We start from the raw sequence: 57,671 nt of genomic DNA on the forward strand, positions 1-57,671 counted from the left end.
GGGCGTCGTCGAACGCGGTGGCCGGCGCCGCGCCTCCGACGGGGACGGCCGAGTCACTCCCGGAGGAAGAGGTCGTGCTCTGCGGCATAGTCTTCGAAACCTTCCAGTCGTTGCCGGGCGAGGGCGCCGGCTGCGTCGGCCATCGCCTCCACCAGTGCCACGGACAGCGAGACCACCGCGGCGTGGGAGTCGAACACGAACTCGGAGGCGACGCCCGCGCTCAGCACGTCGTCGGCGAGCGGGGTGAGCGCCGAGACGAGCCGGTCCGTGATCAGAAGCGTGTGCAGGCCCAGCTCCCGGGCCTGGTCGAGGGCGGTCGCGCTCTCCCGCGGGTAGCGGGGGAGGGCGACCAGGACGAGTGTGCGGGCACCGCTCCGGTGGGCGTGCCGCAGCTGGTCCCCGAAGACGCTGCCCGAGTCGGTCAGCAGGCGGACGTCCGGGTGGATCTTGGTGGCCAGGTAGGCGAAGGACGCCGCCTGCGCCGCCGACACGCGGTATCCCGCGACGACCAGCGGCGTCGATTCCATCAGCCGCTGCGCGAGCGCCCGCAGCCGGGTGTCGTCCGACAGCTCGGCCCGCAGGGCGGCGATGTTGCGCAGGTCCGCGTCGATGGCGGCCTGGAACTTGTTGCCCCCGCGCGCCACCTCCGGCACCGCCGTCGCCGTACGGAGCCAGCGGCGGAATTCCCCGTACCCGTCGAAGCCCAGCAGCGCCACGAACCGGGTCACGGACGGCTGGCTGACCTGGGCCCGCTCGGCGAGCTCGGCGCTGGTGAGCGCGGCCGCGTCGACCGGGCGCTCGGCGAGGTAACTGGCGATGCGCCGCTGCGCCGGTGTGAGCCGGTGGGCAGTGAGCAACTCGTGCAGCGACCGGGGCACCGGGAGTCTCCTTCTTGCCAGTCCGACGAATCAAGAGTTACATGCTATTCGCAGGAATGAATGAAGAGTTGTCAAGAGGAGGGGTGATGATCGATACCAGCCGGATCGAGATCAGCGGCGCCGGGCTCCGCTGCACCGACGTGGTCCGCGCCGCCCGGCGCAGCGCGTGGACGGAGCTGACCCCCGACGCCCTGACCCGGGCCGGGCAGAGCTACGAGCTGGCGGTGGAGCTGGGCGCCAAGGGCGCCGTCTACGGCCGGACCACCGGGGTCGGCGCCAACCGCCACATCGTCGTCGATCCAGGGGCCGCCGACCTCCACGGACTGCGCCTGCTGCGCAGCCACGCCGGCGGTTCCGGGGAGCCCCTCTCCGACGACGCTGTGCGCGCCGTGATGGTGATCCGCCTCAACCAGCTGGCCGCCGCCGGCAGTGGCGTGCACCCCCGGCTGCTGCGGGCGCTGGAGCAGGCGCTGCGGGTCGGCGCGCTGCCGCTCGTGCACACCCGCGGCGCGATCGGCACCGGCGACCTGACGGCCCTGGCCGAGATCGCGCTGACCCTCGCCGGGGAACTGCCCTGGGCGTCCGGCGGCATCGAACCGGTGCCGATCAGCCCGGGCGACGCCCTCGCGTTCATCTCCAGCAACGCCGCCACCCTGGGCGAGGCCGTCCTGGCCTGGCACGACCTCAACCGCCTGCTGGCCGCGAGCCACGTCGTCACGGCGCTGACCTTCCGCGCCCTCGGCGGCTCGGCCGAGGCCTACGACGAACGCGTCCACGCGGCCCGGCCCCACCCCGGCTCGGTGCGCTGCGCCGCGGATATGCGACGGCTGCTGACCGGCTCGGGCGATCCGCTCCCCGGGCGCCGGCTGCAGGACCCCTTCGGGCTGCGGGCCTTCCCGCAGGTGCAGGGGGCGGCGCTCGACGCGGCCGCCCGGGTGGGTGAGGTGCTGGAGGTCGACGTGAACGCCGCGGCGGAGAACCCGCTGATCGACGCGGAGACCCACCAGGCCTACCACCACGGCCAGTTCTCCACGGCGCAGGTCGCCCTCGCCTTCGACTACCTCCGGGCCGCGCTGCACCACATCGCCGAACTGTCCGCGGCCCGGCTGAGCGACCTGGTGGAGCCGGACATCAGCGGCCTGCCGCCGTTCCTCGCGGACGGTCCCGCCGGCAGCTCGGGCATCATGATCCTGGAGTACGTCTCCCACGACGCGCTCGGCACCCTGCGGCACGCCGCGTCCCCGGTGACGCTGGGCACCGCGGTGATCTCCCGGGGCCTGGAGGACCACGCCAGCTTCTCGACCCACGCGGTACGCAGCACGGTCACCGCGACCGCCGCCTACCGCACCGTCCTGGCCTGCGAACTGCTCGGCGCGGTGCGGGCGTTGCGGATGGCCGGCACGGAACTGCCGGACACGCCGCTGCGCGAGGCGTACCGGCTGGCCACCGCCGAGCTGCCGCACATCGCCGAGGACCACCCCCTCAGCACCGAGATCCGCCGGGCCGAACGTCTCCTGGACCGCTTCTCCACGCTGTGAGGGGCCGCACCCCCGCCGCCCGTCGACCGCTGCCCTGTCCGTTTCATCAGCCGGTGTGGGTGAGTGCGGGTGAGTGCGGTCCTTGCTCCCGCTTGGGGTTTGGATCTTGTGCCAAAGTCGCGGCGACCTGAGGTTCGGACCCTTCTCTGACAGACGCGCGCCCCCGATAGTGGCTCCCGGTGAAAGTTTGATTCCGCATGTCGGAATCGCATGGAAGGGAGTGTGCTCCGTGTCGAATGCCAGTCCGTCCCTGGCTCGTCGCCTCGGCCGTTTTCTGCGGGCGTCACTGTTCGTGCAGGTGGCCTGCGCCCTGGTCGCCGGAGTCGTCGTCGGGGGCGTGTGGCCGCAAGTGGGCAGCAGCGTCCAGCCGCTCGGTGACGGATTCGTCCGGCTGATCAAGGCGATGATCGCCCCGCTGGTCTTCTGCGTGGTGGTCACCGGCATCGCCAAGGCGGGGGATCTCAAGGCCTTCGGCCGGATCGGGCTGAAGGCGCTCGTCTGGTTCGAGGTCGCCACCACGGTCGCCCTCGCGGTCGGACTGCTGGCCGGGAACCTCGTACGCCCCGGCAGCGGAATGAACGTCGATCCGGGATCGCTGGACGCCTCGGCCGTCGACGCGGAGACCGGTGGCGGTGAACTGCCTTCCACCAGCGAGTTCCTGCTGCACTCCCTGCCGGACAGCGCCGTCGGCGCCTTCGCCGAGAACTCCCTCCTCCAGGTGCTCGTCCTCGCCTGCCTCGCGGGCGCCGCCGTGCTGCACCTGGGCCACACCAAGGTGCCCGCCATCCTCCCGGCGGTGGAGCAGGCCCAGGAGGTCGTCTTCGCGATCGTCGGCTTCGTCATGAAGCTCGCCCCGCTGGCCGTCTTCGGCGCGACCGCCCACCTCGTCGGCGAGTACGGGCTGGGTGCCCTGTCCACCTACGGCAAGCTGATCGGCGTCTGCTACGCCGTCGCGCTGGTCTTCCTGCTCCTGCTGGGCCTCGCCCTCAAGGCGTTCACCGGCGTGAGCCTGTGGAAGTTCGTCCGCTACACCCGTGAGGAACTGCTGCTGGCCCTGGGCACCGCGTCCAGCGAGACGGTCATGCCCCGCATGATGCAGAAGCTCCGGCACGCGGGCTGCCGCGACGACGCCGTGGGCCTCGTCCTGCCGACCGGGTACTCCTTCAACCTCGACGGCGCGTCCATCTACCTCTCGATCGCGACCCTGTTCATCGCGCAGGCCGTCGGCGTCGACCTGACCCTCGGTCAGCAGGTCACCGTGGTCCTCGTCCTGATGCTGACCAGCAAGGGCATGGCGGGGGTGCCCGGTTCGGCGTTCCTCGCCCTGTCCGCGACGGCCTCGGCGCTCGGGGTCATTCCGGCGGGTGCCGTGGCGCTGCTCCTCGGGGTCGACCGCATCATGGACACCATGCGCGTGGCCACCAACCTGCTCGGCAACTGCGTCGCCGTCTTCGCCGTGTCCAAGTGGGAGGGCGCCCTGGACCGCACCCGCGCACGCGAAGTCCTCGACGGCGAGCACGAGTTCGTCGAGGAGCGGGACGCCGGCGCCGTCCGGTCCGCGCCCGGGGAGGGCACGGCGGGAGCCGCCCCCGCCCCGGCCGCCGTCGCGCCGGAGAAGGACACCCCGGCGCCCGCGCCCCCCGCGGCAGGCGGTGGCTCAGCCGGCTGAGCGGCCGGCGCGGCGGGTGAAGCGGCGCAGCCCCCGGCGGGTGGGCTTGAGGGGCCTGTCCTCGGGGGCGGCCGCCGCCGGTGCCGCCGGCAGCGCCCTGGCCGTGGCGGGGACCGGGCCCTCCACGGGCCGGCCGCCCCGTTCGAGCCGGGTCCGGACCGCCTGGGCCATGGCGTGGTGGGACGGATCGTGCAGCAGGCCCTCCTCCGCCAACCGCTCCCACATGCGCAGCAGTTCCTGCCCCCGGGTCGCGACCTGGCCCTCGTCCCACAGCCGCTGCCATGCCGCGGTGGCCCGGGCGACCTCGGGTGCGGCCCGGTTCAGGTCGGTGCGGCAGCGGATCCGCGCGACGGTCAGCGCGAGCACGGTGGAGATCATGTAGTCCCCCCGTAGGTAGGCGATGTACGCCTCGATCGCCCGTGCCTCCAGGGAGAGTTCGTCCTCGGCGCCCCGGCGCAGCGAGAGATGCTCGCGCAACGCGCTGGCGAGGACGAACGCGGCGTGCAGTTCCTCGCGCTGCGTGTGCTGGATGATGCGCTCGACGCGGGCGAGCGGGGGGAACGCCTCCTCCTCCGCGGCGGTGCGCTCGCGGCCGGGCGGCAGGTCCTCCTCCTCGGCGATGGTCCGGCTGGAGCCGTCCGGGTACACCCGCAGCCGCGCCACCTGCTGGGCCGGCCGGTCGATGACGGTCGCCGCCACCGGAGCCCCGAGGGTCCGCGCGAACATCGCGATGGCGTCCAGGATCGCCTCGTTGGCCGGCCGCGTACCGCCCATCTCCAGCAGATGGCCGTTGACCACCGTCGACCCGTCCTCGGCGACGTAGGCGTCGAGACGGATCAGCGGCGGTGCGCTGAGGACGGGCAGGTTCCCCCGGTCACGGGGTGTCGGCGAGTGGGGCATGCGCTCAGACTCCGGGTCGGACCACACCGAGGATGGGCATGGAGGCGGCGGGCGCGGTCGTGATGGACCGTCCGGGCCTCGGCGCGTGGACCATCTGCCCGCCTCCGATGTACATGCCCACGTGCGTGGCGTCGTTGTAGTAGATGATCAGGTCACCGGGGCGCGCGGACGAGAGGCCGACCCGGGTCAGCCCCTGCCACTGCGCCTGCGAGGTGCGCGGGATGGGGTGCCCGGCGGCCGCCCACGCGGCGGAGGTCAGCCCCGAGCAGTCGTACGACGAGGGGCCCACGGCTCCCCAGACGTAGGGCTTGCCGATCTGGGCCATCGCGAATCCGACCGCCTTCCCGGCCGCGCCGCTCACGCCCGTCCCGCCGCCCGCACCGCCCCCGGCGGTGGAACCGCCGCCGCCCGAGCCGCCGCCACTGCTGGAACCGCCGCCGCCCGAACCGGACCCCGGCCACTTGGACTTGGCCTCCTCGGTACGCTGCCGTTCGAGCGCGGCCAGCCGGCGGGTCTCCTCCTCCTCGAGCCCGGCCTCGATGCGCTCGGCCTCGGCGATCTTCTTCTCGATCCGCTCCTTCGCCCCGGCCTTGTCCGCGCGCGTCTTCTTCAGCTTGCGCAGCTCCTCCGCGGCGGCCTCGGTCTGCTCGTCCAGCTCGGCGCGGACGGTCCGCTGGGTCTCGGAGACGTTGACCAGCCCCCGCATGGCCTGGCGGGCCTGCGACGCCTCGTCGAGTGCCTGGTCGGGGTGGTCGCCGAGGAGCAACTGGATCCCGGTGGAGGCCAGATGACCCCCGCGGTACTGCGTCCGGGCGGCGGCACCGGCCAGTTCACGCAGGTCGTCGACGCGGTCCTCGGTGCGGCTGAGGTCCTTGCGCAGCGAGGTCAGCCGCTTCTCCTGCCGGGTGGCCTTCTCGTTCGCCGCGTTGTACGCCTCGGTGGCCACCTCCGCCTCGCGGTAGAGGCCGTCCAGTTCGGAGCGGATCCCCTCGATGGATCTGCCGCCCCCCGGTTCGGGATCGTCGGGGGCCGCGTAACTCGGCCCGGGTATCAGGGCCATCGCGCAGACGACTGCTGCTGCGGTGGCCCGGCCCCGAAGCCGTCCGCCGCCGGTCGACACGTTCATCGGCTCCACTTTCAGAGATCGTGTGCGGGCAGCTGGGACGGGCGGCCTCCGGCCATCGCGGTCGCCATCACGGGTCACACGGAGATCCGTTCGACCTGTGAACACATTACCCTCACCTGATCGGCCCACCCCGGCGTCCCCGCGCGTGTCAACGTGCTCGTGGGCAACTCGCCTTCCGCAGTTGGCCGGTTCTTGTCCCCTGCCGTCCGAATCCTCAGCCCTGCCTCGTCGCCGTGAGCCGTCGCAGCGCGGCCCGCGCGGGCGGTGAACAGCAGTTCGTCCGCGCTCCGCGTCGCCCACGGCAACCGCACGGCCAGATCGTCCCCGAGCCGCCACAGCTGGTTGTATCAGCCCCGTGCACCGAGCCTCACGGGCAGGTCGGCCAGGTCGGGATGCTGTTCCTCGAGGAGTACGCGGACCAGATCCGCGGTGATCTCCGCCTCGGTGGGGGACATGGGGAGCAACAGTAGCCGGACGACGCGGGCGACGCGACGGGACCGGTGTCGGTGCTCCCCCTTCGGGAGGCCGTAGGCTGCCCGGCGGCTCCCGGCCGGCGGAGCCGCGGAGACGAGGGGGCGCGCAGGTGAGCAGGGCCGATCACTCGGACAGGGCACGTTCGCTGGCCCGTTGCGCGGTGCTCGCCGCGGCGGCGGCCGTCCTGGTGGTGCTTCTGTCGCTCCTCCGCACGGGTCCCCTGATCATCCTTCAAGGGCTCGCGGGACTGGCGGTGTGCGCGGTGGGAGCCTGGTGGTTCCTGGCCCACCGGGGGGTCGTGCGCGTGCTGGGCGGGGCACTCGCCGTGGGAGCGCCGGCGGCCGTGCTCGCGCTGTTCCTCTACGGCGGCCTGTGGTTCACGGCGCCGGCGGGGGTCGCGCTGTGGGCCGGCGCGCTGGCCTGTGCCCGCGGCGCCCTGCGCGCCGACCGGCGGCCCGAGCGGCCGGCCGCCGTCCGGCCGGGCCGGCCGCCCCGCCGGCCCGTCCTCATCATGAACCCGGCCTCGGGCGGCGGGAAGGTCGTCCGGTTCGGTCTCGTCGAGCGGGCCGAAGCACTCGGTGCCCGCGTGCTCCTGCTGACCCCGGGCACCCGCACCGACGTCGAGGAACTCGCCCGCAAGGCCGTGGCCGAGGGCGCCGACCTGCTCGGCGTCGCGGGCGGGGACGGCACCCAGGCCCTCGTCGCCGCGGTGGCGGCCGAGCACGACCTGCCCTTCCTGGTCATCTCCGCCGGCACCCGCAACCACCTCGCCATGGACCTCGGCCTGGACCGCAGCGACCCCTCCCGGTGCCTGGACGCCCTGACCGACGGGGTGGAGCTGCGGGTGGACCTGGGTGACGTGGCGGGCCGGGCGTTCGTGAACACCGTGTCGTTCGGGGTGTACGCGGCGATCGTGCAGCGCCCCGAGTACCGCGACGCCAAGGCGGGCACGGCGCTCGACGCGCTGCCGGACCTGCTGGCCGGGGGAGCCGGTGAGCGCCTCGACGCCCTCGCCGACGGCCTGCCGGTCACCGGGCAGCAGGCCCTCCTCGTCAGCAACAACCCCTACTCGGCGGCCGATCCGCTGGAGGTGGGCCGCCGGCCCCGGCTGGACGGGGGCGAACTCGGCGTCCTCGGCATCCGCGTGGACGGCGCGGCGCAGGCAGCCGACCTCGCCGTGCGGGGAGCGCTGTCCCCGGCCCTGACCGTACTGACGTCACGCCGGGTCGAGGTCCGTGCCGGTGCGGGCGACGACTCCGACTCCGCTGCCGGCACCGCTGCCGCGAGCATCCCGGTGGCCGTCGACGGCGAGGCGCTGACGCTGCCCACGCCGGTCGTGTGCACCCTGCGCCCGCGTGCCCTGCGCGTCCTGGTCCCGCGGAACCGTCCGGGCGCGGTGGATCAGGTGCCGGAACTGAACTGGCGCAGGATCGCCACGCTGGCCCTCGACCGCCCCGGGCCCGGCGCCCGCGCCTGACCCTCAGGAGGCGGCGAACTCAGCCGCCGGTACGCGCCCGCAGGATTCCCTCGACGCCATCGAGGAAGGTCTCCGAGACCAGTTCGGGATCGAAGAGGCACCCCGCGGCCATGGCGCCGTCGCGCAGCATGACGAGATGCCGGCCGTCCGCCTCGGCGGGTGCCGCGGCGGCACACGCCGACAGCCGCGCGGGTCACACGCGCGGCCGTCGGGTCGTGCTCGTCGGGGCCGGGGCGTCAGACCCGGTCGGCCACGATCATCAGGTACTGGAAGCTGCCGTTGCGGTAGGCGTCGAGGAACGTGTCCTCGATGCCCGTGACCAGGTGCTCGGCCTCCCGGCGCAGCTCCCAGTAGGGGATCGTGGCCGCCGTGAGGTCCTGGACGTGGACGGGAACGAGCCGGTTGCGGGCCATCGCCCGGAAGTACGCGGAGCGGGGGTGGATGTCGCAGATGTAGTGGGCGTTGATGAGTGACACCTCGCGGGAGGCCTGCCCGTACGTGTCGTTGTAGCAGCCGGTGATCACCACGTACCGGCCGCCGCGGCGCAGCAGGCGGGCGTGCTCGGCGAAGAGCAGGTCCAGCTCGACGTACATCGTGGACTCGTTGTTCCAGGAGGCCGCGTAGGCGCCCGTGGTGAGGCCGGTGTCGAGCATGTTGCGGTGGTGGTAGCGGACCTTGCCGTCGATGCCGCGCTTGCGGGCCTGCTCGTTGGCGAACTCGGCCTGCTTGGCGGAGATGGTGACCCCGTCGGTGTGGCAGCCGTGCCGCAGATGAGCCACCACGCTGCCGCCGCCCCGCCCGCAGCCGGCGTCGAAGGCCCGGTCGGTGGAGGACAGGTCGCCGAGGTGCGAGGCGAGGAACTCGGCCTGCGCGTGCTCCAGCCGGTGCAGTTCGTGCGTGAGCCGCTCCCGGCGCCGCTCCGGGTCCGGCTCACCGAGCACCGACGTGTCGGCGTCCCCGATGCCGTAGTGGTGGTGGTACAGGTCGTCGACTCGGCCGAGTTCGAGGTTGACCGGGTTCTCCTCGGCGTTCCAGTAGTCCGCGACGCGGTTCTGGTACGTGGACTGCGTGGGTACCGGTACGGCCTTGGTACGAGTCTGGGCGGTGGTCAACTATGGCTCCCTGGTGCTGTGATGCGTGTTCCGTCGTGCCGTGGGCGCTGGTGCCGGTGCCGGGCGCCGGTCACCAGTAGTCGGGCAGGCTGTAGCGGTCGCTGTTGGTCGCGTGCCATTCGTGGTTGCCCGACACCCAGTCGGCCAGGCCGCGGGCGTACCGCTCGACGAGGGGCGAGGTGGTGGACAGCAGGGCGGACTCCGTTTCGAACGCTTCCATGATCTCGTTGTGGATGTCGACGCTGCGGAGATAGGCGGCCTTGAGGCCGCACCGGTCGTTGGCGGCGACGACCTGGGGCAGGTTCAGGTGCTCCGGGTCGCTCGCCAGTTCCTTGGTGAACGAGTACAGGTCGTTGACGATGGTCGTGGCGTTGCAGGCGAGGGCCGTGATCCGCTGCACCTCGGGGCGGGCGTAGACCGCCTCGGGCAGTTCGTAGCCGTCCACCGCGTCCACGATGGACAGACACGGCCGGAAGTTGTTGAACTGCCGCATCACCAGGTACTCCCAGATCGGCGGCCGGTGCCGCGTCTCCGACCACGAGGCCTCCGCCAGGTACCCGAGATGCAGCCGGGCGAGGTCGTGCACGAGCCGCGTCGTCTGACTGGGCGTGGCGAGCGCCGCGTAGTCCTTGAGGGCCCAGTGGTACGACCGCAGCGGGCCGTCCGCCTGGACGCCGTGCCGCCACTCCTCCTCGGCCTCGGGGGTGGAGTGCAGGGGGTCGAGGGCGGACTGGGCGACGATCAGCCGGCCGCCGAGGCCGCGCCGCGCGCCGCCCCTGCCCTCGTCCTCCTCGCAGTAGCAGCTGTCGACGATGTTCTCGGCCAGCAGCAGCTTTCCCGCGACGGTGAGGCGTTCCATGTCGACCGCCTCGGGGTGCTGGAGCGCCACGGCCCGGCCGAACTGGAACTGGCCGAAGTCCCCGCTCCACTCCGGCGGGAACAGGTCGAGGGCGCGGGCCCAGGCCTCCAGTCTCTCGTCGATCTCGGCGGCCTTGCCGGGGTCGGCGGGCGGAACGGGCCGGTGGATCAGGCCGGGGATGGTCTTCTCACGCCGGGCCCGCATGGACCGGGCGGGGTTCGGCGGGCCGGGCAGCGGATAGGCGGCCGTGCCGCTCGCGGAGGTGCTCATCGGTCGTGTGCTCCAGCAGATCGGTCGGCGACCCGGCCGAGTTGGACGTTCTCCAGGAGGCCGGCCGCGTCGGGTACGAGGATGGCCAGTGAGTAGTAGGCGGTCACGAGATAGCTGGTGACGGCGTTCCGGCCGACGCCCATGAAGCGGACGTTGAGCCCGGGTTCGTACTCCTCGGGGATGCCGGTCTGGTACAGGCCGACGACACCCTGCTCGGCCTCGCCGGTGCGCAGCGCGAGGATGCCGGTCGTGTGCGAGCGGGAGACGGGGATCTTGCCGCACGGGAAGATCGGGACGCCCCGCCAGGCGGGGACGTGGTGGCCGTTCACGGTCGCCGAGCCCGGCACAAGACCGCGCTTGTTGCACTGCCGGAAGAACGCGGCGATCGCCTTCGGGTGGGCGAGGAACAGCCCCGTCCCGCGGCGCATGGCGAGGAGTTCGTCCATGTCGTCGGGGGTGGGCGGCCCGCCGGACGTGCTGATGCGCTGACCGGGGTCGACGTTGTGCAGCAGCCCGAACTCCCGGTTGTTCACCAGCTCCCACTCCTGGCGTTCGCGGATCTCCTGGATGGTCAGCCGCAGTTGCTGCCGCGTCTGGTCCATGGGATCGCTGTAGAGGTCCGCGACGCGGGTGTGCACGCGGAGCACCGTCTGCGTGAGGGACAGCTCGTACTCGCGCGGTGCGAGGTCGTAGTCGACGAAGCCGCCGGACAGCGTCGGCTCACCGCGGTGGCCGGACCCGACCGGCATGTCCGCCTCGCCCGAGCGGTTCGCCGGGAGCCGCCGCCGCTCCTCGTACGCCGCGAGATGAGCGGCCAGGGACGGCACCCGGCCGGCCAGTTCGCGCAGCACTTCCCCCGGCAGCGCGAGCACCACCGCCGCCGTCTGGGCGCGCACCGTCGCCGGCCACAGCGGATCGGGCCGGCCGATCGCCTCGTCGCCCACCGGTTCGCCGCCGCCGAGGACACCGACCACGGCCTCCCCGCCGTACTTCCCGACGGCGAGCCGCGTGAGGCGGCCGTGGACGACCAGGCAGATCTCCGTCACCGGCCGGCCCGCCTCGCACAGCACCTCACCGGCACGGACCTCGCGGACGGCGAAACGGGAGGCCAGTTCCGCCAGGACCTCGTGGTCGTCGTAACCCCGGAGCGCGGGCAGCTCGGTGAGGGTCCGCGGGATCACCCGGACGTCGTCCGCGCCGTTGTGCTCGAAGCGGACCCTGCCCCGGCCCAGGTGCAGTTGCAGGCGGCGGTTGACCCGGTACGACCCGCCCCCGACGTCCACCCACGGCAGCTTCCTGATCAGCCACCGGGAGGAGATGCCCCGCATCTGGGGCTCGGACTTGGTGGTGGTCGCCAGCTGTCGCGCGGCCCGTGTGCCGAGGCTGGTCGGCGGGTTCCCGTCGGACACCGCGGGACCGGGGCCCGGGGTGACCAGACCTGTGGCGCTGTCCTGAGCGGACACTTTCCCTCCCGGAAGGGGCGAGCGGTAGTGAGCGGAACGACCCTTGGTGCACAAGTGGACCGTGCGCCTCAGCAAGACAACCAGGGCCGGCCCACCTGCCGGTACGGCGCGAAGGGGGCGGTCTTCACCCCACGAGGCACAAACACCGCGGATGAAGCGCAGGGCGCGCGGGCCACCCACCCGCACGCCCCGCCACCACTCCGAACTCCCCGGCGTCACACGCATGCCGCGGCGCCTCACGGGCATCACGCGCCGGACGCCGCGCCACCACCGCGCGGGCCGCGCGCTCCCGGGTCGGTCGAGTCCCCTGGGTAGGCTGGGGCGATCACGGCCCGCGTATCGCAGCAGATGTGACAGATGTGGAGCTCCCGCCATGACCACTGCGCAGGACCTGACGATCGTCTCCCTGGAGGCGCCCACCGAGTATCCCGTCGAGCGCGGCGACCTCTCGCTGGCCCTGGCCGGAGCCGAACTGATCGACCTGCTGGAGGGCGGCGCCGTCGCCCTGGACGGGCTCGTCCCGCGTCCGGTGGCGCCCCCGGAGACCGGCGACACCCGGCTGGAGGCGGCGGCCGCCGAGGTCGGCCGCGCACCGGACGAGTCGGTCAAGGAGTGGCTGTGGCGCCGGGGGCGCGGACTGGCGGCGGAGTACCTCGCCGCCGAGGGCGCCGACGACGGCGGCCGCAAACGCCCGCGGTGGCTGGGACGGCGCGACACCGAGCGCCCGGCCCCGTCCGATCCGCAGACGCGCCGGCGGGCCACCGAACGCTGGGAATCCGGCGACCCCGTGCTGGCCGGCCTCGCGGCCGCGGTGGGGATCCACCACGAGTCGGCCGACCGGATCGAGGACCCCGCGGACGACCGGATCGCCGCCGTGCTCGCCGCGGTGAACGACGCCGTCGTGGAGCTGGCGGCCATCAGGCAGCGCCGCGACATCGAGGACGCCGCCTTCGACAACATCTGGCGCGGCCTGTGACGGCCACCGCCCCGGGCGCCTGAGCCCACCCGGCGCGGGCGCCCCCACCGCGGCCCCGTCGGCATGTCGCTGCCCGGGCCTCCGCGCCCGGTCGGCGAGGATTCCGGCAGAGCAGGCCTCGGCGAAACCGGGCGAACGCGCAGGGAGGCAGCGGTGACGGTCCAGCGGGTCGGACTCGTGGTGCACGGAGGCCGCGAGGGAGCGGCGGCGGCGGCGCGGGACGTCCGGCGGTGGTGCGAGGAGAACGCCGTCCGCTGTGCCGACATCGACGTCTGGAGCGGCGAGGGCAGGCGCAGCGCCCGGGAGGAGGTCGAGGCGGCCGGCGACCCCGACCTCGTCGTCACCCTCGGCGGTGACGGCACCTTCCTTCGCGGCGCCCGGCTGGCGGCCGAGAACGACGCGCTCATCCTCGGCGTCGACCTCGGCCGCGTCGGCTTCCTGACCGAGGTGCCCGCGCCCGCCGTGCGCGCCGCGCTCGACGCCGTACGGGACGGCCGCGTCGACCCGGAGAACCGCATGCTGCTCACCCTCAGGGCTTCCCGGCTGCTGGAGATCCCGAAGGAGATGGAGGCCCTGCTGCGCTACGGGCGGGGCCCGCTGCTGCCGCCGCCGCGCGTGCGCACCGACTGCGAGAGCGGCGGCGAGTGGGGCATCGCGCTGAACGTCACGGCCCTCAACGACGTCGTGCTGGAGAAGCTGTCCAGGGACCGGCAGGTCTCCGTCGGCGTCTACGTCTCCGGCCGCCTGCTGGCCTCGTACTCCGCGGACGCCCTGCTGGTGGCCACGCCGACCGGCTCGACCGCCTACAGCTTCGCGGCGGGCGGCCCGGTGGTCTCCCCCCGGGCCGAGGCACTCGTCTTCACCGCGGTGGCCCCGCACATGACCTTCGACCGCTCCGTGGTGACCGCGCCCGACGAGCCCGTCGGCCTGCGCATCCTCGAACGGTCCGGACAGGCCGCCGTGAGCATCGACGGACAGCTCCGCGGCGTCCTCGACCCCGGCGACTGGCTCGGCGTCTACGCCGCGCCCCGCCGGCTGCGGGCGGTGCGGCTCGGGCCCATGGACTTCTACGGGCGGCTGCGCGAGCGCATGCGGCTGACCGACGCCCCCGCGGCCGTCGCCGACGGCACCCCCGCACCCCTGTGGCCGGTGAGTACGCCCCCGCCGGGGGACCTCGCCCACCTGGCCATGCCCCTCCCCGGGCCCGACGGGACAACGGCCGGGGATGTGTCGCCGCCCTGCCCGTGACATAACCTCTCCTCAGGAGGCGCCTGTCGGGCGCCCGGCCGGGGGTGGGAGGCGACGGTGCTCAGGAGCGGCGGCTCACGATGGCTCGCATGCGCCGCGGCCGTGGCGTGTCTGCTGCTGCTCGGCCCGAGCGCACCCGAAGGCCCCCCGTTCTCCAGGGCACTTCCCGTCGACGCCGTGACGGACGTCGTGCCGAACCGCGTCATGACGTGGAACCTCTGCAACCCCTGCGACGCGAGCAACGTCGACCGCGCGGCCGAGATCGCCACGTACGCGCCCCAGGTCGTGGGCATGCAGGAGGCGTGCGCGCGGGACGTCGAGAAGATCCGGGACTACCTGGAGGTCTTCTACGGCCTGCGCTACCACGTCGCCTACGGCTCGGTCCTGCAGAACTGGAGCCGCTGCGGCGGAGCGCCGTGGAACCCCGGTGGATTCGGGCAGGCGCTCCTGTCGGCGGCCCCGATGACGGACCGCGTCGAGGTGGAGTACCCCGAGGGCGGATCGGAGGACCGCGGCTACATGGCGGTCACCACGACCGTGGGCGGCCAATCCGTGCGGGTCTTCAACACGCACCTCGCCCAGCGGCGCCAGGAGGAGTTCCGCGAGGGCCAGACACGGGTGCTGGCGAAGGCCGTAGCCCGGAGCGAACGCGCCATCGTCCTCGGCGACTTCAACGCCGTACCGGACGCGCCGGAACTCTCCCGGATGTGGGCCCTGGCCACCGACACGGACCCCGCGTGCGGTCCCGCACCGGCCGCGGAGTGCGCGCCGACGACGGAGTGGCAGAGCAAGTTCGACTACGTCTTCCTGCGCGGCATCGCCCCGCTGCGGCACCGCGTGGTGCGGAGCGAGTACTCGGACCACTACCTGCTGCACACCGACGTGGACCCGACGCGCGCCGCGACGCGGGCCGCCCGTCCCGCCCGGTAACGGGAGCAAAGCGGTGGTGGGCGGGGCCCGTCGGGGGAGAGGATGGGGGCCATGACCGGAGAGACCTCCTCCATCGACAGCACCAGGCCCAGTATCGCCCGCGTCTACGACTACCTGCTCGGCGGCAAGGACAACTACGCCGTGGACCGGGAGATCGGGGACGTGTTCAAACGCGACCTGCCCGGATCGGTGGCGATCGCCTTCGCCAACCGCGCGGCGCTGGTCCGGGCGGTGCGGGAGATCGTGACGACCACCGGGATACGGCAGTTCATCGACCTGGGCAGCGGCCTGCCCACCGCCGACAACGTCCATCAGGTGGCACAGCGGCACGATCCGGACGCCAGGGTGGTGTACGTGGACACCGACCCCCAGGTCCTGGTCCACGGCCGGGCGCTGCTGGAGGAGAACGACAGGACGCGCGTCGTGCCGGTGGACGTCCGCGACCCCGAGGGGGTCCGCGCCCACCCGCACACCCGGGAGCTGATCGACTTCGACCGTCCCGTCGCCGTCATGTTCAGCGCCATCCTCCACCACGTCAACGACGAGGAGGACCCCGCGGGGATCGTCCGCTACTGGCGGGAACAGGTGCCCTGCGGCAGTCACTTCTTCGTCAGCCACTTCCGGTCCGGGAACAACCCGGAGACGACCGGGGCCGAGAAGGTCCTCCAGGGCACGTTCGGCCGCGGCCGGTGGCGCACCGACGAGGAGATCGCGGCCCTCCTGGACGGCCTCGAGATCCTCGAACCCGGAATAGTCCCCGCGTCCCTGTGGCACGCCGGCGCCAACCCCTGCGAGCCCACCGTGTGGGAGCGGCTGATCGCCGCCGGAATGGCCCGCAAGTCATGAGGCCGGTGGTCCGGCCGAGCCGCATCGGGCCGCGCGGAGCCGTTGCGTGAGAAACGGTGAACGGACCGCCCACGCCTCCTCGTTCGGTGCCGCGGCCGACGAGTACGCGGAGCACCGCCCGGACTACGCCCGAGCCGCTGTCGCCTGGGCGCTGGAACCCGCGCCGGGCCCGCGAGTGCTCGACCTCGGCGCCGGGACCGGCAAGCTGACCGCCAAGTTGGCCACCCTCGGCGCCGACCTCGTCGCGGTCGAACCCGACCCGGCGATGCTGGGCGAACTGCGCCGCTCGCTGCCGGACGTCCGCGCCCTGGCGGGGAGCGCCGAGGCGATCCCGCTGCCCGACGCCTCCGTCGACGCCGTACTGGCCGGCAACGCCATGCACTGGTTCGACATGGCCGTCGCGGGACCCGAGATCGCCAGGGTCCTCGCGCCCGGGGGAGTCCTGGCCGGCCTCTGGAACCTCCTGGACGACCGGACCGGGTGGGTCGCCGAACTCGCCCGGACCGCCGGGAGCGCCGCCGTCGGCCCGCGCGACACACCCGCCGCCTGGCGGATCGAGACGGCCGCCGTGCACCTGCCGTCGGATCCGGCCCGGGCCCGCTTCGGTTCACCGGAGCGGGCCGAGTTCCCGCACGGGCAGCGCCGGACCGCCGACTCCCTCGTCGCCACCCTCGGAACCCGCGCGGGGATGCTCGTGATGCCGGAACCGGAGCGCGCGGCCGCCCTGGGCCGCATCCGCGCGTTCCTCGCCGGCCGGGCGGAGACCGCACGCGGGGAGTTCACGCTGCCGATGCTGACGGGCGTGCTCCGCGTCCGGCGGCTGTGACACCGCCACCGGCGAGTCTGCCTCGGGAGAGGGGTACGGAGAATGACCCAGGTGGGGACGACGGCGGTGCTGACGCTGGTGCCGGACGCCGGACCGCTGCTCGACGCGGCGGCCCGCGTGGACCCGCGGGCCGTGCGGACGGGCGTGCCCGCGCACGCCGCGCTGCTCTACCCGTGGCTGGCCGCCGACGAGGTGGGCGAGCCCGAACTGCGCTTGCTGCGCACCGCGTTGCCCCCCGGCCCCCTCCGGATCCGGCTGGCGGCGGTCGAGCGCCGCGGTGGGTTCGTCGGCGTCCCCGTCCCCGAGCTGGACGCCGCGGCGACCGCCGTACGCAGGGCATTTCCGGCGCACGTCCCCTACGGCGGCCGGTTCGGCGCCGATCCGCCGGTCCACGTCACCGTGGCGCTGGACGCGGAGGCCGAGGCGGCGGGCGTCATCGCCGCCCGGACGGCCGCTCGACTCCCGATCGTCACGGAGGTCGACGCCTTCCACGTCGTCTCCCTGACACCCGCCGGCTGGCGGGCGCTCGCGGCGCTGCCGCTCGCCGACGACGGCCCGGGCATCGCGTGGACCGTAGGCTAAACTTGTTTAGCGAGCCTCACTGTTTCCACGGGCACGTTCCTGCCCGCCGAGCACGCACGGCCGGCTCCGCGCGTCCGCACCGGGAATCGGACACCACTCGACGGCGCGGAGGGACCTGTGACCGGACACGACACGCCCGCGGCGTTCCTCGACGGATTCGTGGCCCTTCTGGCCGAGGCCGCCGTCACCGGCCGCCGCCTCACCCGCGAGGAGCGCGCCGTACGCCGCGAACTGGGCGCACGCGCCGCCGCCTCCGGGCTCGGCTGGCGGGTCCTGGTCCGGGAGCACCTCGCGGCCGGCCGCGGAGCCCGGCCCGCCGAGGCCTCGCCCGACGACGTGCTCTCCGTCGTGGAACAGGCACTGGACGCCTTCGCCGAGGGTTACGAGAGCGCCCAGCGGCTGGTCATCCGCCAGGAGGAGGCCGCCCGGCGCGAGTTCATCGACGACCTGCTCCACGGGCGCGGTGACGCCGGACAACTCGCGGCACGTGCCGAGCGGTTCGGGCTGCGGCTCTCCCGCGACCACGCCGTGGCCGTCGCCGAGGGACCGGTCGCCTACGACGAGACCGATTCCGTCCCCCGGCGGGTGCAGGACGCCCTGTTCAGCCATTTCGAGAGCCGTCGCCTGCTGCTCACCACCAAGGACGGCCGGATGGTCTGCATCGCCCCCGGCGACCAGGGGGACGTGCTCACCCGCTTCGCCAAGCAGGCGCACGCCGCCACCGAGGGCGGCCAGGTCGCCCTCGGCCGCCCCCGCTCCGGCGCGATTGGGATTGGCCACAGCTACCAGGAGGCCCTCAACGCCCTGGACGTCGCCCACCGGATGGGCTTCGACGACCCGCTGCTGCGCGCCGCCGACCTGCTGGTCTTCCCCGTCCTCGCCCGCGACCGCACGGCCCTGGTGGACCTCGTGCGCGAGACGCTCAGCCCGCTGGAGCAGGCCCGCGGCGGAGCACAGCCCCTGCTCGACACGCTGAACGAGTACTTCGACGCGGGCTGCGTCGCCGCCGAGACCGCGCGCAGGCTCTCCCTGAGCGTCCGCGCCCTGACCTACCGCCTGGAACGCGTCCACACGCTGACCGGCGTCGACCCCACGGAACCCGTCCAGCGTTACATGCTGCAGACGTCGGTCATCGGCGCCCGCCTGCTCGACTGGCCCAGCCGGCCGCTGTGACGCGGCGGGGCCCCACCCGCCCGCGACCCCGCCCTCGCCATGCGCTCCAGCCGCGCGGTGTGTCACCGAGCGCCATATCAGAGACCTCGTCACCGAGTGGGCGATACCCGGGACTTCAGCCTGATTTCTTCTGGAACGGAGCGATCCGGCCAACCTGCGTGCCCGTTCATCGTCGCGGACAACCCGTCACCGGGTCCCCGCCTCTCACAGCGCGGACACAGCGAGTGCCCACCCGACACCCGGAGGACGAGGGATCGATGACCAGAACGCGCACCACCCGGCTGCGGCGTCCGCTGCTCGCCGGCACCACGGCCGTCGCCGCCATGGCCGTGACGGCAGGCCTCGTGGCCGCCACGTCGGAACCGGCGAAGGCGGCCACGGGACCCAAGCTGAGCCTCATCGCCGCGACCGGCTCGATCACCCTCACCTCCTGGAAGGAGGACCCGGGTGTCTACCTCGATCTCGGCACCTACCTCACCGCCGAGGGAACGCCGTTCGAGCTGAAGGCGACCCGGAAGTCCTACAAGGACCCGGTGACCGTCACCCAGACCGTGTACGAGGGCGGCAAGGCCAAGGCGAAGACACTGCCCAAGGGCACCGTGAAGGACTTCTCCGGGCTTCCCGGCTTCGCGGAGATCACCGTCACCGACAAGGCCGGCAAGAAGGTCCTCGGCCGGACCGAGGACTTCTGCCCCAACAACGCCAGCGGCCGCGTGAAGCCCGACGCGCCCGCCACCTCCAAGTATCCGGAGAGCTGCCCCACCAACCCGTTCACCCTCGGCTCGGTGTGGGGCGTGGAGAAGGGCTGGGCGGCCAACACCTACGCCGGCTCCTACACCGACACGGTCCAGCTGCCGGCCGGCACCTACACCGCCAAGGTCGGCGTCGCCAAGAAGTACCGCGACCTGTTCGGCATCGCCGACAAGCCCGCCACGGTGAAGGTGACCGTGCAGGAGCGCAGTTACGAGGACGAGGAGGGCGCCGCCCAGCCCGCCCCCGCGGCCGCGTCGGCCGGGCGGCACGCCGGGCACGGTGCCGCCCACCAGGCCCCTGCCGCGCACGCGGGCCACGGCCCGGGACACGCCCCGGCCCCCGCCGAGGCCGGCGCGCCGGTCACCAGCGGAGCGAGCCCGTCGTACAACGTGGGCCACGGCCCGCTCAAGGCCGCTCCGCCCGCCCTGCCCTGGGCCCTGAAGAAGCAGCAGGCCGCCCGCTCGATGCGGGTCGGTGACACGGGCGGCCAGACCGACGGCTCGCGCAAGGCACCCGCCCTCCAGCCGCTCGCCAAGCGGCCCGCGGGCAAGCCCGCCGTACCCGACGTCCCCAAGCCCGACCTGCGCTCGCTGCCGGCCTACGGCATCGTCATCAGCGACGGCGAGAAGAACGTCCCCGGCAAGGACTACCTGGCCTTCAGCGCCAACGTCTGGAACGCCGGCCCGGCACAGCTCGTGGTGGACGGCTTCCGCTCGCCCGGCAAGGCCAAGATGGACGCCTACCAGTACTTCTACGACGCCAAGGGCAAGCAGGTCGGCTACACCCCGACCGGCACCATGGAGTGGGACCCGCGTCCGGGCCACGTGCACTGGCACTTCACCGACTTCGCCAGCTACCGGCTGCTGAAGGCGGACAAGAAGGAGGCCGTGCGCAGCGGCAAGGAGGCCTTCTGCCTCGCCAACACCGACGCGATCGACTACACGGTGAAGAACGCCAACTGGCACCCCTTCAACACCGACCTCGCCACCGCCTGCGGCGAGGAGAACTCGATCTCGGTCCGCGAGGTCCTGGACGTCGGCTCCGGCGACACCTACACCCAGGACCTGCCCGGCCAGTCCTTCGACATCACCGACGTGCCCAACGGCACGTACTACATCCAGGTGCTGGCCAACCCGGAGAAGCGCCTGAAGGAGACCAGCACCGACAACAACAGCGCCCTGCGCAAGATCGTGCTGGGCGGCAAGCCCGACGCGCGCACGGTGACCGTGCCACCGCACGACCTGGTGAACGCCAACTGACCGCCCACCGCGGACACCCCTGACGGAGACCAGGACGCCGACGGCCGCGCACAGTGGCCGTCGGCGTCCGCCTTCTTGATCGCGGCCCCCTTGACCTTGACACCGTGACAAGGCCTTCACTGCTCGCCAGGGAGGTGGTCACGATGACGGCCACGCAACAGGAAGACTCCGACGTCGTCCGGACGCTCCGGACGCTGGAGGACGACCGCTCGTCGGTGCGGCTGCGGGCCGCCCTGGCGGCGGGCACGGCACCCGACCCGCGCTTCGTCGGCAAGCTCGTCGAGCGGTGCGGCGTCGAGCCCGACTTCTTCGTACGCGACATGCTGACCTGGGCGCTCACCCGGCACCCGGTCTCGGTGACACTGCCCGTGCTGGTCCGCGAGGTCCGCTCCGAGCACGCGAGGGCGAGGAGCCAGGCGCTGCACACGCTGTCCAAGGTCGGAGACCGGCGGGCCTGGCCGGCCGTCACGGAGGCGCTGCTGTCCGACCCCGACGACGAGGTGGCGCGCAGCGCCTGGCGGGCCGCCGCCGTACTCGTACCGGTGGGGGAGGAGCCCGCGCTGGCGCGGAGCCTGGTGACCCAGCTCGGCCGCGGCGGGCGGGAGACGCAGCTCAGCCTCAGCCGGGCGCTGGTCGCCCTCGGCGAGGAGGTGGTGCCCGCAGTGCGCGCGGCCGCGACGGGCGCCGACCCCCTCGTGCGGGCGCACGCGCTCGCCACCGAGCGGCTGCTGCGGGATCCCGACACCGGCTTCGGCCACGCGATCGAGGAGGCGAAGCGCGTGGTGGCCCTCGGCCCCGACGCCGGCGACGCCCATGGGGGATGATGGGACGTGTTGATCGGTGAGGTGGCGCGACGGTCCGGGGTCAGTGCCCGCATGCTCCGGCACTACGAGTCGCTGGGCCTGGTCAGCCCCTCCGGCCGGACCGGCTCCGGATACCGGGAGTACTCGGGCCGGGACATCAGGCGGATCTTCCACATCGAGAGCCTGCGGTCACTCGGGCTGTCGCTGCGGGAGATCGGCCGGGCGCTCGACGACCCCGGCTTCACGCCCGCGCAGCTCGTCGGCGACCTCGTCCGGCGCACCCACGAACGCGTCGCGGCCGAGACCGAGCTGCTCGCCCGGCTGTCCCGGATCGACGCAGCCGGCCCCGCGGACTGGGAGGACGTGCTCCAGATCGTGGCGCTCCTGCAGGCACTGGGGTCGAAGAGCCCCGACGCCCGCCAGCGCGCCGCACTCTCCTCCGGCGAGGAGGTGCCGGTGCCGGTGGAGGCCCTGGTCGAGGCGGTCCTGACCGAGACGGACACCAACGTCGCCGGAGCCCTGCGCTGGGCGCTGGCACGGTCGGGGGAGCGGAGCCCGGCGCTCCTGGCCCGGGCCCTCGGGGCGCCGGAGGCCGCGGTGCGCGAGCGCGCCGTGCGGTGCCTGGCCGCGATGCCGGGCGACGACGCCACCGAGCACCTGCGGCGCGCTCTCGACGCACCCGACGCCGTGGTACGCGGGTGCGCGGCGCCCGCGCTCGGGACGCGCGGCGTGACCGACGCGGTCCCCGAGCTGGTCGACATGATCGTCGACGGGCGCAACGACACCGACGCCGCGGACGCGCTCGCCGTGCTGGCCGCCGATCCCGCGTCGGCCGACGCCGTCGCCGGCCGGCTCGTCGCCCGTCTCACCGAGGGCGCCACCGGACCCGGGGCGCGCGGCCGCCTGACCCAGGCGCTCGCGGGCGTGCCCGGCGCGAGGGCGAGACGCGCGCTGGAGGAGCTGTCCCGGGACGAGGACCGTGCCGTCGCCCTCACCGCCGTGTACCTGCTCCGGCTGCGCGAGTGACCACGCGCTGCCGCCCCGCGACGGCGTGCGGCTCCGGGACCGCCTACGTACATTGGAGAGGTGGGTGTGACTCCTGAGCCACCGTGGACGGGGCATGTCGACTACGCGGCACTCTTCGCCGCGACCCCCAGTCCCTACCTGGTGGTCGACCGCAACCTGATGATCGTGAGCGTCAACGCGGCCTACTCCCGGGCGACCGGCCGGGCCGCCGAGGACCTGCTCGGCCGGTACCTCTTCGACGCGGTCCCCGAGAACCCGGCCGTCTCGGAGTCCGACGGGGCCCGCAAGGTCTCCGCCTCCCTGCGGCGCGTGCTGGCCACGGGCCGGCCGGAGAGCATGGCGATCCAGCGGTACGACATCCCCAGCACCGCCCACCCCGGGGGCTTCGAGGAACGCTGGTGGTCGCCGGTGAACACCCCGGTCCTCGACGCCGAGGGCGAGGTCGCCTGGATCATCCACCGGGTCGAGGACGTGACCGCCTTCATCCGCGACCGCCGGCACTGGCGCCGCACCACCGCCGACGACCCGGGCCCGGCGGACGCCGGGATGGAGGCCGGCATCGAGGCCGAGCTGTACGCGCGGGCCAAGGAACTGGAGCGGCTCAACGAGGAGTTGCGGCAGGCGCACGCCCGGGAGCGGCAGGTGGCGATCACACTCCAGGAGGCCATGCTGCGCTCGCCCGACCTCGCCCGGCACTCCGACGTGGCGGTGCGCTACCTGCCGGCCATCGGCTCACTGAACGTGTGCGGCGACTGGTACGACGCCGTCGACCTGTCCGACGGGCGCTTCTTCGTCGCCGTCGGGGACGTGGTCGGCCACGGCCTGGAGGCGGCCACCGTCATGGGGATGCTGCGCAGCGCGCTGTCGGCGGCCAGCCGCACCGTCCCAGGACCCGCCCAGGCGCTGGAGGTGCTGGGCCTGTACGCGCGCTCGGTGGAGGGCGCCCTCGCCGCGACCGCCGTCACCGCCCTGGTGGACACCCGCTCCCAGCTGATCATCTACTCCAGCGCCGGGCACCCGCCGCCGGTCCTGATGCGCGCCGACGGCAGCTGCCACCTGCTGGACCAGGCCATCGACCCGCCGCTCGGCGCCCGGCCCACCCATGTGCCGCGTCCGCAGGCCGGCATCGCCTACCAGCCCGGCGACATCCTCGTCCTCTACACCGACGGTCTCGTCGAACGCCGGGACGAGGACATCGACGTCAGCCTGCGCCGCCTGACCGACACCCTGCGCGACTGCCTCGGCCTGGACCCCGAGCGCCTCGCCGACGTACTCCTGGAGAGCCTCGGCGTCAGCCACGGCGCCCGGGACGACATCGCGCTGGTGGCCGTGGGGCTGTGAGGTGGGTGCGTCGCACGGTGCGGCGAGAGCGGGTGCCGGGCGTCGTGGGGGCGTCGTACGTTGGACTCCAGCAGGCACCATCGGGCTGGCGGGGGACTTCGCGGACACGGCCTAGCCCCGGCGCACGAACCTAACCCGCAGCTCCGGCGCCATGCGTTCGGTCGCGTGGCGCACGGTGATCCGGGGCAGCCCGGGGGCGTGCCGGTCGAGGAAGTCGGCCAGCGCCCGCTCGTCGTGGCGCCCGATCTCCCTGAGCATCCACCCCAGCGCCTTGTGGATGAGCGGCTCGGGATCCCGGCGGAGCGCGACGACCAGCGAGAACGTCGGCCCGTACCGGCCGGCGCGGATCAGTGTCAGCGTGGCCACGACGGCGATCCGCCGCTCCCAGAGGGAAGTCGAGGCCGCCAGCCGTTCCAGGACGCCCGGCGGTTCGTCCAGGAGCCAGGTCCCCAGGACGACCGGCGCGGACCCGTCGACCAAGTCCCAGTTGTCCACACGGTCGGTGTGCGCGAGGTAGAAGTCCGCCAGCTTCCCGCGTGCCGCGCGGTCGGGGGCGAGGCGCATCTGTTCGGCGAGCACGAGGAGCGCGACGAAGCGTTCCTCGTGGACGCGGCTGCTCAGCAGGTCCGCCACCTCCACCGACCGCAATCCGCGGTGGGACCGCGCGAGCCCGCGCAGCACCGGCACCCGTACGCCGAGCAGTTCGTCGTCCGCCGCGGGGCTGAGCACCCGTTCCAGCTGCGTGCGCACCTTCGGTTCGGCAAGCTCCCGCAGTTCCGACCGCAATCGTTCCAGTGAGGAGGACGTCATGGGCCCGGACGCTAGCGCGCTTCGGGCGGGCCGGCCCCGGGGGCACCCCGGCCGGGGCGGCGCGGGTCAAGATCCGCCGGGTCACAGGTCTGTCCCGGCGGAGGGCGACGGCGACCGGGCACGCGGCGGAGTCCGTTCGCCGGGCTCGGGGCGCTCGCTGCGGGGCGTGGCACCGCCCTGGCGATGCGGCTGCGGTGCGACGCCGGTCAGGTGCGTGTAACAGGAATGTCCTCGGCGCGGGTCGGGCGGAACGCACTGCCGGTCGGGGCACCTCCTCCACAGCACAGACGCCGGTACGGCAACCACTCGTACCGGCGGGTCGGCCCTCCCAACCGATACCGAGGAAGTCAACGATGCGCGTTCACAAGCTCACCTTCGCCGCCCTCGCCGTAGTGGCCGGCCTCTCGCTCACGGCCTGCCAGAACGACGACGCAGCCGGGCAGAGCGACCAGTCGGCCGCGGCCGGCGAGGCGTCCGCGAACGGCGGCTCGGGCTCGAGTGAAGACTCGCAGCAGGGCGGCGGGGAGGAATCCGCCGGGGCGAGCGCCGACGGGCAGGAGGCGGCCGGCGGCTCGGCCACCGGGTCGGGCTCCGGCGAGCACGGCAAGGCCGGCAAGTGCCGGACCGACGAGCTGAAGTTCAAGGCGATCGACTCCACCATCGACGGCGACACCAACGGCACCGTCGCCGTCGAGCTGACCAACGGCGGCGGCCGGGAGTGCTCGATCTCCGGGTACGCGGGCGTCGACCTGAAGACCGCCTCCGGCACCCTGTCCGCCAAGCGCAGCGGCGACCCGGTCGTCCCGGGCACCCTGAAGGACGGCGAGTCGGTGGCCTTCGGCATCCAGTACCCGATCAACGACTCGGGCGGCTCGGGCGTGCGGATCACCGGTCTCGTGGTGACCCCGCCGGACGAGACCAAGTCCGTCACCCTCGACTGGCCGGGCGCGGCCACGCTCCCCGTCACGGACGGCACCGGATCCCCCGTCGAGGTCGGGCCGATCGGCAGCGCCGGACAGGGCGGCTGACCGAATCTCCCGGGCGGGCGGCCCCGCCCTCGACTACTGTCGGAGCGCCGCGAGCAGTCGCCGCGGTGATGTCGCCCGGCGGCACCCATGAGCCGGGCCGCGCCCGCGAGTCGGACGGCACCCATGAGCCGGGCAGCGCCCGCGAGCCGGGCGGCGCCGACGAGCCGGCCGCGCACCGGAGCCGGGCGGCATTGCGGGAGAGGAGCGCCGACACGTGCGGGAGCCGGAGGCACGGCGGGCGGTGGCCGCGGCCAGGACCACCGCCTCGTCACTCGGCCTGGCCGTCGACGCGGCGGCCGTACTCCACGACTCGAACAAGCTCACCCTGCGCCTGCTGCCCAGCGACGTCCTGGCCCGGGTGGCACCCGCGACGGAGCACGTCTCGGAGTTCGAGGTCGACCTGGCCCGGCGGTTCGCGGCGGCCGGATGCCCCGTCGCCTCCCTGGACCCCCGCGTGGAGCCGGTCGTCCACGAGCGGGACGGCTTCGTGATCACGCTGTGGACCTACTACGAGCCCGTGCCGCCCCAGCAACTCCCGCCCGTGGACTACGCCGACGCGCTCAAGCGGTTGCACCTCGGCCTGCGCCGGGTCGACGCCCCGGCGCCGCACTTCACTGACCGGGTCGAGCAGGCCGAGCGACTGGTGGCGGACCGCGAACGCACCCCGGCACTCAACGACGCCGACCGCGAGCTGCTAGGCGGCACCCTGCGAACCCTGAAGCGCACGGTCCGCGAACGCGGCGCCGCGGACCAGCTGCTCCACGGTGAGCCGCATCCGGGCAACGTCCTCACCACCCGGCACGGACCGCTCTTCATCGACCTGGAGACGTGCTGCCGCGGCCCAGTCGAGTTCGACCTGGCCCACGCCCCCGAGGAGGTGGGCGGGCACTATCCGGGCGTGGACCGGGAGTTGCTGCGGGACTGCCGGCTCCTCGTACTGGCGATGATCACCACGTGGCGCTGGGACCGGCACGACCGGTTCCCGGACGGTCTCCGGCTCGGAAGGCAGTGGCTCGACCGGATCCGCGCGGAGACCGACCGCTGAGGCGCGGCGTGTCATGGTTCGCCGGACCGGTCGTTGCCCTGCAGGCGTTCGAGGTCCGACGCGCGTACCTGGATCACGAACAGCGCGATGACGGCGGCCAGTCCGGCCATGATCGCGGCCACGACGAACGCCGCGCTGACGCCCGCGGTCAGCACCTGGTCGCCCCAGATGCCCGGCAACTCCCCGGTGCGCTGCGCCCGCGCCTTCTCCTCGGGCGTCGCCTGGGAGAGGAAGCCCGGGAGCAGTGAATCGGCCTTGTTGCGGCTCGCGGTGCCGAACGTGGTCACGAGGATGGACAGCCCGAGTGAACCACCCACCTGCTGAGTCGCGTTGAGCACCCCGGACGCCGCCCCCGACTCCCGCTCCGCCACTCCGGAGACGGCCATCAGCGTGAGCGAGACGAACTCCATGCCCATGCCGAAACCGAAGATCAGCATCGGCCCCAGCACGCTGCCGGCGTAGGTGCTGTCGATGTCGGTGAGCGTCAGCCAGGACAGGCCGGCCGCCGCGAGCAGTCCGCCGGCCACCATGAACGGCTTGGGGCCCGTCCTCGGCAGCAGCTGCGACGCGAGACCCGCGCCGACCGCGATCACGGCGCTCACCGGCAGGAAGGCGAGGCCGGCCTCCAACGGACCGAACCCCAGCACGTTCTGCACGTACAGGGTCAGGAAGAAGAACATGCCGAAGATGGCCGCGGACAGGCTGAGCATCATCGCGTACGTGCCGGCCCGGTTGCGGTCGCGGAACATCCGCAGCGGCGTGATCGGCTGCCGGGACCGCCGCTCCACCATGAGGAACGACACCAGCAGCACGACGGCGACGGCGAAGGCGACCAGGGTGACCGTGTCCCCCCAGCCGTCCTCGGACGCCCGGATGAACCCGTACACCAGCGAGACCATCCCGAGCGTCGAGGTCAGGGCGCCGGTGATGTCGAAACGGCCCGGCCGGCGCTGCGACTCGCGGATGTACCGCGGCGTCGCCAGCGCGATCAGCAGGCCGATCGGCACGTTCACGAAGAAGATCCAGCGCCAGTCGAGCCACTCCACGAGCATCCCGCCCGCGAGCAGTCCGACGGCACCGCCGCCCGCCGACACCGCGGCGAACACCCCGAACGCGCGGTTGCGTTCGGGGCCCTCGGTGAACGTCGTCGCGATCAGTGCCAGTGCCGTCGGGGAGGCGATGGCGCCGCCCATGCCCTGGAGCGACCGCGCGGCGAGCAGTTCCCACGGGTTCTGCGCCAGGCCGCAGAGCAGCGAGGCGCCCACGAACAGCAGCACTCCGATGATGAACATCCGCCTTCGGCCCAGGATGTCCCCGGACCGGCCGCCGAGCAGCAGCAGCCCGCCGAAGGTGAGGGTGTAGGCGTTGACCACCCACGACAGCCCCTCGGTGGAGAATCCGAGCGAGGTCTGGATGTGGGGGAGGGCGATGTTCACGATGGTGATGTCGAGGACCACCATCAGCTGACAGGAGGCGATGACCAGCAGTGCCACGCCTTTGCCGCGCTTTCGTCGCGGCTCGGTGATCGAATCGGCCGGGACAGGCTGAGGGTTCGACATGTGCGTCCCCTATGGCGAGGGCCTGAGGGCGGGCTGCGCGAGCCCCACTCGACGACCGTAAGCCCACATCCTGGACTGCACCAATCGGGTGACTCCGAACCGCCCGTGCGGACAGCCGAATCGGCCTCAGGGCGGTCCCGCACCGGTCAGGGCGACATCACCGCGCGGCGGACCGTCTCGCGCAGCAGCGTCCGCCGGCTCTCGTGCAGCTCCGCCGGTTCGTCGGCCGTCGCCGCGTAGACGTTGCTCACCGGCGACCAGGCCATCGACATGGCGATGACCACGGCCATGATGTCGAACGGCTCGCCCGGCCGCACCACGCCCGCCTCCTGGGCCTCGGCGATGGCGCGCAGCTTGTGGTCGTCGTGGCGCTCGTGGTCGGCGACCAGGGGGCCGGCCGGGCGGCGCTCCAGACGGGCCCAGGTGGCGAGGCGGATGAGGTCGGGACGGCGCAGGTACTCGTCGTACAGGCGCACCGCCCAGTCGGCAAGGTCCCGCGCGTCGATGGGCACCACCTCGACGATGCGGTCGAGTGAGCCCAGGAAGATCGCGTCGAACAGCTTCTCCTTGTTGCCGAAGTACGCGTACAGCTGCGCCTTGTTCGTCGAGGCGGCGGCGACGATCCGTTCGACCCGGGCGCCGGCGATGCCGTGCTCGGCGAACTCCTTGGTGGCCGTCTCGACGATGCGCTGGTAGGTGGCCTCGCCACGGGCGGTCAGGGGCTGGTCGGGCATGCCGGCAGCCTAGCAAACAGACCAGTCTGTTTGACCGCCCGAACGGGTCGCCGTACGGTGAATAGACCGAACAGTCTGTTGTTTGAGGAGGCGGTCATGCGGAGCACCACCGGCTGGCGGGCGGACGCGGCGGGCACGCTGCGGCGCGCGGCCCTGAGCCGTCGAGAGCTGCGAGCGGACGACGTCGCCGTGCGCGTGGACTACTGCGGCGTCTGCCACAGCGACCTGCACGCCCTGCGGTCCCACGCGTCCGGACCCGGGAGGGCGCTGGTCCCCGGGCACGAGTTCACCGGCGTGGTCACGGCCGTCGGCCCGGAGGTCACCGCGTTCGCCCCGGGAGATCCCGTGGCGGTGGGCAACATCGTCGACTCCTGCGGCGAGTGCGCCATGTGCCGCGCCGGGCAGGAGAATTTCTGCCGGTCCTTCCCGACGCTCACCTACGGCGGCGCCGACCGCGTCGACGGCACGACGACGCTCGGGGGCTGGTCCCGCGAGTACGTCGTCCGCGACCGCTTCGCGTACCGCCTCCCCGACGGTCTGGACCCGGCCGCGGCGGCGCCGCTGCTCTGTGCCGGGGTCACGGTGTGGGAGCCGCTCGCGGCACTCGGCGTCGGCACCGGCAGCCGCGTGGCCGTGGTCGGGCTCGGCGGCCTCGGGCACCTCGCCGTGAAGCTGGCGGTGGCCCTCGGCGCCCGCGTCGCGGTCGTCAGCCGTTCCGCGGACAAGGCGCGGGACGCCCGGTCCCTGGGCGCGGACACGCTGATCGTGTCGACCGACCCGGAGGACATGGCGGCACACCGGGACGGCTTCGACACGGTCGTGGACACCGTCTCGGCCCCCCACGACCTGGCCCCGTACCTGTCCCTGGTGGCCATGGACGGCACTCTCGTCGAGCTGGGCCACCTGGGTCCGGTGACCGTGGACATGATGGACCTGCTCATCGGGCGCAAGAAGATCGCGTCGGCCGGCAGCGGCGGACGCCCCGCGACCGCCGCGATGCTGGACTTCTGCGCCGAGCACGGCATCACCGCCGACATCGAACTGCTGCCCTCGGCGGAGGTGAACACGGCGTTGGAGCGCCTGGGCCGCAACGACGTGCGGTACCGCTTCGTCCTGGACCTGGCGGACCTCGACGCGTAGTGGCCGCCTCCGTCGACCGACTCAGCGTGGGGTGGAGTCCCACAGCGGACGGGTGCCGGCCCGCGCGACGTCCAGCGCGAGTTCGGCGTACATGGCGTTGGCCCAGGAGAACCACGGGCGGGTGAACCGCCCGGGGTCGTCCTTGTGGAAGGACTCGTGCATCTGCCCCGTGCCCGCGTCGGTCGCCAGCAGCGTCCTGAGGGCGGCGACGCGCTCCGCGCGGGACGTACCGGTCAGGCCCCGCACGGCGATGGCGATGGGCCAGACGTGCTCGTCCGGTGTGTGCGGGCTGCCGATGCCCTCGGCCGCGGAGCCCCGGTACCAGGTGGGGTTGGCCGGTGAGAGCACGAACCGCCGCGTGGCGAGGTACACGGGGTCGGTGGGGGAGACGTTCGCGACGAGGGGGAGCGACAGCAGTCCGGGCATGTTGGCGTCGTCCATCAGCAGCGCGTTTCCCAGCCCGTCCACCTCGTACGCGTAGATCAGGCCGAACTCGGGGTGGCGCACGGTGCCGTGCCGCAGCGTGGCCGCCCGCAGCTCCGCCGCCAGCCGGGCCGCGCTGACGGTGAGCTCCAAGTCCGATGCCGCACCGGCCAGTTCGGCGACGCCGTCGAGTGCGGCCGCGGCACACAGGTTGGCGGGGACGTTGTATCCGTAGCGGCAGGCGTCGTCGCTGGGGCGGAAGCCGCTCCAGGTCATCCCGGTCCGGCCGACGGGAGTTCCCCGCCCCTCTCCGGCCAGCGTGTCGCCCGGTGGGCAGTCGCGGCGGCGGAAGCGGTACGGGGAGAGACCCTCGTGGTCCTGCTCCCTGCGCCACACCTCGATGACCGTGCGAGCGGTCCGCAGGGCCCCGGCCAGGTGGTCGGTCCTGCCGGTCGCCGCCCAGAAGCGGTGGGCCAGCAGGAGGGGGAAGGCGAGGGAGTCCACCTCGTACTTCTCCTCCCACACCCAGGGGTTCGCGCACAGGTCGTCCGGGTCGTGGGCGTGCCCGTCCGGTTCGGCGTTGAAGGCGTTGGCGTACGGATCGAGCGCGATGTACCGGAACTGGCGCCGCAGCACGGCCAGGAGGAGTTCCTGAAGACCGGTGTCCTCTTGGAGGAGTGCCAGGTAGGGCATCATCTGCGTGGAGGAGTCGCGCAGCCACATGGCGGGGATGTCGCCGGTCACGACGAAGGCGGTGCCGTCGGGCAGGGCGCGGATGGTGCGGGCCAGGGTGTCGTCCAGGCAGCGCACCAGCGTCTCCCCGAGACGCGGGTCGCCGAGGTCGTCGAGGCACCGGACGGCGCGCTCGACGACCGGATGGTCCTTGACGCTGGTGGGAAAGCCCATGGGTCGGCCTCTCGGCGGTCTGCCCGCCGAACGCCCGGGGAATCAGGCGCCGGTGGGTGCTTGGCCCGGCCCGTCCCCGGAGGGGGCGCCGTGGCGGATGACATGGGTGGGCACGGTGACACGCCGGGAGGCCGGCGGCTCGCCGTCGCGGTGTTCGAGGCGGTCGACCAGCAGCCGCGCGGCCTGGCGGCCGATCTCGTCGGCGTCGTACGAGACGAGGGTCAGCGGCAGCCCGAGGACGTCGGACAGGTCGAAGTTGTCGAAGCCGGCCACCGGCAGGGTGGTGCCCGCCTTGTACAGCGCCCGGATGGCGCCTTGGCTGATGCGGTTGTTGGTGCAGAACAGCGCGGTGGGCGGATCGGGCTGCCCGAGCAGGTCGAGGGTCGCCCGCTCCGCCGTCGCCGAGTCGGTCAGGCCCTGGCGGATGAGGGTGCCGTCGGGCTCGATGCCGACCTCTTCGTGTGCCGCCCAGAACCCGCGCAGGCGTTCGGCGCCGGTGTACAGCGCGGGCGGGTTGCCGAGGAAGGCGACGCGGGTGTGGCCGTCCGCCAGGAGGCAGGCGGTGGCTTCGCGGGCACCGTGGAAGTCCTCGACCAGGACGCAGTCCGTGTCCAGTCCCGCGGGCGGCCGGGCGGCGAAGACGACCGGCACGTGCCGCATGGCCGCGGCCAGGTGCTGCTGGCGGCTGCCGGCGGGGACGACGATCAGGCCCTCGACCTGGTGGTCGACGAGTCCGTCGACGAGTTCGGGTTCCCGGTCGGCCTGTTCACCGGAGTTGCTGAGCACCACGCGCAGGCCGTGCTCCGTCGCGACCTCCTGGACGCCCAGGGCCAGGCGCGAGTAGAAGGGGTTGGCGAGATTGGTGACGACGAGGCCGATCATGCCGCTGCCGCCGAGGCGGAGACTGCGCGCGGTCTGGTTGCGGCGGTAGCCGAGCCGGTCGACCGCCGCGAAGACCCGCTCACGGGTCGCCTCCGACACGCCGGGGTCGTTCTTGAGCACGCGTGACACGGTCATGGCGCTGACCTGCGCGAGCTTGCCGACGTCGTGCATGGTCGGCACGCTGCCCCGGCGAGCGGTCATGGCCCTGCCCCTTCCTCCGTCTTCCCGCGCCCGTGCCGCGGTCCTCATGGCGCGTCCGGTGCGCCCTGCGCCCAGCGGGCGGCCCCGAGCAGGGGAGCCTCCTCGGGCCGCCGGGCCGGTACGACGGGGACGTCCGGTCCGCCGGCCGAGGTCAGCCCCGTGGTGAGCGCGGGGTGGACCAGGTCCCACGACCGGGCCATCGACCCTCCGACGACCACCGCGGTGGCCCCGAAGCGGGATGTCCACGGAGCCAGGGCCCGGCCGAGCGCGTCGAAAGCGTAGCGGAAGGCCTGTGCCGCGGCGGTGTCGCCCGCCCTGGCGCGGGCCGCTATCTCACGGACGTCGGGGGCCTCTTCGCCGCTCGGTCCGCCGAGGGCGGCGTAGCGGGCGCGGATGCCGCGGCGGGAGACGGTGTCCTCCAGCGGGCGGCCGTGCACCGTCAGCCGGTGCACATGCCCGCCTGGCGGGACGAGGGGGCCGGCGTGGACCGGCCGGCCAAAGGACAGGAAGGAAGACCCCACGCCCGTGCCCAGGGTCAGGCAGACGGCGCGGTCGTGGCCCGCCGCGGCGCCCCCGCCGTACTCCCCGACGGCGAACGCGTCGGCGTCGTTGAGGAAGCGGAGCCGCGCGGACCGGCCGGCCAGCCGCTCACGCAGACCGGCCCCGACGTCGACGCCGGCCAGGGACTCGAACTTCCCCACGCCGGTGAAGCGGCCGATGCCGCTCGCGTAGTCGAAGGGGCCGGGCATCGCCACTCCCCACTGCGGGCCGTGCCCGTCCGGCAGTCCCGAGGCCGCCTCGGCGATGGTGTCGAGGATGTCGTCGGCTCCCGCCCGTGCGCTCAGCGGCCTGCGGACCACGGTGTACGGGAGCGCGCGGCCCTCGGCGAGGTCCACGAGCGCCGCGGTGACGTGGGTGCCGCCGATGTCGAGCACCGGCACCGGGGCCGGTCCCGCGGCCGTCCCGGTCACGGCTCGACCACCAGCGCCTTGACGACCCGCACCTCACCCGGGCCGAGCGCCCGGACACGGTAGGGACCGACGGAGGCGGGGACCGTGAGCGTCTCCGCGAAGGCCAGGGTGTGCGAGTGGCCGTCGCGGGTCTCGACGACGACGCCCTCGCCCGCGGCGACGTTGAGGATGTGGAAGCGGCCCGCGGTGTCGTCGGCCATGTCGCGGCCTTCCGCCACGACGAGGCGGTGCACCGCGTAGAACATCTCCGGCAGTGCGCCGACGACCTCCTCGCGCCAGCCGTCTCCGGCGCGCAGGGTACGCGGCTGCTGGACGAGGTCCTTCGTGACGTCGCCCCCGCGCCGCTCGGTGTCCAGGTTGGCGAAGCCGTGCTCGTAGGGCAGCGGCCGGGACGCGCCCGCCGCGTCCTTGCGCAGCCAGTCGTACAGCCGCAGGGAGTAGAGGTAGGGGGTCGCGCTGACTTCGAGTACGAGGTTGCCCGCGCCCGAGGCGTGCGGTGTGCCCGCCGGGATCATGAACAGCTGGCCCACCGTCGCCGGGTGCGACTGGACGTGGTCCTCGACGGGCATCGGGTCGCCGTGCGCGATGGAGTCCTCCACCTGGCGCCGCATCGTGCCGACGTCCGCGTCCTCGGTGAGACCGAGCAGCACCCGGGCGCCGTCCTGGCTCGCGGTGACGTAGTACGTCTCGTGCTGGGTGTACGGCCAGCCGAAGACGTCCTTCATGTAGCGCTCGCGCGGGTGGAGATGGAGCGACAGATTGCCGCCGCCCATGGTGTCCAGGTAGTCGAACCGGATCGGGAACGACGTACCGAACCGGCGGTGCACGTCCTCGCCGAGCATGTCCACGGGGTGCTCGACGCACAGCAGTTGGAAGGGCACCTCGACCTGGGCGCCGTCCTTCTCCCCGACGAGGACCCCGGCCTCGGGCGCGATCAGCTCGTAGCCGAGGGCCGTGTTGCCGGCCTGCGGGGTGAAGCCCAGCTCGCTCGCCGCCCACTGGCCGCCCCAGGGAGTGGAGTTGAAGTAGGGGCGGGTGCGCACGGGCCGCCGGGCCAGGTGCGCGAGGGTGCCGCGCAGCGCGGTGCCGTCCAGGGAGGCGGGGCCTGCCGGGTCCTGGACGTCGATCCACCGGTCGACGCGTCCCGCGATCGCGTCGCGGTGCCGGTCGAGCACGGGCCAGTCGGTGTAGAACAGCCGCACCAGGTCGCCGGGGACGCCGGGACGCCCCAGGTTGACGCCGACGGGCAGCGCGCCCTTCGACACGGCCGCCTCGGCGTAGCGCTTCGGCAGGTCCGCGTACCACAGCAGGTCGGGATTGCTGAGCGAGGCGCCGGGCCCGAAGACCACCACCACGCCGTCCCGCTCCGGCCGCTCGGGGAGGGGAGGGGTGTCGAAGAGGTCCGCGACCTCCGCCGTGGACAGCGGGGTGAAGAACGGGTCGTCGGCGGGGACGGGAGCGGCCGCCGTCCGGTCGCCGGCCGACTCCGCGTAGTGGTCGCGGACGTCGAGCAGGTCCACCGGGCGGCCCGCTGAGCGCAGGGCTGCGGCAAGGCCGTCGGCGAGCGCGGTCCAGTCGAGGGCCGCGGGACCGTCGACCGCCAGCACCAGTGGGCCGGGCGGCAGGTCTGCGACCGTGGCCGGCCAGCCGGCCACCACCTCTCCGGCGACCGGCCGGTAGCTGGGGAGGGGGTCGTACGAACGGGACGCGGGCACATCTGCTCCTTACTCGGCTCCACGGTCGAGTTAACGATAACAACATGCGGCCGAAGATGTCCATGGTCGTGCAGTGCGCCTCTTCCCCGCACTCATACGCCTTTGAAGTGCTGTTTTTATGGGCCGCTGTTCTCGATCGGATTCTTTTCGGTTCAAGGTCTTGCTACTCACGGAATGGTGTCGTTAACCTCCACGCAACACACCCCTGGGCAGCCCCGGAAGATCTCGTCTGTCTCCGGCGTCGAACGCGCCCTGTGATTCACATCCGGCCATGCAGGTGGCCCGATTCGGTGAAGGTGATCAATGTCAGCATCGGGCAGGACCAGCAGCGCGGCCGTCGCGCTCGCGCGGCGCCGCTTCCTCGCCGGAGTGGCCGCCGGCGCGGCCGCCGTGACGGCCGGAGGCTGCGCGCGGGGAGCGAGCACGTCCGCGCAGCCGGGAACCACGAGCATTTCCAACGACAACGCCACCTGGGACGACGGCTACCGGGCGGCCGGCCGTGAACTGGAGAAGATCACGGGCTATTCGCTCAGGCCGCTGTCGAACCCCTCGGTCACCTCCTACCAGCAGGTCGTGCAGATGACGCTGCAGACCTCGAAGTCCTCCGACCTCGTCAAGTGGTCCTCCGGCTACCAGCTCAAGCGGCTGGCGCGGGCGGGCGGCCTCACCGACCTGACGCCCGTCTGGGAGGCCTGCGCGGCCCGGGGCTGGGTGCGCGGCACGACGCGGGAGGCCGTCTCCTACCGCGGCACGGCCTACGGGATCCCGCTGTACGAGTCCTACTACGTGCTCTTCCACAGCAAGCCCGTCTTCGCGAAGCTGGGCCTGTCCGCCCCGCGCACCTGGGACGAGCTGCTGCACTGCGCCGAGGTCCTCAAGCGCAACGGCGTCACCCCGTTCCTCGCCAGCCAGGTGGGCGGCTGGCCGGCCATCGAGTGGTTCCAGGAGCTGGTCAGCAAGGTCGATCCGGACTTCTACCGGCGACTGGTGGCGGGCGAGGCCTCCTACACCGACGACCCCGCCCGACAAGCGATGGACATCTGGCACGACTTCATGCGCCGGGGCTGGATGACCTCACCCGACTTCGACCAGGCCCGCGGTCCCGGCGCCCTGAAGGAGGGCACGGTGGGCATGTTCCTGCACGGCACCTGGCAGGCGTCCGGCATGTCGGCGGCCGGTATGAAACCCGGCGCCGACTACGGCGCCTTCATCCTCCCGGCGGTGCGCGGCACGACGCCGAAGAGCGTCATCGCCGAGTCGGGGGTCTTCGCGGTGCCCAGCCGCGCCTCCTCGCACGAGGCGGCGATGGCCAACGTCGGGGCCTGGCTCCACCCGGCCGTCCAGCGGGTCTGGAGCGACTTCCTCCAGGACAGCTCCGCCAATCCGGGGGTGCGCGCGGGCAACCCGGTGGTGGCCGAACTCCAGCGGGACATCGCCCGCAACCGCCGGCAGACCCTGGTCCGCTACTGGGAGTCCGGCCCGCCCAGCCTCATCCAGGGCAACACCAACGACCTCGGCGGCTTCATGGCCGGGCAGACCTCACCGGCCACCACGCTGCGCAGGATGCAGGAACGAGCGGGCGACGAATGGGCGGCCTGGAAGCGAGACGAGGCATGAGCACTTCCACGACCGACCGGCCGCCCACCGCGGCGGGCGAACCGGCGGGCGATCCCCGCAACGCGCCGCGGCGCACCCCACTCGCACCCGGGCGGCGGAACACGCGCGAGCGCCTGGCGGCCGGCGGCTTCATGGCACCGGCCGTCCTCCTGGTCACGCTGTTCCTGCTCGCCCCCTTCGTGTGGACCGTCCACCGCAGCTTCTTCAGCGACACGCGGACCTCACCGTTCAGCTGGTTCGAGAACTACACCCTGTTCGCGTCCGACCCGGCCCTGTCCCGCTCCATCCAGAACACGCTGCTGTGGGTGGTCGGCACGGTGGTGCTCCCGTTCGTGCTCGGGCTGGCCATCGCCTGCATGACCGACTCCAGCCGCCTCTCCCGGCTCGCGCGGCTGTGCGTCGTACTGCCCTACGCGCTGTCGGGCTCCGCGGTGGCGGTGGTCTGGAACTTCATGCTCACCACCGACGGCGCCGTCAACCAGGTCCTGACCGGCCTCGGACTCGACTCCGTCGCCCAGGGCTGGCTGCTGACCTGGCCCGGCAACACCCTCGTGATGATCGTCGCCAACGCCTGGCAGGCCACCGGCGTCGCCGTCATCCTCTTCCTCGTCGGCCTGCAGTCCATCCCGCCCGAGACCCTGGAGGCCGGCTCCCTGGACGGCGCCACCGGCTGGCAGCAGTTCCGGCACATCGTCCTGCCCCAGCTCCGCCCGGTGTCGATCATCGTGATCGGCATGAGCCTCGTGAACGGGCTGAAGTCCTTCGACCTGATCTGGGTGCTCACCCAGGGCGGCCCCGGCCGTGCCACCGAGACCCTCGCCGTGTCCATGTACAACGAGACCTTCCTGGAACTGCGGCCCGGCGCCGGAGCGGCGATCGCGGTCGTGCTCACCGTGATCGTGCTGGCGGCCTCCTGGCTCTACCTGCGCCGCCAACTCGACGTGAAAGGCGTATGAGGATGTCCCCCGGTCGAGTTCTGCGCAACGCCGTCATCGCGGCACTGGCCCTGCTGTGGCTGGTCCCCACCTGGCTGCTCGTCGTCAACGCCCTCGTGCCCGCGTCGAGTTACTCCGGCAGCCCGCACTGGCTGCCCCGGGAGTTCGGGCTCTTCGACAACATGTCCCAGGCCTGGGACAGGGCCAACCTCGGCCCGGCCCTCGGCAACAGCCTCCTGTACTCCGTGACCAGCGCCACCGCCGCCGCCGTGATCGCCGGCTTCGCCGCCTTCGCCACCGTCGTCATGCCCGTCAGACGGCAGGCACTCTGGTTCTGGGTGATCTACTCCGGCACCCTGCTGCCCCTCCAGGTCTTCATCAGGCCGCTGTTCCTGTCCTACGCGCACACCTCGCTCTACGACACCCAGGTCGGCCTGGTGCTCCTCTACACGGCGATCGCGGTGCCGTTCGCGTTCTTCGTCATGCGCAACTACGCCCTCACGCTCCCGCGCGAGGTCGTGGAGGCCGCCCGTATGGACGGCGCCTCCTGGTGGCGCGTGTTCTGGCAGATCCACGTCCCGCTGACCCGGTCCGCCATGATCGCCGTGTTCGTGTTCCAGTTCGTCGCCGTCTGGAACGACCTGATGTTCGGCATCACCATGGTCACCAGCCGCAACATCCGGCCCGTCATGGCCGCACTCGCCGACCTGCAGGGCAACTACTCCAACGTCGGACCGCCCATCGTGCTGGCCGGCGCCCTCCTGGTCTCGCTGCCCACCGTGGTGCTGTTCTTCTCCGCCCAGCGCTTCTTCGTCAGCAGTCTCAGGATCCACCGCTGACCCCGCACGCCCTCTCCGCCCTCCCACTGCCGCGAAGGGACACCCCCATGCTGAGATCGCTGCTCACCCGCGCCACGGTCCCCGTCGTCTGCGCCGGACTCCTGTGGACCGCCGCCCCCGCCCACGCCGAGCCCGCCGCCCGCGTCCGCCCGGTGCCCTCCGACACCTGGGCCGACCGCGCCACCGACGCCTACCGCGCACTCCAGCACCACCTGTACGAGGGCCCCGACCACCACGGGCTGTACCTGGAGCACACACCCCGCCAGGCCGGCGACCCGGCCCACTCCTACCTGTGGCCCTTCCGGGAGGCCGCCCAGGCGGCCGTCGACATGCAGGAACTGCCTCGAACCGGCGTCGCCTACCGCCGGGACGCGGCCGAGCGGCTGGAGACCGCCGAACACTACTTCACCCCCGGCGACCGCCCCGGCTACGAGTCGTACCTGCCCGCACCCCTGGGCACCGGCGGCGACGTCTACTACGACGACAACGCCGTGGTCGCCCTCACTCAGCTCGACCAGTACGAGGCCACCGGCGACCCCCGCCTCCTGGAGCGGGCCGAACAGGTCGTCCCCGTCGTCTCCCGCGCCTGGGACGACGACACCGCCAAGGCCTGCCCCGGCGGCATGGACTGGTACGACTCACCCGGCAACACCATCCGGGCCACCAACGTCACCGCCCTCTCCGCCCAGCTCGCCGCCCGGCTCTACGAACACACCCGCGACCCCGGGCACCTCGCCAAGGCCCGGCAGTGGTACGGCTGGGTGTACGACTGCATGCGCAAGGCGCCCGGCCTCTACGTCAACGACCGCAACGACGACGGCGGCACGAACGAGACACTGTGGACCTACAACTCGGGCGCCATGATCGGCACCGCCACCGCCCTCTACCGCGGCACCGGCGACGCCGGCTACCTGGACAAGGCGCTGGACGACGCCCGCGGCTCCCTGGCGTACTGGACCGAGGGCAGCCGCCTGCACGACCAGCCGGCCGTCTTCAACGCCTTCTACTTCAAGGACCTCCTCGACCTGGACGCCGTCCGCCCCGACCCCGCCTACCTGCGGGCCATGAGCACGTACGCCGACGGCACCTACGCGTCCAACCGCGACGACAGCACCGGCCTGTTCCGGTTCCAGCCGTCCAACGGCGGCGACTACGACCCCGCCGCGCCGGCCGCGACCCTCAACCAGTCGGCCATGGTCCAGATCTTCGCCACCCTCGCCGACGCCACCCACGAGCGCCGCCGGCATTCCTGACACCCGCCACCTTCCTCCCTCGCAAAGGACACCCACGCACCATGCCCAAGCCACCGCTGCACCGGCCGTCCTGGTGGGACTCCGACATCGCGCGCGACCTCCTGAAGGAACGCGTGGCCACCACCGCCGCCCTCGGCGGCCGGCAGGTGCGACTGACGGGGGAGCCGCTGCTGCGCCACCACCCCGAGGGCGGGCTGCTGCAGTCCGTCCGGGTCGGTGTGGAGCGTTCCGACGGCACCCACCAGCCCGTCACCCGGGCCCGCGTCACCACCGCCGGCGGCACCCCCGTCCACTGCGAGACCCTGCCGGGACCGGGAGACGACATACGCCTCCTGATCCCGGAGGTGGACGCGCCCACACCCCTGCTGATCGAGCTGCCCGAACTCCAAGAGGGCACCCGGCTCGCCTTCGAGGCGCGTCCGCAGCGCCACTGGACGCTCCACCTGGTGCAGCACTCGCACCTGGACATCGGCTACACCGATCCGCAGGGCCGGGTGATGGCCGAGAGCCGCGCCTATCTCGACTCGCTCCTGGAACTGTGCCGCGACACCGACGACTGGCCCGACCCCGCGCGATTCCGCTGGGCCGTCGAGGGCTTCCACTCCTTCGAGGACTGGCGGGCCAACCGGCCCCGGCGCCAGGTGGAGAGCTTCCTCGACCGGGTGCGCGAGGGGCGCGTCGAACTCACCGCCATGCCGTTCAACCTGCACACCGAGACCTGCTCCACCGACGAACTCCACGAACTGCTGCGCCCGGTGACCGAACTGCGCGACCGCCACGGCATCGACATCACCACCGCCATGCAGACCGACGTCCCCGGACAGGTGGTGGGCCTGCCCGACGTCCTCGCCGGCAACGGCATCCGCTACCTGTCCGTGGCCCACAACTGGGCCGGGCGCGCCGTGCCCCACCTCGTCGGCGGGGAACACCTGCCCCGCCTCTTCCGCTGGCAGGCGCCGAGCGGCAACAGCGTCCTGGTCTGGCGGACCGACACCCCGCACGGCCTGGCCTACATGGAGGGCTCGATCCTCGGCTTCGACGAGTCGTACGGCCACGTCGACGACCTGCTGCCCGCCTACCTCAGCGCCCTGGCCCGCTTCCCCTACCCGCACGAGGGCCGCGGCATCCCCGGCTTCCCCGCGCTCGACCTGCCCGGGACGGCCGACCCGTACCCGTGGGACGTCCTGCACCTGCGGGTGCTGGGCAAGTTCGCGGACAACGGCCCCCCGCGCCGGGTCATCTCCGACACCGTGCGCCGCTGGAACGACCAGTGGGCCTACCCGCGACTGCGCGCCTCCCGCAACCAGGACTTCTTCGAGGACGCCGAGAAGCGCGTCGGCGACCGCCTGGAGACCCACCGGGGCGACTGGAGCGACTGGTGGGTCGACGGCGTCGGCGCCGGGGCCGTCCCGCTCGCCGCCACCCGGCGCGGACAGGCCGCCCTGGCGGAGGCCCAGACGGTGGCCGGGTACGCCCACCTGTCGGGCGTACCCGGCAGCACGGCCGTCGCCGCCGGCGCGCCGGCCGTCTACCGGTCCGCCTCGCTCTTCAACGAGCACACCTGGGGCGCGGGCGACCCCTGGACCCACGGGGACCACGGCCACGGATCCGGCGAGAAGCAGTGGCACTGGAAGTACTCCCAGGCCATGCGCGCCCACGACGACGCCGAGACGCTCCTGGACGCCGCCTCCGCCCTGCTCGGCGAGGCCCTCGCCCCCTCCGCCGACGCGGCGGCGTCCTTCCACGCCGTGAACACCTGCAGCTGGCCACGGAGCGAGACCGTCCGCATCTTCCTGCCGGAGAGCACCGTCGGGCTCGGCCGGGCGGTGCGCGTCCTCGACGCCCGCACCGGCACCCCCCTGCCCTTCGCCGAGGAGGCCCAGAGCAACGACCGCCACCGCGCCGCCGGGCGCTTCCTGAACGTGCCGGTCGCGGACGTGCCCGCCTGCGGCACCGTCCGCCTGGACGTCGTCCCCGGCGCCGAGCAGCCGGCACCGCGGGACGCGGAGGCGACCGCGCCCGCCGCGCCCACGGTCCTGGAGAACGACCACCTGCGCGTCACCGTCGACCTGCGCGAGGCGTGCGTCGCCTCGATCGTCGACAAGCACACCGGTCGCGAGATGGTGCGCGCCGACGCCGTCATCGGCTTCAACGGATACGTCTACGACGAGTACGCCACGGCCGGCGCGTTCAACCACCAGTCCAGCAAGACCGTCGCCGACGACTCCATGCACCTGCTCGCCTCCCGCAGCACCGCACCGCCCGCGGCCCTCGTCGACCGCTTCACGGACGCCACCGGCCAGACCCTCGTCTACGAGTGCGCCCCGGCCGGCACCCGGCGGCTGCGCGTGCGCCTCCACCTCCCGCACCACGCGGCCCGCATCGACATCGAGAACCGCGTCGACAAGAACGCCACCGTCACGAAGGAGAGCGCCTTCTTCGCCTTCCCCTTCGCCCTCGACCGCCCCGTCGTGCACACCGAGGCCACGGGCGGCGTCCTCGGCACCGACCGGGAGACCGTGCCGGGATCGGCCGGCCACATGCGCGCCGTACGGCGCTGGATCAGCCTCAGCGACGGCACGCACCACGTGGCCCTGGCGACCGCCGACGCCCCGCTCGTCCAGCTGGGCGGGATCGCCGTCCCCTACGTCCCCTACCCGCAGTCGCTGCCGCAGGAGGAACCGGCCACGGTGTTCTCGTGGGTGCACAACAACGTCTGGGACACCAACTTCCCCGCCCAGCAGGCCTTCGACCACGTCTTCCGCTACAGCGTCGGATTCGGCACGACCACCGAGTCCGCCGCGGGCCGCGCCGACGAACTCGCCATGCGCGTCGCCGCCGTCACCGGCCATCCGCTCGTGCCCGTACGCGCCCGCGCCGGAGCGGAGACCGAGCCCCGGGCCCGGATCCAGTTCCTGACCCTGGACGACCCCCGGGTCCGCCTCGTCGGGATCACCGTCGCCGACGGCGGCGGACTCCTGGTCCGTGTCCAGTCGGTGGCCGACACGCCCGTCACCTGCCGGCTGAGCACCGGCTTCACCGTCGCCCGCGCCGCCCGCACCACCTATCTCGGGCTGGACCCGCGCGACATCGCGACGGACCGGGACGGAGCCGTCCCGGTCGACGTGCCGGCGCTCGGCACCGCGGCCGTCGTCCTCCACCTGGCCCCCTCGGCACCGCCGAGCACGGGAGCGGACACGGCGCCGGGCGGCGAGTGAACCGCGGCCGGCGGGGAGGCCGCCCGAGGAGGGCCTCCCCGCCGGGGACTACTCGTCGATCGCCGCCCCGAACCGCGCGTTCGCCGTGGGCGCTCCGAGACGTGCCCCGTCGTAGGTCCACGTGCCGTTCGCGACCAGGCCCGACGAGGACGCGGGCAGGACCCAGACGAAGCCGTCGTCGGTGTTCTCTCCGGGCGCCGCGGCCAGGAGCCCGAAGAGGCCGTCCTTGTTGGCGTCGATCAGCCTGACCTGGCCGCCCCAGCGGTCCGACGTCTCCGCCGCACCGGGGATGGCGGAGAGCTGCTGGTCGAAGCTCTTCGCACCGGACGCGCTGAACCCCGTCGGATCGCCGCGCAGCACCCACACGGCACCCGCGTCGGCCACGGTGCCGATGTCCTCGCCGGGCGCGCCGACGGCCAGGTCCGGGTGCCCGTCCCCGTCGGTGTCCCCGGCCGACAGCTCGGCGCCCCACTGGTCGCCGGCCTCCGCGGTGCCGGGAACGCCGGCGGAGTCCTGGGTCCAGTACTGGGCCGGCTCCGGTTCGAGCCCCGACAGGTCGCCGCGGCCGAGGTAGAGGATGATCCCGCCGCCCGTCGGCGCGCCCGCGCCGGTGTCCCCGATGACGAGATCGTCCTGCCCCGTGCCGTCCCAGTCGCCGGAGACGACGGCGGGACCGCCGGGGAACGTGCCCCCGTCGCCCAGCGCGCCGATGTCCGGCGCGCCGTGCAGGACGCGTACCGTGCCGGTGCCCGGCCGGGTACCGGTGGTCACGCCGGAGACGGCCAGGTCGGCCCAGGAGTCCTCGTTGTAGTTGCCGTGGCTGAGACCGCGGAACTCGAAGCCGGAGACCCCCGGCGCGACGTCCTCAGCCCGCACGCTGTGCCGCGACATGGCCGGCTGCGCGGCGCCGGGCATGAGGGTGAAGAACAGCAGGGCGTCGTCCTCCAGGACGGCGACCGAGTCACGCGGGCCGGCGTTCGGGTCGGCCGGGTCGGGGGCGGAGTACCGGGCCGCTTCCAGGGCCCGCCCGAAGTGGGCGCCCGCCCGCGGGTCGGCGTTCTCCAGCCAGGTGCTGTCGGACCCGTGCAGGCCGGTCGGCGACCCCCAGAAGACGACGGCGCCGCCCGCGTCGGACACCGCGGCCAGGTCCTCGCCCGGGATGCCGACGAGGGCGTCGTCGTAGCCGTCGTTGTCCAGGTCACCGGTGGCGACGGCCCCGCCGAAGCCGTCACCGGCCTCCACCGCGCCGGGAACGCCGGAGACATCCTGATGGAGCACGCTCTTCTTCGTCGTGCTGAGACCGCCCGACGAGCTGTACTGCGCCGTGACGTACCCGGCGCCCGAGGCGCCGTTCACCGTGGCGCCGGGGGCGCCGGTCAGCACGTCGTCGAAGCCGTTGCCGTCGAAGTCGCAGTTGCGCTGCTGCCAGCCGATGGAAGGGAAGGGCACGGCGGCCGGGGCCGCCGTTGCCGCGGGAGCGGCGACCAGCGCGCCGCCCAGGGTGAGGAGTGCGGCGGCCGTGCCGGCCGCTCTTCGGAGGTGACGCACAGGAATCCTCCCGGGTCGGAGAGACTGCCCGCGGCTGCCGGTCGGCCGTGGCGCGGGCGAGGGCGTGCAGCCGCTCTTCGGCCGGGCGCCGGAGCGCGGGACCGGTGCGTGAACCGAGGAGCACCGGCCCACGCCGCCGCGACCGGCACGTACGGGGCATGCGACCATGTGCGTCTCCCGCCGTCGGAGAGGGCGGGGAGGGCACGGACCTTGCTGCGTTCACCGAGAAGACACGCGCACTTGGCCAAAGGTTGTACGGCGTCCGCCCCCGGGCCTGGGGAGCGGGAAATCCGAAACAACGCCCAATCTGGTCCAACCAGTTGACCAGAGGCCGCGGCCGGTTCAGGCTCGGCGCCATGACTGAGCAGCCGATCCGGCGTGAGGCGGTCTCCGACCAGCTCTTCACGCTGCTGAGGGACCGAATCCTGACCGGGACGCTCGCCGCCGGCGCCCCCATGACGGCGGAGCGCGAACTGGCCGCCGAGTTCGGGGTGAACCGGCACGCCGTACGGGAGGCGGTCAAGCGGTTGCAGCAGGCGCGCCTCGTCGAGGTGAGCCACGGCGGACGCACCCGGGTGCTGGACTGGCGGCGCACCGCCGGACTCGACCTCGCCGTACAACTCGCCCGCGCCACCGGCTCCCCCACCCACGACCTGCGGCGGGACGTCCTGGAGATGAGGGCCTCCATCGGTGCGGATGCGGCCCGGCTGTGCGCGGCCCGCTGCTCGCGGGAGACCGCGTCCGAGATCGTCGGCGCCGCCGCCGGGTACGTCGGCTGCGGCCCCGACCTCGCCGAACTGGCCGCGGCCGACGTCGCGTGGTGGCGCCTCGTCGTCGAGGGCTCCGGGAACCTCGCCTACCTGCTCGCCTTCAACACCCTCGTCGACGGATCCCTGACCGCCGGTGAGGTGCCCACGGACCTGCGCGCCGCCGAACTGCTGGACATCGAGGGGCACGTGCGGCTCGCCGCGCTCATCGCCACGCACGACGAGGACGGGGCGGAGGCCGCGGCCCGCGCCCTGCTCGCCCGCAGCGTGCCCACCGCGCCCATCGCCCCGGAGCACGAGGGAGGCCAGGCGTGATACCCGCCGTCGTCTACGCGATACCCGCCTTCGTCCTGCTGGTCGCCGTGGAGGCGCTGTCGTACCGCTTCCTCCCGGACGACGAGGAACGCGGCTACGAGACCCGCGACACGGTCACCAGCATGTCGATGGGTGCCGGCAGCCAGGTCGTCGGCCTTCCGTGGAAGGCGGTCGCGATCCTCGCGTACGCCGGGCTCTACACCCTGGCGCCCTGGCAGCTTTCCCCCGCCTCCGCCTGGACCTGGGTCCTGCTGTTCTTCGCGGACGACCTCGCCTACTACGTCTTCCACCGCGCCCACCACCGGATCCGCGTCCTGTGGGCGAGCCACGTCGTCCACCACTCCAGCGTGCGCTTCAACCTCTCCACCGCCCTGCGGCAGAGCTGGACGCCCATGACCACGCTGCCGTTCTGGCTCCCGCTCGCCCTGCTCGGCGTGCCGCCGTGGATGATCCTGCTCCAGCAGTCGATCAGCCTCGTCTACCAGTTCTTCCTGCACACCGAGCGGGTCGACAAGCTCTGGCGCCCCGTCGAGTTCCTCTTCAACACCCCCTCGCACCACCGCGTCCACCACGGCTCCAACAACGCCTATCTGGACCGCAACTACGGCGGCATCCTGATCGTCTGGGACCGGCTCCTCGGCACCTTCGAACCCGAGGGGGAGCGGGCCGTCTACGGCCTGACGAAGAACATCGACACCTACAACCCGCTCCGCGTCGCCTTCCACGAGTACGCCGCCACCTGGCGCGACGTACGCTCCGCGACCCGCTGGCGCGACCGCGCCGGGCACCTCTTCGGCCCGCCGGGCTGGGCACCGGGGACGGACCGCTGAGCGGCCCCTTCACGAAGGGGCCGGCATCCCGCCTTCGGGTGCGGTCAGCCAGGCGACGAGCGTGCGCCAGTCACCGGGCCGGTCGGTGTCGCGGGGGCCGACGAGGTAGACCTCCTCGACGAAGTCACGTGAGGACAGACCCCGTTCGGTGACGAACGCGCCCAGCGCCGCGTAGGTGAGGTCGAGGTCGTCGTGGGCACCGGCGTGGACGGCCACCGCGGCCGTGCGCTCCGCGAGCCGGAGTTCACGCACCGTGCCCGGGGCGCCACGCGGCAGCGGCGCCTCGGCGGGGACGTAGAGGGTGGCCCGTCCTCCGCCCTCGGTGAACAACTCGTGGGCGTACTGACCACCCGGCGGACCCACCGGCCGCTGGGGCGTCGCGGCGTCCAGGTCACGCATCGCCTCGTCGTACCAGCCCAGTCCCGCTCCGCCGGGGACGTCGAGCGAGACCGCGAGGACGCGCTGAGCCGGAAGGATCTCCAGGCCCACGGCGCGCTCCGCAGCGGGATCGAGCAGCTCGCGCAGCGCGTCGACGGCCCGCTGCGTACGGCCGATCCGGTCCTCCAGCCTGCGCACATGGCCCGCGACGACGTCCCGCGCGGCACGGCGGTTCTCCTCACTTCCGTCGTCGGCCCCGGCCTCAAGCAGAAGCCGCAGATCGGCCAGTGGAAGATCGAGGTCACGGAAGCGCTTGATGGTCAGCGCGGGCCGGATCTGGGCGGGGGAGTAGTAGCGGTAGCCCGAGGCCCCGTCGACCTCCGTGGGAACAAGCAGGTCCTGGTCGTGGTAGCGGCGCAGCATGCGGATGCTCAGGTGCGTGATCCGGGAGAACTCACCGATCGTCAGACGCCTGGCCACGGCTCTCTCCTTCGTCGCGGATGTTCCGCCTCACGGTGCCGCCTTCAGGGCGAGATCGTCAGCAGGGTGATCCTCCCTCGTGTGTCGCGCTCGAACGTGAAGCGCAGAGTGACCGGACTGCCGGGGAAGTCTCCGCCGACCCGTGCGCGGGCCCGGTGGCCGGAGGCGGCGGGGACGACCTCCCGCAGCGTGTACCGCACGGTGGGCAACGCACGGTGCCAGGCGCGCAGCTCAGCGATGCCGCGGTGGGTTCGGCCGTCGTCGTGCACCACGGCGTCGTCGGCGAAGAACGCGAGGCAGCGCTCCGGGTCGGGATGTTCCGCCGCGGCGAAGTACTCCTCGGTGAACTTCTGGGCGTCTTCCATGATCTCCTCCTGTCGTGGTGGGTCCGCGGTCGCGTCACAGGGCGCGGACCGTGCCTCCGTCGACGACGTACTCGGCACCGGCGACCGCGCCGGCCAGGTCCGACGCCAGGAAGGCGATCACCCCGGCCACCTCGTCCGGTTCCGCCGGCCGCCCCAGCGGAATGCCGCCCAGAACGTCCATCAGCTCCCCGAGCGCGCCCTCGCGGGTGATGCCCCGCTCGGCCATCCGCCGGGCCAGGAGCCGCTCGGCGCCGTCGGTCCGGACGAAGCCGGGAGCCACCGAATTGACCCGGACGCCGGCCGGGGCGACTTCGCGGGCGAGTCCCTTGCTGTACGCCGCCAGCGCGCTCTTGGCAGCCGCGTAGGCCAGCGTCGACTCGTGCAGCGGCATCCTGCGCTGGATCGACGTCACGTGGACCACGGCGCCCGAGCCGCGCTCCACCATGGAGGGCAGCAGGGCCCGGTCCAGGCGCACGGCGGGAAGCAGGTTGAGTGCGAGTTCACGCGCCCACACGTCGTCGTCCAGAGCCGCGTAACCGCCGGCCGGAGCGTCCGAGCCGCCCACGACGTGCACCAGCACGTCCGGCACCCCCGCGAGTCCGGCCACCGCCTCGGCGGCGGACGCGGCACCGTCGAGGGTGCTCAGATCGGCCGTCACGGACAACGGGTCGGTCGTCCGCGGTGCCGTTCGGGCGATCGTGACGACCCGTGCCCCGGCGTTCCGGAACCGGTCCGCCGTCGCCAGTCCGACGCCCTTGCTGCCACCGGCCACGACGACCGGACGGTCCTGGAATTCAATGGTGTCCATGCCGCCACCGTGGACTCTCTCCCGGGGAGAGGGTCAAACGGGACTCCACACCACCGGGCGCCTCGCGCCGGGCCGGCCCCGGGTCCTGGGGCCGGCACTCTTCGAGCGGAGCCGTGCCACTGCGGCCAACCACCCCGCCCGGGAAAGGCGTTGGACGTATTGACACGCCCAACACCCCTCGCGATCCTGTGACAGTCGACTTCCATCGATGTAAATCCCTCGATGTAAATCCCTCGGTGGGCACCTGTCGGCGCACACCTCTCGACGTGCCTCCCCACCGCACGGACACCCCGCCCGACGGTCACGGGCCGCCCCCACGACGCCTCCGACCGGTTCGTGACCGGACGCCCCGCCCGCCGCGCCCCGGCCGGGCCGGCGCCGAACCGGAGGCCGACCAGGGAACGGGACCATGAAACCGACTCGCCTGCTGCACACCGCCCTCGCCTGCGCGGTCTCCGGGATCCTCGCGGCCGCGCTGTCCCTCGCGCAGGCGGAGCCCGCCTCCGCCGACCAGACCGCCCTGCGCGCCGCCGACCCGAGCGTCCTGCGCGTCGGCGGCACCTACGTCTCCGTGCAGTCGGCCGGCGGCGGCATCGCCGTACGCCAGGCGCCCTCGACGGCCGCACTCGCCTCGGCCCCCGCCCGGCAGGTCTGGTCGGACACCCAGAACCGCGGCGAGGTGTGGGCCCCCGAGATCGTCCGCGACGGCGGCCGCTACTACATCTACTTCTCCGCCGGACGGGGCCCCGCCCACCGGATGTACGTCATCAGCTCCGCCTCCCCGGACAGCGGGTACACGGCCGAGACGAAGCTCGCGCTGCCGGACGACAAGTGGGCCATCGACGGCACCCTGTTCACGTTCAACGGACAGCGGTGGTTCGTCTGGTCGGGCTGGGCGGGGGACACCAACGTCGAGCAGAACCTGTACATCGCGCGGATGAGCAGCCCGACGACACCGACCGGCGCGCGCCACGTCATCTCGCAGCCGCGGGAGAGCTGGGAGCGCGTGGTCGGCAATCCGTTCATCAACGAGGGACCGGAGCCCGTCAAGGACCCGAACGGCCAGCTTCATATCGCGTACTCCGCCAACGGCAGCTGGAGCGAGCAGTACTGCCTGGCGGACCTGCGGCTCCGGGCCGGCGGCGATCCGACCTACGTGTGGGACTGGTACAAGTCCAACGGGTGCCTCTTCGGCTCGAACCGGGCGACCATGATGACCGGCTGGGACCCGACCCTGCACGTCAACGGGCCCGGACACCACACCTTCGTGCTGCTCGACGGCGACATCAACACGAGCCCGCCCGCCGGTCCGCGCTTCCCGCTGATGTTCCACGCCGTCCCGAAGGGAACGCCGTACGCCTGGGAGAACCGGTACTGGTACACCGGCACCTTCGCCTGGTGGGGGAACACCACCTACAGCCGCGCCAACGTCCCAGGCCCCAACAGCGACACCGGCTGGAGCCTGAAGTTCTTCGAGTAGGACGCCCGTGCGGCCCGCCTCCCCGGCGGTGTGTGCGACCATCCCGGGGTGGCCGGGCCGGTCGGGTCGGCCTGCTTGTCAGCGCCGGGAGACGGGCTGTATAACGTTGTAAACTCGTGCCCAGGGGCTTGGAGTCCGGCTCACCGTGGGGACACCCGCCCCGCACCGAACACCGAGTGGGGACGCTTCGGAGGGATTCGACGTGCGGGTCAGCCTCAAGGACGTCGCCGCGCACGCGGGGGTCTCCGTCAAGACCGTGTCCAACGTGGTGAACGACTATCCCTACGTCACCGCCGGCATGCGCGAGCGCGTCCAGCGCTCCATCGACGAACTGGGCTACCGGCCGAACCTGACCGCCCGCCACCTGCGCAAGGGGCGCACCGGCATCATCGCGCTCGCCCTGCCCGAACTGGGCAACCCCTACTTCGCCGAGCTGGCCGCCGCCGTCATCGACGCCGCCGCCGCGCACGACTACACGGTGCTGCTCGACCACACCGGCGGACGGCGGGAGCAGGAGATCCTGGTCAGCCAGGGGTTCCGGGCCCGGGTCATCGACGGGCTCATCATGAGCCCCATCGAGCTGGAGACCCAGGACCTGCGCGACCGCACGGAGGACGTGCCCCTGGTGCTGCTGGGCGAACGCGACTACGACCTGCCCTACGACCACATCGCCATCGACAACGTCGCCGCGGCCCGCACCGCCGTCCGCCACCTCATCGGCCTGGGCCGCCGCGAGGTCGCCTTCATCGGGGACCGGCGCGGCCGCAGCGAGCCCGCCCAGCTCCGGGTGCGCGGCTGGCGCGAGGAGCTGGCCGCCGCCGGACTCCCGGCCGACGACGGACTCGTGGCCGCCACCGACGGCTGGGGGCACGCAGACGGCGCGGCGGCCATGACCCGGATCCTGGAGGCCGGCCGGCGGCCCGACGCGGTCTTCGCGTACAACGACCTGGTCGCGATCGGCGCCATGCGCGTCCTGCACGCGCGGGGACTGCGGGTGCCCGAGGACATCGCGGTCGTCGGGTTCGACGACGTCGTCGAGGGCCGGTTCGGCGCGGTGACGCTCACCTCGGTGTCGCCCGACAAGGAGGCCATCGGCCGGCTGGCGGTGGAGTCGGTACTGGCCCGGCTCGGCGGCCAGTCTCCCGAACCCCGCCGCTTCTGGGCGGACCACCGGCTCGCGGAGCGGGAGAGCACGCTCGGCCGGGGAGCCGGCGGCGTCTGAGGCGCACGAGTCCGACGGCCGCGAGGCGGGCCGTGCGGCGGAGGCCTTTGGTCGCCCGGCCTCGCTGACATCGTTGTCAGGCGCTGGACGACTCAGTCTCCGCGCAACGTGGGCCGCAAGTCAAGAGGTGATCGCGTGTTCGCCGGGGTCCGGTGAACGCGACTGCCGGAAAAGCCAGTTCGTTCCGCGCGCTCTGATCTCAGGTCGCGCACGGGGGGTTTACAGCATCCTTGCAACGATGTAAAACCTCTGTGCGGCGGGCCGGACAAGGTCCTCCGCAGGGGGAGAAGCAGTAGTCGTCGCACAGAGTCCGGCTCCCCAATTCCCTTTCAGCGCCACCCGGATCGGGGTCACCATGCAGCGCACCACTCACCGTCCACACCTCCTCGGCCGCCCGGTGGTCGTGGCCCTGGCCGCCGCCGTGGCCCTGACCGCGACCGCCTGCGCGAAGTCGGAGGACGACGCGTCGGACGGCAAGCAGTCCGGGTCGTCCGCGGCCGGCGCCGAGCAGAAGGCCGTCGAGCAGAAGCCGGGCAGCAAGACCTGCACCATCGACGCGTACGGCGCCGAGAAGCTGGACCTGAAGGGTGCGACCGTCGGCTTCTCCCAGTCGGAGAAGGAGGCCAACCCGTTCCGCATCGCCGAGACCCAGTCCATCAAGGACGAGGCGAAGAAGCGGGGCGTCAAGCTGCTCACCGCCAACGCCCAGTCGCAGTTCTCCAAGCAGATCACCGACGTGCAGGACCTGCTCGCCAAGGGTGCCGACCTGCTGGTCATCGCGCCGCTGAACTCCGACGGCTGGGACCCGGTGCTCCAGGCCGCCGCCGCCAAGAAGGTCCCGATCGTCACCATCGACCGGAAGATCAACGCCGAGGCCTGCAAGGACTACGTCTCCTTCATCGCCTCGGACTTCGTCGAGCAGGGGCGCCGCGCCGCCGACCAGATGATCGAGGCGACGGGCGGCAAGGGCGAGGTCGCCATCCTCCTCGGCGCGGCCGGCAACAACGTCACCACCGAGCGCACCAAGGGCTTCAAGGAGCGCGTCGCCGAGAAGGCCCCGGACCTGAAGGTGGTCTTCGAGCAGACCGGTGACTTCGCCCGGGAGAAGGGCCAGCAGGTCACCGAGCAGCTCATCCAGTCGAAGCCCGGCATCAAGGGCATCTACGCGGAGAACGACGAGATGGGCCTCGGCGCGGTGGCCGCGCTCAAGGGAGCCGGCAAGAAGGCCGGCGACGTCAAGATCATCACCGTCGACGGCACGCGCAACGCCGTCCAGGGCATCGTCGACGGGTGGATCAGCGGGGTCGTCGAGTCCAACCCCCGCTTCGGGCCGCTCGCGTTCCAGACCCTCGACACCTTCACCAAGGGCGAGGCGGTGCCCCAGGACATCGTCATCGAGGACGGCGCGTACAACACGGACAACGCCAAGCAGGACATCGGCAAGGCCTACTGACCCTCCGCGGGGCCCGGGACACCCGGGCCCCGTCGTCCTGCCCGCACCACACTTCCTGGAGGCACAGGTGGCACCCCCCGCCGAAGTCCTCGCCGTCCGCGGACTGAGCAAGACCTTCCCCGGCGTCCGCGCCCTGGACGACGTGGACCTGACCGTGCACGCCGGCGAGGTCCACGCCCTGATCGGCGAGAACGGCGCCGGAAAGTCGACCCTCATCAAGCTGCTCACCGGCGTCTACCGGCCGGACGCCGGCCGCATCTCCTTCCAGGGCCGGGAGGTCTCCTTCGAGACCCCGCTGGAGGCGCAGAAGGCCGGCATCTCGACCATCTACCAAGAGGTCAACCTCATCCCGCTGCTGAGCGTGGCCCGCAACCTCTTCCTCGGCCGCGAGCCCCGCACCCGCCTCGGACTCCTGGACTTCGCCCGCATGAACCGCGAGGCCGACGAGATCCTGCGCACCTACGGCGTCCGGGTCGACGTCCGCCAGTCGCTGCGCACCCTCGGTGTCGGGGCCCAGCAGATGGTGGCCCTGGCCCGTGCCGTGGCCACCGAGGCGCGCGTCGTCATCATGGACGAGCCGACGTCCTCCCTCGAACCGCGGGAGGTGGAGACCCTGTTCACGGTCATCCGCCGCCTGCGCGACGAGGGCATCGCCGTCATCTACGTCAGCCACCGCCTGGACGAGCTGTACGCCGTGTGCAGCAAGGTCACCGTGCTGCGCGACGGTCGCCGCGTCCACCACGGCGACCTGGCCGACCTGGACCGGATCGACCTGGTGTCGACCATGCTCGGCCGAGAGCTGGGGGAGGTGCGCGCCGAGGGCCAGACCAAGTTCTCCGGCGAGCACCTGATCGCCGACGACCAACCGGTCCTCTCGGCACGGGAGTTGTCGGCCCGGCACAAGCTCCACGGCGTCTCCCTCGACATCCGGCCGGGTGAGGTCGTCGGTCTCGGCGGCCTGCTCGGCTCCGGACGCACCGAGACCGCCAAGGCCATCTCCGGTTCCCTGGCCCTGAGTTCGGGTGCCGTCACGGTGGCCGGCGTGCCGCTGCGCGGCGGCTCGACACCCGCCGCCATCCGGGCCGGCATCAGCCTGCTGCCCGAGGACCGCAAGAGCGAGGGCATCGTCCCCGGCCTCTCGGTGCGGGAGAACATCGCGCTCGCCGTCCTGCCCCGGCTCTCCCGCTTCGGACTGGTCTCCGAGTCCCGGGTGGACGGCATCGTGGACACCTTCATGAAGCGGCTGCGCATCAAGGCCTCCTCACCCCACCAGAAGGTCGGTGAGCTGTCCGGCGGCAACCAGCAGAAGGTGCTCCTCGCCCGCTGGCTGGCGATGAACCCCAAGGTGCTGCTCCTCGACGAACCCACCCGGGGCATCGACGTCGGCGCCAAGGCCGAGGTGCAGAAACTCGTCGACGAACTCGCCGCGGACGGCCTGGGCGTCCTGCTCATCTCCTCCGACCTGGAGGAACTGATCGAAGGGTCCGACCGCGTGGTCGTACTGAAGGACGGTGCGGTCGTCGGCGAACTGACCGGCGACGACGTCACCGAGGACCAGCTGATGCGCACCATCGCCGGTGAGGCCCCGCCGCGGGGCACGCCCGAGGAGGCGGTCACCCATGGCTGAGGCCACCCTGCGCACCGCCCCGCTGGACAAGGCCCGCGTCCTGCAGTGGCTGCAGACGTACGGCGTCTACGCGGGCGTGGCCCTGCTCCTCGTCGTCAACATCGTCATCACCCCGCACTTCCTGTCCGCCGAGAACTTCCGCACCCAGGCCGTCCAGGTCGCGCCGGTCATCATCGTCGCGCTCGGCATGGCCCTGGTCATCGGCACCGAGGGCGTCGACCTGTCCGTCGGCGCCGTGATGGCGCTGGCCGCCTCCGCCACCGCCCTCTACCTCGGCTACGGCCTGCTGCCCGCGCTGCTGGTCGTGGCGCTGTTCGCGGCCGGCGTCGGGCTCGCCAACGGAGCCCTGGTCGCCTTCGTCGGCGTCCAGCCGATCGTGGCCACCCTGGCCCTCATGGTCGGCGGCCGGGGTCTCGCCCTGGTACTGCTGCCCCAGCTGGAGGACCTGCGCAACCCCGCACTGGCCTCCCTGGGCTCGGGCGACGCGCTCGGCTTCCCGTACCTGATCCTGATCGCCGCCGGACTGGCCCTGCTGGTGGCCTTCGTGGTCCGCCGCACCACCTTCGGCCGCCAGCTCCTCGCCATCGGCGACAGCCGGCCCGCCGCCGAGCTGGCCGGACTCCCGGTGCGCCGCGTCCTCATCCTCGTGTACGTGGCCTGCGCCCTGCTCGCGGCCGTGGCGGGCGTCCTGGCGACCGCCCGGCTCCAGGCCAGCGACCCCACCTCGCTCGGCAACCTGATGGAGCTCTCGGCCATCACCGCCGTCGTGGTCGGCGGCACGCCCCTGACCGGCGGCCGCGTCAACATCGCCGGCACCGTGGCGGGCGCCGTCCTGATCCAGCTGCTCACCGCCACGCTGATCAAGCACGATCTGCCGCCCTCGTGGACCCAGATCGCCCAGGCCATAGTGATCGTGTGCGCCGTCTACGCGGCACGAGGACGGGGGAAGCGATGAGCGTGACCAAGACGGACGCGCCCATGGTCACCGCGAGCAACGAACCGACTGACGCCACCGAGCCCGCCGGCTCGGCGCGCTCCGAGCGGCTGAGCGCCCTGGTCCAGCAGCACGGCGCCCTGGCCGTCCTGGTGATCGTCTCCCTGGTGGCGTCGTTCTCCTTCGACTCCTTCGCCACCGGCGACAACATCACCAACATGGCGACCAGTTCGGCGTTCCTGGCCATCGTCGCCCTCGGCATGACCTTCGTCATCATCACCGGCGGCATCGACCTGTCGGTGGGCTCCCTGTTCGCCCTCGGGGGCGTCCTCGCCGCCTGGGGATCGCGCCACGGCACCCTGGTCGCCCTGCTGCTGCCGCTCGCGGTCTGCGGACTGATCGGCGTCGTCAACGGCCTGCTCGTGGCCCGCTCCCGGCTCGCCCCCTTCATCGTCACCCTGGCCGCCATGCTCGGCGCCCGCGGCCTGATGCTCGCCCTGACCGACGAGGGCGCCAACACCTACCTCATCGCCAAGGGCTCCTTCCTCGCCGAACTCGGCCAGGGCAGCACGCTCGGCCTGGGCAACCCGGTGTGGATCACACTCGCCCTGTTCGGCGCGGGCGCCGTGGTGCTGCGCCGCACCCGCTTCGGACAGCACGTGTACGCCGTCGGCGGCAACGAGGACGCGGCGGCCCTGATGGGCGCCCCGGTCGCCCGCACCAAGATCCTCGTCTACACCCTGTCCGGGCTGCTCGCCGGACTGGCCGGCGCCCTGAACGCCGCCTGGCTCGCCTCCGGCGTGACCATCCTCGGCAACGGCATGGAGCTGGACGCCATCTCCGCCGTCGTCATCGGCGGCACACTCCTCACCGGCGGGCTCGGCTACGTCAGCGGCTCGCTGGTCGGCGTCCTGCTGCTCAAGGTCATCCAGAACGTCATCAACCAGATCGGCTCCCTCGACTCGTCCTACCAACTCGTCGTCAGCGGCGCCTTCCTGGCCCTCGTCGTCATCGCCCAGACCTGGCTCGGCCGCAGACGCCGGCTGATGTGACAAGCCCCGGACGCGGCAGCCGTGCCCACGAGCCGGCTGCCGCGTCCGGTCTCCACGGCCGGTGCCACGACCACCCGCCGGCCGGTGCACCCCCCACCACCGACCGACAGGAGACGCCCAGCCATGACCACCGTCAGAGCGACCGGGCTCGTCGCCAAGTCCTGCGCATTGTTCTTCTCCGCCGGACTGATCGCGATGCTCTCGCCCTCCGCCGCCGTCGCCGCCCCCGAATACTCCACCTCCGAGGCCGGCAACCCCTTCGTCGACGGCTGGTACGCCGACCCCGACACCGCCCGCTACGACGGGCGCTACTGGGTCTTCCCTACGACCTCCAAGAGCTACGCCGAGCAGACCTACCTCGACGCGTTCTCCTCGACGGACCTGGTCCACTGGACCAGACACAGCGAGGTCCTGAAGACGGCCGACGTCTCCTGGGCGAAGTACGCGCTCTGGGCGCCGGCGCCGATCGAGCGCGACGGCAGGTACTACCTGTACTTCGCCGCCAACGACATCCAGAACGACTCCCAGACCGGCGGCATCGGCGTGGCCGTCGCCGACCGCCCCGAGGGGCCGTACAAGGACGCCATCGGCCGCCCGCTGGTCTCCCGGTTCCACAACGGCGCCCAGCCCATCGACCAGGACGTCTTCATCGACGACGACGGACAGGCGTACATGTACTACGGCGGCTGGGGCCACGCCAACGTCGTCAAGCTCAACCGGGACATGACCAGCCTCGGCACCTTCGCCGACGGGTCGACGTACAAGGAGATCACCCCGGCGGACTACGTCGAGGGGCCCCAGATGTTCAAGCGGGGCGGCAAGTACTACCTGATGTGGTCCGAGGGCGGCTGGACCGGGCCCGACTACTCGGTCTCCTACGCGATCGCCGACTCGCCCACCGGACCCTTCGAGAAGATCGACAGAGTGCTCGCCCAGGACCCCGCGGTCGCCAAGGGGTCCGGCCACAACTCCGTGATCAACGTGCCGGGCACGGACATCTGGTACATCGTCTACCACCGCCGCCCGCTCAGCGAGACGGACGGCAACCACCGCCAACTCGCCTACGACCGGATGTACTTCAACCCCGACGGAACCATCCGCCGCATCCGCATGGGCGTGAAGGACAACTTCGCCGACGGCAACGCGCTCGGCTGGCGGACCTACGGGGGTTCCTGGGCGTCCGCGAGCGGGGGCTACCGGGCCGGTTCGTCGCTGGGCGGCAAGGCCCTGCTGGACACCGATTTCGCCGACTTCACCCAGGACGCCGACGTGCGCCTCGGGTCGGGCAACGGCGACGCCGGGCTGGCCTTCCGGGTGACCCGGCCGTCGGCCGGCGTGGACGCGTACTCCGGGTACTACGCGGGCATCGCACGGGACGGCAGGGTGCTGCTCGGCCGGGCCGACGGCTCCTGGACGCCGCTGGGGAGCGCCCGCATGCCCCTGGACCCGGGAGCCCCCCACCGGCTGCGGGTCACCGCCGTCGGCTCCTCCATCAAGGTGTACGTGGACGACATGACGACCCCGAGGATCTCCGTCACCGACGGCACGCATCGCAGCGGGGCCAATGGTGTCCGGGTCTTCGGCACGGACGCCTCCTTCGACAACGT

The 57,671-nt window shown here is 72.7% G+C and carries 49 protein-coding genes and 2 pseudogenes (2 of these 51 only partly in view); 31 read left to right on the top strand and 20 right to left on the bottom strand.

The window, feature by feature from the left end; genetic code table 11:
- Together IE108_RS27750 and IE108_RS27755 are read right to left on the bottom strand one after the other, a co-directional pair.
- Nucleotides 1-88: the start of an MFS transporter gene (locus IE108_RS27750; protein ID WP_064725965.1), read on the bottom strand. It extends 1,283 nt beyond the left edge of the window; the window shows 88 of its 1,371 coding nt (coding positions 1-88); its start codon is at nt 86-88; its stop codon lies off the left edge, out of view.
- Nucleotides 54-878, bottom strand: a complete 825-nt coding sequence (locus IE108_RS27755) for a MurR/RpiR family transcriptional regulator (protein WP_064725964.1) — start codon at nt 876-878, stop codon at nt 54-56. The genes IE108_RS27750 and IE108_RS27755 overlap by 35 nt, the downstream gene beginning before the upstream one ends.
- Before the next feature lie 86 nt (nt 879-964).
- Here IE108_RS27755 and IE108_RS27760 point away from each other — a divergent pair, with 86 nt between their 5' ends.
- On the top strand, nt 965-2,416 hold the full coding sequence (locus tag IE108_RS27760) for an aromatic amino acid ammonia-lyase (RefSeq protein ID WP_064725963.1): 1,452 nt from the start codon (nt 965-967) through the stop codon (nt 2,414-2,416).
- A 229-nt stretch (nt 2,417-2,645) separates the two neighbouring features.
- Nucleotides 2,646-4,085, top strand: coding sequence for a cation:dicarboxylate symporter family transporter (locus IE108_RS27765; protein WP_064725962.1), 1,440 nt, complete (start codon nt 2,646-2,648; stop codon nt 4,083-4,085).
- On the opposite strand, the gene IE108_RS27770 is transcribed toward IE108_RS27765, so the two are convergent.
- From IE108_RS27770 to IE108_RS27780, 3 genes and pseudogenes are all read right to left on the bottom strand, one after another.
- Nucleotides 4,074-4,985, bottom strand: a complete 912-nt coding sequence (locus IE108_RS27770; protein WP_064725961.1) for a hypothetical protein — start codon at nt 4,983-4,985, stop codon at nt 4,074-4,076. The two genes, IE108_RS27765 and IE108_RS27770, sit on opposite strands and share 12 nt — an antisense overlap.
- Before the next feature lie 4 nt (nt 4,986-4,989).
- Nucleotides 4,990-6,111, bottom strand: a complete 1,122-nt coding sequence (locus tag IE108_RS27775; protein WP_064725960.1) for a C40 family peptidase — start codon at nt 6,109-6,111, stop codon at nt 4,990-4,992.
- 269 nt (nt 6,112-6,380) lie between these two features.
- A pseudogene (locus IE108_RS27780) lies at nt 6,381-6,566 on the bottom strand (aminoglycoside phosphotransferase); the annotation flags it as partial.
- A 128-nt stretch (nt 6,567-6,694) separates the two neighbouring features.
- On the opposite strand from IE108_RS27780, the gene IE108_RS27785 reads away from it, so the two are divergent.
- Nucleotides 6,695-8,062 carry a diacylglycerol/lipid kinase family protein gene (locus IE108_RS27785; protein ID WP_064725959.1) on the top strand — a complete coding sequence of 456 codons (1,368 nt, stop codon included), beginning with the start codon at nt 6,695-6,697 and terminating at the stop codon, nt 8,060-8,062.
- 19 nt (nt 8,063-8,081) lie between these two features.
- On the opposite strand, the pseudogene IE108_RS27790 reads toward IE108_RS27785, so the two are convergent.
- The 4 genes and pseudogenes from IE108_RS27790 to IE108_RS27805 all read right to left on the bottom strand — a co-directional run.
- A pseudogene (locus IE108_RS27790) lies at nt 8,082-8,225 on the bottom strand (TetR family transcriptional regulator); the annotation flags it as partial.
- A gap of 73 nt (nt 8,226-8,298) precedes the next feature.
- On the bottom strand, nt 8,299-9,174 hold the full coding sequence (locus tag IE108_RS27795; RefSeq protein ID WP_064725958.1) for a geranyl diphosphate 2-C-methyltransferase: 876 nt from the start codon (nt 9,172-9,174) through the stop codon (nt 8,299-8,301).
- A 70-nt stretch (nt 9,175-9,244) separates the two neighbouring features.
- Entirely contained in the window at nt 9,245-10,303 is a 1,059-nt protein-coding gene (locus IE108_RS27800) for a family 2 encapsulin nanocompartment cargo protein terpene cyclase (RefSeq protein WP_064725957.1), read from the bottom strand.
- Entirely contained in the window at nt 10,300-11,766 is a 1,467-nt protein-coding gene (locus IE108_RS27805; RefSeq protein ID WP_373297057.1) for a family 2B encapsulin nanocompartment shell protein, read from the bottom strand. The genes IE108_RS27800 and IE108_RS27805 overlap by 4 nt, the downstream gene beginning before the upstream one ends.
- Before the next feature lie 373 nt (nt 11,767-12,139).
- Between IE108_RS27805 and IE108_RS27810 the strand changes: the two genes are divergently transcribed.
- The 11 genes from IE108_RS27810 (at nt 12,140) to IE108_RS27860 (ending at nt 23,529) form a co-directional block, all read left to right on the top strand.
- Nucleotides 12,140-12,742 carry a GOLPH3/VPS74 family protein gene (locus IE108_RS27810; RefSeq protein WP_064725956.1) on the top strand — a complete coding sequence of 201 codons (603 nt, stop codon included), beginning with the start codon at nt 12,140-12,142 and terminating at the stop codon, nt 12,740-12,742.
- A gap of 153 nt (nt 12,743-12,895) precedes the next feature.
- A complete protein-coding gene (locus IE108_RS27815; RefSeq protein WP_064725955.1) occupies nt 12,896-13,990 on the top strand; it encodes an NAD(+)/NADH kinase in 1,095 nt (364 codons plus the stop codon).
- 177 nt (nt 13,991-14,167) lie between these two features.
- Entirely contained in the window at nt 14,168-14,920 is a 753-nt protein-coding gene (locus tag IE108_RS27820; protein WP_229852443.1) for an endonuclease/exonuclease/phosphatase family protein, read from the top strand.
- A gap of 51 nt (nt 14,921-14,971) precedes the next feature.
- Entirely contained in the window at nt 14,972-15,766 is a 795-nt protein-coding gene (locus tag IE108_RS27825) for an SAM-dependent methyltransferase (protein WP_064725953.1), read from the top strand.
- Between the two features lie 46 nt (nt 15,767-15,812).
- Nucleotides 15,813-16,592, top strand: a complete 780-nt coding sequence (locus IE108_RS27830) for a class I SAM-dependent methyltransferase (RefSeq protein WP_064725952.1) — start codon at nt 15,813-15,815, stop codon at nt 16,590-16,592.
- Between the two features lie 42 nt (nt 16,593-16,634).
- Nucleotides 16,635-17,174: a 2'-5' RNA ligase family protein gene (locus IE108_RS27835; RefSeq protein WP_202545841.1), complete on the top strand. Its 540-nt coding sequence runs from the start codon at nt 16,635-16,637 to the stop codon at nt 17,172-17,174.
- A 117-nt stretch (nt 17,175-17,291) separates the two neighbouring features.
- Nucleotides 17,292-18,347, top strand: a complete 1,056-nt coding sequence (locus tag IE108_RS27840) for a PucR family transcriptional regulator (RefSeq protein ID WP_064725951.1) — start codon at nt 17,292-17,294, stop codon at nt 18,345-18,347.
- A gap of 257 nt (nt 18,348-18,604) precedes the next feature.
- A complete protein-coding gene (locus tag IE108_RS27845; RefSeq protein ID WP_064725950.1) occupies nt 18,605-20,359 on the top strand; it encodes a lysyl oxidase family protein in 1,755 nt (584 codons plus the stop codon).
- A 143-nt stretch (nt 20,360-20,502) separates the two neighbouring features.
- Nucleotides 20,503-21,183 (top strand): HEAT repeat domain-containing protein, encoded by a 681-nt coding sequence (locus tag IE108_RS27850; RefSeq protein ID WP_064725949.1) that lies wholly within the window; start codon nt 20,503-20,505, stop codon nt 21,181-21,183.
- A gap of 6 nt (nt 21,184-21,189) precedes the next feature.
- On the top strand, nt 21,190-22,188 hold the full coding sequence (locus IE108_RS27855) for a MerR family transcriptional regulator (RefSeq protein ID WP_064725948.1): 999 nt from the start codon (nt 21,190-21,192) through the stop codon (nt 22,186-22,188).
- 66 nt (nt 22,189-22,254) lie between these two features.
- A complete protein-coding gene (locus IE108_RS27860) occupies nt 22,255-23,529 on the top strand; it encodes a PP2C family protein-serine/threonine phosphatase (RefSeq protein WP_064725947.1) in 1,275 nt (424 codons plus the stop codon).
- Between the two features lie 111 nt (nt 23,530-23,640).
- Here the strand turns inward: IE108_RS27860 and IE108_RS27865 are convergent, their stop codons facing one another.
- Complete coding sequence (locus IE108_RS27865) at nt 23,641-24,339, bottom strand: DNA alkylation repair protein (RefSeq protein ID WP_064725946.1); 699 nt, start codon at nt 24,337-24,339, stop codon at nt 23,641-23,643.
- Nucleotides 24,340-24,692: 353 nt separating this feature from the next.
- On the opposite strand from IE108_RS27865, the gene IE108_RS27870 reads away from it, so the two are divergent.
- Together IE108_RS27870 and IE108_RS27875 are read left to right on the top strand one after the other, a co-directional pair.
- Nucleotides 24,693-25,367: a DUF4232 domain-containing protein gene (locus IE108_RS27870; RefSeq protein ID WP_064725945.1), complete on the top strand. Its 675-nt coding sequence runs from the start codon at nt 24,693-24,695 to the stop codon at nt 25,365-25,367.
- A 214-nt stretch (nt 25,368-25,581) separates the two neighbouring features.
- Nucleotides 25,582-26,412: a phosphotransferase gene (locus IE108_RS27875; protein ID WP_064725944.1), complete on the top strand. Its 831-nt coding sequence runs from the start codon at nt 25,582-25,584 to the stop codon at nt 26,410-26,412.
- 11 nt (nt 26,413-26,423) lie between these two features.
- Here the strand turns inward: IE108_RS27875 and IE108_RS27880 are convergent, their stop codons facing one another.
- Entirely contained in the window at nt 26,424-27,971 is a 1,548-nt protein-coding gene (locus IE108_RS27880; RefSeq protein WP_064725943.1) for an MFS transporter, read from the bottom strand.
- Between the two features lie 146 nt (nt 27,972-28,117).
- Nucleotides 28,118-28,705 carry a TetR/AcrR family transcriptional regulator gene (locus tag IE108_RS27885; protein ID WP_064725942.1) on the bottom strand — a complete coding sequence of 196 codons (588 nt, stop codon included), beginning with the start codon at nt 28,703-28,705 and terminating at the stop codon, nt 28,118-28,120.
- Nucleotides 28,706-28,801: 96 nt separating this feature from the next.
- Between IE108_RS27885 and IE108_RS27890 the strand changes: the two genes are divergently transcribed.
- Nucleotides 28,802-29,845, top strand: a complete 1,044-nt coding sequence (locus tag IE108_RS27890; RefSeq protein WP_064725941.1) for an NAD(P)-dependent alcohol dehydrogenase — start codon at nt 28,802-28,804, stop codon at nt 29,843-29,845.
- Between the two features lie 21 nt (nt 29,846-29,866).
- Here IE108_RS27890 and IE108_RS27895 read toward each other — a convergent pair whose 3' ends face one another.
- From IE108_RS27895 to IE108_RS27910, 4 genes are read right to left on the bottom strand one after another with little or no spacing between them, the layout of a single operon-like run.
- The gene (locus IE108_RS27895; RefSeq protein ID WP_064725940.1) at nt 29,867-31,174 is read right to left on the bottom strand and encodes a glycoside hydrolase family 125 protein; all 1,308 of its coding nucleotides are present in this window, start codon (nt 31,172-31,174) and stop codon (nt 29,867-29,869) included.
- A 42-nt stretch (nt 31,175-31,216) separates the two neighbouring features.
- Entirely contained in the window at nt 31,217-32,257 is a 1,041-nt protein-coding gene (locus IE108_RS27900; RefSeq protein WP_064725939.1) for a LacI family DNA-binding transcriptional regulator, read from the bottom strand.
- A 44-nt stretch (nt 32,258-32,301) separates the two neighbouring features.
- Nucleotides 32,302-33,228 (bottom strand): ROK family protein, encoded by a 927-nt coding sequence (locus IE108_RS27905; RefSeq protein WP_079163384.1) that lies wholly within the window; start codon nt 33,226-33,228, stop codon nt 32,302-32,304.
- A complete protein-coding gene (locus IE108_RS27910; RefSeq protein ID WP_079163383.1) occupies nt 33,225-34,943 on the bottom strand; it encodes a class I mannose-6-phosphate isomerase in 1,719 nt (572 codons plus the stop codon). The genes IE108_RS27905 and IE108_RS27910 overlap by 4 nt, the downstream gene beginning before the upstream one ends.
- A gap of 303 nt (nt 34,944-35,246) precedes the next feature.
- Between IE108_RS27910 and IE108_RS27915 the strand changes: the two genes are divergently transcribed.
- The 5 genes from IE108_RS27915 to IE108_RS27935 are packed head-to-tail and all read left to right on the top strand — an operon-like array spanning nt 35,247 to nt 42,805.
- Entirely contained in the window at nt 35,247-36,560 is a 1,314-nt protein-coding gene (locus IE108_RS27915) for an ABC transporter substrate-binding protein (RefSeq protein ID WP_064725938.1), read from the top strand.
- Nucleotides 36,557-37,516 (top strand): carbohydrate ABC transporter permease, encoded by a 960-nt coding sequence (locus IE108_RS27920; protein ID WP_064725937.1) that lies wholly within the window; start codon nt 36,557-36,559, stop codon nt 37,514-37,516. Before IE108_RS27915 ends, IE108_RS27920 begins: the two co-directional genes overlap by 4 nt.
- Nucleotides 37,513-38,334 carry a carbohydrate ABC transporter permease gene (locus tag IE108_RS27925; RefSeq protein ID WP_064725936.1) on the top strand — a complete coding sequence of 274 codons (822 nt, stop codon included), beginning with the start codon at nt 37,513-37,515 and terminating at the stop codon, nt 38,332-38,334. Before IE108_RS27920 ends, IE108_RS27925 begins: the two co-directional genes overlap by 4 nt.
- 47 nt (nt 38,335-38,381) lie before the next feature.
- Complete coding sequence (locus IE108_RS27930) at nt 38,382-39,587, top strand: glycoside hydrolase family 76 protein (protein WP_064725935.1); 1,206 nt, start codon at nt 38,382-38,384, stop codon at nt 39,585-39,587.
- A gap of 41 nt (nt 39,588-39,628) precedes the next feature.
- A complete protein-coding gene (locus tag IE108_RS27935) occupies nt 39,629-42,805 on the top strand; it encodes a glycoside hydrolase family 38 N-terminal domain-containing protein (RefSeq protein WP_064725934.1) in 3,177 nt (1,058 codons plus the stop codon).
- Nucleotides 42,806-42,853: 48 nt separating this feature from the next.
- Here IE108_RS27935 and IE108_RS27940 read toward each other — a convergent pair whose 3' ends face one another.
- Nucleotides 42,854-44,353 carry an FG-GAP repeat protein gene (locus IE108_RS27940; protein WP_064725933.1) on the bottom strand — a complete coding sequence of 500 codons (1,500 nt, stop codon included), beginning with the start codon at nt 44,351-44,353 and terminating at the stop codon, nt 42,854-42,856.
- 356 nt (nt 44,354-44,709) lie between these two features.
- Here IE108_RS27940 and IE108_RS27945 point away from each other — a divergent pair, with 356 nt between their 5' ends.
- Nucleotides 44,710-45,435, top strand: coding sequence for a FadR/GntR family transcriptional regulator (locus IE108_RS27945; protein WP_064725932.1), 726 nt, complete (start codon nt 44,710-44,712; stop codon nt 45,433-45,435).
- Nucleotides 45,432-46,265, top strand: coding sequence for a sterol desaturase family protein (locus IE108_RS27950; protein WP_064725931.1), 834 nt, complete (start codon nt 45,432-45,434; stop codon nt 46,263-46,265). The genes IE108_RS27945 and IE108_RS27950 overlap by 4 nt, the downstream gene beginning before the upstream one ends.
- A 9-nt stretch (nt 46,266-46,274) precedes the next feature.
- Here IE108_RS27950 and IE108_RS27955 read toward each other — a convergent pair whose 3' ends face one another.
- Genes IE108_RS27955 through IE108_RS27965 form a run of 3 tightly spaced genes read right to left on the bottom strand, consistent with a single transcriptional unit; the run spans nt 46,275 to nt 48,296 of the window.
- Nucleotides 46,275-47,123, bottom strand: a complete 849-nt coding sequence (locus tag IE108_RS27955; protein ID WP_064725930.1) for a MerR family transcriptional regulator — start codon at nt 47,121-47,123, stop codon at nt 46,275-46,277.
- A gap of 44 nt (nt 47,124-47,167) precedes the next feature.
- Nucleotides 47,168-47,488, bottom strand: coding sequence for a nuclear transport factor 2 family protein (locus IE108_RS27960; protein WP_064725929.1), 321 nt, complete (start codon nt 47,486-47,488; stop codon nt 47,168-47,170).
- A 34-nt stretch (nt 47,489-47,522) separates the two neighbouring features.
- Nucleotides 47,523-48,296 (bottom strand): SDR family oxidoreductase, encoded by a 774-nt coding sequence (locus tag IE108_RS27965; RefSeq protein WP_064725928.1) that lies wholly within the window; start codon nt 48,294-48,296, stop codon nt 47,523-47,525.
- 409 nt (nt 48,297-48,705) lie between these two features.
- On the opposite strand from IE108_RS27965, the gene IE108_RS27970 reads away from it, so the two are divergent.
- The 7 genes from IE108_RS27970 to IE108_RS28000 form a co-directional block, all read left to right on the top strand.
- The gene (locus IE108_RS27970) at nt 48,706-49,776 is read left to right on the top strand and encodes a glycoside hydrolase family 43 protein (protein ID WP_064725927.1); all 1,071 of its coding nucleotides are present in this window, start codon (nt 48,706-48,708) and stop codon (nt 49,774-49,776) included.
- A 202-nt stretch (nt 49,777-49,978) separates the two neighbouring features.
- Nucleotides 49,979-50,998 (top strand): LacI family DNA-binding transcriptional regulator, encoded by a 1,020-nt coding sequence (locus IE108_RS27975; protein WP_064725926.1) that lies wholly within the window; start codon nt 49,979-49,981, stop codon nt 50,996-50,998.
- A 355-nt stretch (nt 50,999-51,353) separates the two neighbouring features.
- Complete coding sequence (locus tag IE108_RS27980) at nt 51,354-52,451, top strand: ABC transporter substrate-binding protein (RefSeq protein WP_064725925.1); 1,098 nt, start codon at nt 51,354-51,356, stop codon at nt 52,449-52,451.
- Between the two features lie 67 nt (nt 52,452-52,518).
- Nucleotides 52,519-54,078, top strand: a complete 1,560-nt coding sequence (locus IE108_RS27985) for a sugar ABC transporter ATP-binding protein (protein WP_064725924.1) — start codon at nt 52,519-52,521, stop codon at nt 54,076-54,078.
- Nucleotides 54,071-55,033: an ABC transporter permease gene (locus IE108_RS27990; protein WP_064725923.1), complete on the top strand. Its 963-nt coding sequence runs from the start codon at nt 54,071-54,073 to the stop codon at nt 55,031-55,033. The genes IE108_RS27985 and IE108_RS27990 overlap by 8 nt, the downstream gene beginning before the upstream one ends.
- Complete coding sequence (locus IE108_RS27995; RefSeq protein WP_064725922.1) at nt 55,030-56,064, top strand: ABC transporter permease; 1,035 nt, start codon at nt 55,030-55,032, stop codon at nt 56,062-56,064. The genes IE108_RS27990 and IE108_RS27995 overlap by 4 nt, the downstream gene beginning before the upstream one ends.
- A 123-nt stretch (nt 56,065-56,187) precedes the next feature.
- A protein-coding gene (locus tag IE108_RS28000) for a glycoside hydrolase family 43 protein (RefSeq protein ID WP_064725921.1) crosses the window boundary here: on the top strand, nt 56,188-57,671 show its 5' portion. The gene runs 22 nt beyond the window's last position; the window shows 1,484 of its 1,506 coding nt (coding positions 1-1,484); it begins with the start codon at nt 56,188-56,190; the stop codon falls past the right edge of the window.

Origin of the sequence: Streptomyces parvulus (genome assembly GCF_014648855.1) — a bacterium.
Classification (GTDB): Bacteria; Actinomycetota; Actinomycetes; order Streptomycetales; family Streptomycetaceae; genus Streptomyces; species Streptomyces parvulus.

Bases quoted from the DNA above. Each gene is read 5' to 3' on its own strand.
- IE108_RS27885 (WP_064725942.1), bottom strand. From the start codon at position 28,705: ATGCCCGACCAGCCCCTGACCGCCCGTGGCGAGGCCACCTACCAGCGC.
- IE108_RS27845 (WP_064725950.1), top strand. From the start codon at position 18,605: ATGACCAGAACGCGCACCACCCGGCTGCGGCGTCCGCTGCTCGCCGGC.
- IE108_RS27980 (WP_064725925.1), top strand. From the start codon at position 51,354: ATGCAGCGCACCACTCACCGTCCACACCTCCTCGGCCGCCCGGTGGTC.
- IE108_RS27760 (WP_064725963.1), top strand. From the start codon at position 965: ATGATCGATACCAGCCGGATCGAGATCAGCGGCGCCGGGCTCCGCTGC.
- IE108_RS27810 (WP_064725956.1), top strand. From the start codon at position 12,140: ATGACCACTGCGCAGGACCTGACGATCGTCTCCCTGGAGGCGCCCACC.
- IE108_RS27935 (WP_064725934.1), top strand. From the start codon at position 39,629: ATGCCCAAGCCACCGCTGCACCGGCCGTCCTGGTGGGACTCCGACATC.
- IE108_RS27775 (WP_064725960.1), bottom strand. From the start codon at position 6,111: ATGAACGTGTCGACCGGCGGCGGACGGCTTCGGGGCCGGGCCACCGCA.
- IE108_RS27970 (WP_064725927.1), top strand. From the start codon at position 48,706: ATGAAACCGACTCGCCTGCTGCACACCGCCCTCGCCTGCGCGGTCTCC.
- IE108_RS27925 (WP_064725936.1), top strand. From the start codon at position 37,513: ATGAGGATGTCCCCCGGTCGAGTTCTGCGCAACGCCGTCATCGCGGCA.
- IE108_RS27990 (WP_064725923.1), top strand. From the start codon at position 54,071: ATGGCTGAGGCCACCCTGCGCACCGCCCCGCTGGACAAGGCCCGCGTC.
- IE108_RS27890 (WP_064725941.1), top strand. From the start codon at position 28,802: ATGCGGAGCACCACCGGCTGGCGGGCGGACGCGGCGGGCACGCTGCGG.
- IE108_RS27870 (WP_064725945.1), top strand. From the start codon at position 24,693: ATGCGCGTTCACAAGCTCACCTTCGCCGCCCTCGCCGTAGTGGCCGGC.
- IE108_RS27865 (WP_064725946.1), bottom strand. From the start codon at position 24,339: ATGACGTCCTCCTCACTGGAACGATTGCGGTCGGAACTGCGGGAGCTT.
- IE108_RS27915 (WP_064725938.1), top strand. From the start codon at position 35,247: ATGTCAGCATCGGGCAGGACCAGCAGCGCGGCCGTCGCGCTCGCGCGG.
- IE108_RS27900 (WP_064725939.1), bottom strand. From the start codon at position 32,257: ATGACCGCTCGCCGGGGCAGCGTGCCGACCATGCACGACGTCGGCAAG.
- IE108_RS27945 (WP_064725932.1), top strand. From the start codon at position 44,710: ATGACTGAGCAGCCGATCCGGCGTGAGGCGGTCTCCGACCAGCTCTTC.
- IE108_RS27965 (WP_064725928.1), bottom strand. From the start codon at position 48,296: ATGGACACCATTGAATTCCAGGACCGTCCGGTCGTCGTGGCCGGTGGC.
- IE108_RS27835 (WP_202545841.1), top strand. From the start codon at position 16,635: ATGACCCAGGTGGGGACGACGGCGGTGCTGACGCTGGTGCCGGACGCC.
- IE108_RS27960 (WP_064725929.1), bottom strand. From the start codon at position 47,488: ATGGAAGACGCCCAGAAGTTCACCGAGGAGTACTTCGCCGCGGCGGAA.
- IE108_RS27770 (WP_064725961.1), bottom strand. From the start codon at position 4,985: ATGCCCCACTCGCCGACACCCCGTGACCGGGGGAACCTGCCCGTCCTC.
- IE108_RS27850 (WP_064725949.1), top strand. From the start codon at position 20,503: ATGACGGCCACGCAACAGGAAGACTCCGACGTCGTCCGGACGCTCCGG.
- IE108_RS27995 (WP_064725922.1), top strand. From the start codon at position 55,030: ATGAGCGTGACCAAGACGGACGCGCCCATGGTCACCGCGAGCAACGAA.
- IE108_RS27800 (WP_064725957.1), bottom strand. From the start codon at position 10,303: ATGAGCACCTCCGCGAGCGGCACGGCCGCCTATCCGCTGCCCGGCCCG.
- IE108_RS27895 (WP_064725940.1), bottom strand. From the start codon at position 31,174: ATGGGCTTTCCCACCAGCGTCAAGGACCATCCGGTCGTCGAGCGCGCC.
- IE108_RS27920 (WP_064725937.1), top strand. From the start codon at position 36,557: ATGAGCACTTCCACGACCGACCGGCCGCCCACCGCGGCGGGCGAACCG.
- IE108_RS27930 (WP_064725935.1), top strand. From the start codon at position 38,382: ATGCTGAGATCGCTGCTCACCCGCGCCACGGTCCCCGTCGTCTGCGCC.
- IE108_RS27825 (WP_064725953.1), top strand. From the start codon at position 14,972: ATGACCGGAGAGACCTCCTCCATCGACAGCACCAGGCCCAGTATCGCC.
- IE108_RS27880 (WP_064725943.1), bottom strand. From the start codon at position 27,971: ATGTCGAACCCTCAGCCTGTCCCGGCCGATTCGATCACCGAGCCGCGA.